Raw genomic sequence first — 41,594 nt, 5'->3', positions numbered from 1 at the left:
GGACTTGCCGCGCGGCGTCCGCAGGTCGGGCGCGCGGTCGGCGGGCGGTGCGGTGTCCAGGGCCAGGATGCGCCAGGCGCCGGGGCGGAAGACTTCTGCGACCGTACGGCCCTCCAGCTGGGGATGGCCCGCCACGTCCACCACCGCGAAGAGCAGTACTTTTCGCTCCACCGGTATGGCGCCCAGGATATGACGGCCCATCATGGCGCCTGCGAAGGCGGGCGCGGCGAGGTGGGAGACGCTGCGGCTGCGGGTGAGGGCGCGGGGGTGCGCGGCGCGCAGGGTGCGGAAGACGGCGGTGGCGAAGTCGTCGTCGTACAGGCGCATGACGACGCGGAGTTCGGGTTCGAGGGAGCGGGCGTAGAGGGACGCCTCCAGGTTGGTGGTGTCGGAGCTGGTGAGTGCGAGCAGGGCATGGGCCCGGTGGATACGGGCCGCCTCCAGGGAGCCCACCTGGGTGGCGTCGCCGATGACGGTGGGGACCCGGAGATGGCGTGCGAGGCCGACGCCGCGGGCCTCCGGGTCGACCTCCACGCAGACCACGGGGATGTCGAGTTCGCGCAGCCGCAGGAGTACGCGGGTGCCGATCTTCCCCAGTCCGAGCAGGACGACATGGCCGGAGAGTCCGCGCGAGGGGCGCGGGAGAGTGGAGGAGGAGCGGAAGGTGCCCAGGCCCTCCAAGACGGCGGCGATCAGCACCGGCAGGAGCAGCAGACCGGTCAGGCCGGAGCAGAGCTGCAGGATCTGCCGGCTGGTGGGCTCGTCGACGGCGGGGTCGCCGATCGCGAAGATGTCCAGGAGCGTGAGGTAGACGGCGTGCAGGGGGTGGTCGCCCGTGGTCAGCCAGGACGCGACCGCCAGGCCGAGCACGGACGCGGTGATACCGGCGAACGACCATCGCAGCCGGCGTGAGAAGAGCCGTCCGAGCGGGACCCCGCGGTCGGTGAGGCGCTGGGCGGGCTGCGGTGGGCCCGAGCGGGACACGGCCTCCAGGACCACCGTCCCGCGACCGGTGGCGGCGGCCACGGACCCTTCGTCGGGCAGGAGTTGGGGGCCGTCGGCGCCACTGCCCTCGGCACCCTCCGAGCCCGCAGGGTTCACCGCGGTGGAGGAGAGCAGGGCGAGCGTGCACAGCCCGGGGTCGGCGGTCTCGCCCGGCGCGGGCGGCGGGCGGTCCGCCGCCCGCAGCAGTACACCGTCCGCCTGTACGACCTTGCTGGTACCGGCGACCGCGGACGCCGCCAGCGCCGGGGCCGCCGTGTCCGCGTCCGACAGCACCGTGGTCGACATGTCGAGCACCGCTGCGTCCAGATCCGGGTCGGCGAGCACGGCGGCCTGGTCGAGCACCTCCGCCAGGTACTGCCCCAGCCTGCGGTTGTAGAGCCGGATCACCAGCCGCAGACGGGGGTTGAGGCGGCGGGCGATCAGCGCCCCGCGGATATTGGTCTCGTCGTCCTCGTAGACGAGCGCCAGCGCGGCGGCCCGCCCGACCCCGGCAGCGGCCAGCACCTCGTGGGTCGGCTCGGTCGCCTCCGGGGGAGGCGGCGGGGCGGGGGTCTCGTCGGTGCGGTTCGGATCCGTACGGTTCATCGCGGCCGACACCCTTCCCAGGAATGCCGTAGCCCTGGCGCGTCCGCTCAACGGCAGCTGTGCCAGGGAGGTTTCGGCCAGCGGCGGTACGACGAGAAGGACCTGTTCCCGGTACACCTCCCGCAGTTCGGCGGTGAGCCGGTGCGCGAGCGTGTCGTCGCCACAGACGACCATATGGCCGGTGGGGCCAGGTGGGCCGGTTGGTCCGGGCGGGCCGGCGGGCGCGGCGGGCTGCTGCTGGTGCGGAAGTGAGGACACGGGATCAGAGCATGCCGTACGGATCTACGTGAGGACCAACCAGCGCCGACCGTCGATGAGTTCGCGCGCCGCATCGAGGTGGCCCGCGTGGGCGGCGGTCTCGGTGATGACGTGCAGCACGACCTCCCTCAGGGAGTGCAGGTGCGGCTCGCCGAAGAGATGGTGCGGCCACCACGCGAGGGGAGCGTCCATGGACGTGGCGGTGATGACGGCGTTCGCAAGCTCCGTCTCCCGGCGGTAGCGGTCGATTACGCCGGCGGCCGCGACGTCGGGGCCCACCTGCCAGGCGTCGTCGATGTCGTCAAGATCCCGGATGACGTCCTTGTCGCCGGTGGCGACGGCGCGGAACCAGAACCGTTCCACGTCGAGCGCGAGGTGCTGCACGAGTCCCAGACAGCTCCACCCCGACGGCAGTACGGGCCGCCGCAGCACGCTGTCGTCGAGCCCTTCGAGGATGCCGAGGACGTGGCGGCGCTGACCTTCCAGAGAGGTCAGGAGCGCACGGGTCTCGGCGTCCGGCACCGTGGACCCGGTCACTTCGCGATCTCCCAGATGTGCCCGCCCGGGTCCTTGAAGCTGGCGGTCCGGATGCCCCAGGGCCGGTCCACCGGGCCGTTGAGCAGGGTCACGCCGCGAGCGGCGAGCTCCTTGCACACCGCGTCCACGTCGTCGACGGTGAGGGTGAACTGGCAGCGGGACCCGGCAGCGGGGTCCGCGACGCGCGCGGGCCCGATCAGCCCGTGCGCCTCGGAGATCCGGAGCAGATTGATGAGGGTGTCCCCGAAGCCGAACACCGCGGAGTTGTCGTTCTCGTAGACCACCGGCAGTCCGAAGACCTCGCGGTAGAACTCCTTGGTGGCGTCCAGGTCCTCGGTGAAGAGGGTGACGGCGGTGATGCCCCCGGGCCACGCACGATCTTCTGTTGTGTCGCTCATGGGCAGAAAGGATCTCGTCATCGTATGCGCCCTGGCAATAGCCCCGGTTGAACAGGAGCTGCTCGACACCGGCTTACGTGGCGTCGGGGCTCCCGGACCGCGCGGCGCTCTTCGCCTGCCAGTCCGCCCAGCTGAGATTCCACTCGCCGTAGCCGTTCCCGAGCGCGACCGTGCCCTTGGTCTCGGCTCCGGTGATCTCGAAGGGGTCGCCGACCTGCGTGATGCCGAACAGATAGCCGGCGTTGGCGTCGCTCATGCCGATGCAGCCCGAACTGTGGTTCGTGTTCCCGAAGTAGCGGGCGTTCCAGGGGGCCGCGTGGGCGTACATCCCCGACCAGGTCAGCCGCATCGAGTCGTTGACCATCTTGTTGTACGTGTGGCCGAGCCCGACCGTCTCGGAGCGCATATTGATCGTGCCCTCTCTGGCGATGACGACCGCCGTACCCCGCCAGGACCGCTTGTCGCCGCCCGGGGTGCCGCCGGAGACGGGGATCTGCTTCACCCGGCGCCCGTCCTGGTAGAACGAGAGCTGCTTGGTGTCCAGGTTCACCTTCGTCAACTGGTCCCTGCCGATGGTGAACCGGGTGCTGTAGTCACGTACGAAGAACCCGCCGCCGGAGTCGGTGCCGTTGAGGTCGGCCTTGAGGGCGACCCGGGTGCCGGGCTTCCAGTACTCCTTGGGGCGCCAGTCGACGCGGTCCCTGCCCGAGTAGTCCTGGATCCAGCCCCAGGAGCCCTCGGTGTTGTCCGAGGTGGTGACCTTCAGCTGCCGCTCCACCGCCGCCTTGTTCTTCACCGGGTTGTCGAAGACGATCGAGAGCGGCTGGGCGACACCGACCGCGGTGTCCTTGACGGGGGACATCGTCACCTTGTTGACCCGGCCCGCCGCCGCCGTGGCGAAGGCGGCCCGCGCCGTGCCGCCGTCCGCCGTGGTGGCCCGCACGGTGTATCCGGTGCCCGGGGCCGCGCCGCGGACCGAGGTCCAGGTCCTTCCGTCCGGGGAGAGCTCGCCCGCCAGCGACCCGGCCTTGTCCCCGGTCACCGTGACCTCGTTGAGCTTTCCCTCGGCGAGTGTGACCTTCACCCGGGCCCCTGCCGGGGCCTGCTGCCCCGTGAGGTTCACCGTGATCTTCGGGGCGGTGACCGTGGCCGCCTTCGCCGGATTCTTGTTCCCCGAATCACTCCCGGAACCACTTCCGGATGAATGGCCCGAGCAGGCCGTGAGCGCCAGGGCGCATATCGCTGTGCCGAGCGCCGCGGATTTGCGTATGTTCTTCAACTGGACACCTCCGTGGGGATATTTCTCCGGACTCTAGGACGCGGGGCGCACCGGGAAAGTCGCAATTCCCCCTGTGACGGAGAACGGAGAGCAACGGTCACCGTCCCGTCACATGCGCCGCTCGGGCCGGTCACGGTCCGCTGTGAACATCCTGTGTATGACAGCACTGCTGGTGACCGGCGACCGCGATGTGGAGCTCGGGATGCGCAGCCTCGACACCGCCGAGTACCGTTCCTTCCTCGACGGCCGTCCCGGGGCGAGTTTTCTGCAATATCCGTCCTGGGCGGAAGTGAAAAGCCAGTGGCGTGCCGAAAGGGTCGGATGGTCCCGCGGGAAAGGTGAATTGGCCGGGGCCGCGCTCGTTCTCTACCGGCAATTCCCCGGCACCCGTAAATACTTCGCCTATCTTCCGGAAGGCCCCGTCGCGGACTGGGAAGACCCGGACATGGACCGTTGGATGGGACCGCTCCTCGCGCATCTGCGGCAGGCGGGCGCCTTCGCGGTACGGATAGGACCCTCGCCCGCGTACCGCCGCTGGGACGCCGCCCGGCTGAAGGCGGCCACCGGGCCCGGGCGCAGGATCGGTGACGTACTCGCGACCGAGGTGGATCCGCTGGGGTCCGCCGTCGCCGAGCGGCTGCGGGCGCGCGGCTGGAAGCGGTGCGGCGGCGACGAGGGCGACGCCGACGCGCAGCCCCGCCATGTCTTCCAGGTGCCGCTGGCCGGGCGGAGCACGGACGATCTGTGGGCCGGGCTCAATCAGGAGTGGCGACGCAACGTACGGATCGCGGCGCGTGCCGGAGTGCGGGTCGTCGAGGGCGGGCCCGGCGAACTGGCCGACTTCTACCGGCTGTTGCGTATCACCGAGGAGCGCGACGGCTTCCGGCTCGGCCGCTCGCTCGACTACTTCCAGCGCCAGTACGCCGCCCTCAACGCCGAGCGTGCGGGACGGATGCGGCTCTACCTCGCCGTGCACGACGGGGAGATCCTCGCCGCGCACACCATGATCGTCGCGGGCGGACGGGCCTGGTACCAGACCGGTGCGTCGGCCGACCACCGGCGCGAGGTGCGGCCGAGCAATGCCCTGCAGTGGCAGATGATGCGCGATGCACACGGACTCGGCGCACAGGTGTACGACATGCGCGGGGTACCCTCCACCCTTGATCCGGGCGACCGGTCCTTCGGCCTGCTGCGCTGGAAGCTCGGCACCGGCGGGCAGGCCGTCGAGACGCTGGGGGAGTGGGAGATGTCCATGGGCGGGGCTGCCAACAACACGCTGTACCGGGCCTTCCATGCCTATCTGGCGCGCCGGTGACGGCGACGGCCGAAGAGGCTGGACCCCGGCACGCGCGGTCCAAGGACTCCCTGCTGCGCAGCGGCGCCGTCATGGCCGCCGGCTCCGTGGTCTCGCGCGCCACCGGATTCATACGTTCCGCGGTCGTCGCCGCCGCACTCGGCGTCGCGTTCCTCGGTGACGGTTACGCGGTCGCCAACAACATCCCGAACATCCTCTACACCCTGCTCATCGGCGGCACCCTCAACGCGGTCTTCGTGCCCGAGCTGGTGCGCGCCGCCAAGGAGCACGCCGACGGCGGCGCCGCCTACACCGACCGGCTGCTGACCGCCTGCGCCACCGCGCTGCTGCTGGTCACGGGCGTAGCCGTGGTCGCGGCGCCGCTCATCGTCGGTGCGTACACCGACTACACCGGATCCCAGGCCGGTCTGGTCGTCGCCCTCGCCCGCTACTGCCTGCCCCAGATCTTCTTCTACGGCCTCTTCACCCTCTTCGGGCAGGTGCTCAACGCACGCGGCCGGTTCGGCGCCATGATGTGGACGCCGATCCTCAACAACGTCGTCGTCATCGGGGTGTTCGGACTCTTCCTGGCGACCGCGGCCGGGGGCGGCGAAACCCTGAGCGCCGGTGACGCCCGGCTGCTCGGTTACGGCACCACCGCCGGCATCGCCGTCCAGGCGCTCGCCCTCGTTCCTTCCCTGCGCGCCGCCCGCTTCCGCTGGCGGCCCCGCTTCGACTGGCGCGGCAGCGGGCTCGGCAGGCCGCTGCGCTCCGCCGGGTGGCTGGTGCTGCTCGTGCTGACCAACCAGGCCGCGTACTGGGTGATCACCCGGCTCTCGACGACCGCGGGCCGGCGGGCCGACCACGAGGGCGTGGGCGGCGCGGGCTACGCCGCGTACACCAACGCCAACCTCCTCTGGATGGTCCCGCACGGCATCGTCACCGTCTCCCTGGTCACCGCGCTGCTCCCGCGGATGAGCCGCTCGCACGCCGACGGCGACCTCGCTGCGGTGCGGCGCGACATCTCCTACGGGCTCAGGGTGAGCGCCGCCGCGATCGTCCCCGCGGCCTGTGCGCTGCTGGCGCTCGCGCCGTGGATCCTCGGCGCGGTCTACGGGTACGGGAAGACCGGCGACGCGGACATCACGGTGATGTCCGGGATGCTGATGGCGTTCGCACCCGGCCTCGTCGCACTCTCCGGGCAGTACGTCCTCTCGCGCGGCTTCTACGCGCTCGGCGACACCCGGACCCCCTTCTTCCTCAACCTGGTCATCGCCGGGGTGAACGCGGGGCTGACCGTCGCCGCGTACGCGATGCTGCCCGCGCGCTGGGCGGTCACCGGGATGGCCGGGGCCTACTCGGTGGCGCTCTTCGCGGGCTGCGCGGTCACCGCGTACACCTTGAGCCGGAGGCTCGGCGGGGGCACCGGACCGCTGCGCTCCCCGGCCCTGCGCGCGCACGGTCGGCTGCTGCTCGGTGCGGTCCCCGCCGCGGGCGCCGGATACGGAGCCGCCCGCGCGGCCGAGCCGCTCGGGGACTTCGCGGCGGCCGGCGCCGGGGCCGTCGTCCTCCTCGTGGTCCTGGCGCTGCTCGCCCGGCCGCTCGGGCTCACCGAACTCCACTCCATGTTCAGCAAACTGCTCGGCCGCAGAAGCCGTTGAGACTCCAAGGACACCGACAGCCATGCCACGCGTGCTGCTCATCGAAGACGACCCTTCCGTGCGCGAAGGGGTCGAGCTCGGCCTGCGCCGCCGCGGCCACGAGGTGCGCGCGGCCGAGACGGGCGAGGCGGGACTCATGGAACTCACGTCGTTCCAGCCGGAGTTGGTACTGCTCGACCTGATGCTGCCCGGAATGAACGGCGTCCAGGTCTGCCGCCGTATCCGCGAGACCGAGGAGACGAGCCTGCTGCCGATCATCATGCTCACGGCACGCGGCGACGACTTCGACGTGGTCGTCGGCCTTGAGGCGGGCGCCGACGACTACATCATCAAGCCCGCACGCACCGAGGTGATCGAGGCGCGCATCCGGGCCGTACTGCGCAGACTCGCCGACCCCGGTGGCCGCCGGGGTCCGGAGTTCCACGGCGATCTCGCCCTGGACCGCTCGGGGTTGAGTGCCTCGAAGTCCGGCGAGCGGCTGCAGCTCGCGCCCTCCGAGCTGAAGCTGCTGCTGTACCTCGCCGCCTCGCCCGAACAGGTCTTCAGCCGCCAGCAGCTCCTCGAATCGGTCTGGGAGCACAGCTACCACGGGGACGCCAGGCTGGTCGACGCCTGCGTACGCCGCCTCCGCCACAAGATCGAGGACATCCCGGGCGAACCTCGCTACATCCAGACCGTGCGCGGCTTCGGCTACCGCTTCGGACCGCTGTGAGACGCCGCCTCGTCGGCCGTCTCGCCGGCCGCCTCGGCCTGCGCAGCCGGCTGATCGCCGCCTTCCTGCTGGTGGCCGCCGTCAGCGCGGCCACCACCGCCACCCTCACCTACCGCGAGGCCCGCTCGGTCATCCTGCAGCAGGCGCAGGACACGGCCGTCTCCCAGTTCCGCGACCAGATAGCCACCCAGCACCTGACCCTGCCCATGACCGCCACCTCGCTCGAACACGTCTGCGTCCAGCTCGCTGTGCAGGGCCGCCCGCGCCCGTGGATCGTCTTCGGCGAGTACGGAAAGATCACCGCGTCCTCCTCCGACCACCCCACCTCCAGCGTGGTCAGCGCCCAGCTGCGCCGGCTGACCCGCACCAACGCGCACGGCTCCTTCCAGCGCGTGGTCAAGGGCGGGGTTCCCTGGCTGACCGTCGGGATGCCGGTGATGTTCGGCGAAGGGGAGAACCAGCAGCGCACCGGAATCGTCCTCTACGCCGTGATGAAGCTCGACACCGAGGAAGCCAACATCGACGCCATGGTCACGGCGGCACGCGACGGTGCCCTGCCCGCCCTCGCCGTCGCCCTGATCCCCGCGCTGCTCGCGGCGCGCAGCGTGCTGCGTCCGGTACGCGATCTGCGACGGGCCGCCAGCAGCATGGGCAAGGGCGCGCTCGACACCCGTATCGAGGTGCGGGGATCGGACGAACTCGCCGACCTCGCCTGGACGTTCAACGAATCCGCGGTCGAGCTGGAGCGGTCCGTGGAGGAGCTGCGCAAGGCCGAGGCGCGGGCCAGGCGCTTCGCCTCCGACGTCTCGCACGAACTGCGTACCCCGCTCGCCGGGATGCTCGCCGTCACCGAGGTGCTCGACGAGGACGCCGAGCGGCTCGACCCCGACACCGCGGCCGCCGTCCGGCTGATCTCCGCCGAGACCGGCAAGCTCGCCACCCTGGTCGACGACCTGATGGAGATCTCGCGCTTCGACGCCAAGGCGGCAGAGCTCAACACCGACGAGGTCGACGTGGCGGAGATGATCCGCAAGACGCTCCAGCGGCGGCACTGGGAGGGCAAGGTGAGCGCCGAACTCCCTGACGGGACAAGGGCGATGCTCGATCCGCGCCGCTTCGACATCATCGTCGCCAACCTGGTCGGCAACGCGCTGCGGCACGGATCGCAGCCGGTGACCGTGCGGTTGTACGCGTACGGGGGCACGGACGGGGGCGGGGTCGCGGACGGGGCCGCCGGAAGCCTGGCGGTCGAGGTGACCGACGCCGGACCCGGTGTGGATCCGGCCGTGCTCCCGCACATCTTCGACCGGTTCTTCAAGGCGGACGCGGCGCGCACGCGGTCGGCGGGCAGCGGCCTCGGCCTCGCCATCGCGCTGGAGAACGCACGGTTGCACGGCGGGACCGTGCGCGCGGCCAACGGGCCCGCTGGAGGGGCGGTCTTCACCGTGGAGCTGCCGGTGGGCGAGGCCCTGTGAGGCGGACGGGCCGATGGACCGGGGTGGCTGTCGCCGTTCTCCTGGCGGGTGGCTGCGGCATACGGTCCACCGATGTGGTCGAGGTCGGTGCGCCCGCGACCGCGCAGATCGGGACGCCAGGCCGCGAGGGGCCCACGCTCTACTTCCAGGGGCCGGACGGGCTGATGCCCGTGGTGCGGCCCTACGGGGAGGAAGTCGGTCCGGGCAAGGTGTTCGCCATGCTGATGGCGGGCCCCACGGCGGCCGAGCGCGTCGCGGGACTCCGTACGGAACTCCCCTCGTTCCAGGGCTTTTCGGAGTTGATGCGGAGCCAGGGGGGCGTGCTGATCAGGCTGCACGGTCCGGTGCGGGGCCTCTCCGCCGTCGCCCGCCAGCAACTGGTCTGCACCGCGGCGCACTTCGGAGGGAAGAGCGGGATCACGACCGTACGGATCAACGGCACGGACGGTGATATCGGCGCCGAATCGTGTCTGGTCTGACCTGCAGGCGCCGGGCCGAGCTGTTCCCGGGCAATTCACGCGCCACCCCTTGGAACACACCTGTCCCCCTGGAACCCTGAGGCGCTGCACACGCCTGCCGTCGCACCAGACTCAGGGGGTCTCCCTTGCTCTCGTCCGCCCACATACGCTCCGGCCGGTCGCGCCACCGCGCCAGACCGGTTGCCGCCCTCGCCGTCCTCTCCGCCCTGACACTCACCGGGACCCTCGCGGCCACCGCGCCCGCCCTCGCGGACAACGTCCCCTCCGTCGACGTACGCCCCGCCACCGGCGCCGACATCCTCCGCCCGATATCGGCGCCCGCCGCGAGCGCCCCGGACGGCGGACTCTCCCCCGACGCGGTCGTCGACGGGGACGGCATCGAGACCGCCTCGTCCTCCCAACCCCTCGCGCAGGGCGTGACGCTGACCAAGTTCGACCGGATGGAATCGGACAAGTGGCTGCGGGCCGATGCCCTCTCGGTCGACCTCGGCGGCAGCGCCCGCGTCGACTACCTCTCGTCCGGCAAGGTCTCGAAGCGCGAGACCATCTCGCAGATGGTCTCCCACCACGACGCGGGCCAGGGCCGCACGACGGTCGCCGCGACCAATGCCGACTTCTTCGACATCAACCAGACCGGAGCCCCGCTCGGCTTCGGCATCGCGAACGGCGTCATCGACCACTCCGCGAAGGCCGGTTACAACGCGTCCCTCGGCTTCGGATCCGCCGGTGATCCCGCCGACGCCGCCGGGCGCATCCTCAACCTGACCTTCGACGGAACCCTCACCCTGCCCGACGGCACGCACGCGCTCGACTCGTACAACGCCGCCGACGTCCCGGCGGGCGGCATCGGCCTCTACACCCCGCAGTGGGGCGAGGCCGACCGCGCGCAGACCGTCGACGGCTCGGCGAAGGTCGTCGAGGCGGACATCGTGAACGGCACGGTGGTCGCCGTGAACGACAAGGCCGGCAGCGGTGCGATACCCGACGGCGAGACGGTCCTGATCGGACGTGACACGGGCGCCGACGTACTGTCCGCGCTCAGGCCGGGCGACCACGTGTCGACGGCCTACGAGCCGCGCACCGATGGCGGATCCGTGCCCCGTACCGCCGTCGGCGGATCCGGACTGCTGGTCGTTGACGGACAGGCGCAGAACTGGGAGGGCAGGCCCAACAACGCCACCGCCCCGCGCACCGCCGTCGGGTTCTCCAAGGACGGACTGACGATGCACGTCCTGGTCGTCGACGGACGCCAGGCCGACAGCGGCGGCACCACCCTCACCGAACTCGCCCTGATGATGAAGAAACTGGGTGCCTACAGCGCCCTCAACCTCGACGGCGGCGGCTCCTCCGTCCTGCTCGCCCGCGAGGCGGGCCACACCGGGACGGTCGTGGAGAACAGCCCCTCCGACGGCACCGAGCGCGCGGACGCCACCGGAATCGCCGTCACCGCACCCACCGGCACCGGAAGGATCAAGGCGTACGACGTCGCCGCCGCGACCCCCGCCTCCGCCGCGCCCACCGTCGACCCGGTCAAGGGCGGCCACCCCGACCGCGTCTTCCCCGGGCTCACCCGGCGCCTGACGGCCACCGGTTACGACGCCGCCTACGGGCCCGCGTCCGGCCGCCCCGGCTGGCGCACCTCCCGGCCGGACGTCGGCAAGGTCTCCGCTGACGGCGTCTTCCGCGCCCGCCGCACCGGCACGACCGACGCGCTCGCCCGCAGCGGCGCCGCACACGGCGCGCTGCGGATGACCGTCCTCGGCGCACTCGACCGGATCACCTCCACCACACGCAAGGTCGGTCTCGCCGATCCCGCGGCGAGCGGCAGCTTCGGTCTGGTCGGCCTGGACGCGGTCGGCGACAGCGCGCCGATCGAGCCCGGCGACGTACAACTCACCTATGATCACGCGCTGTTCGACATCACTCCTGACGGATCGAAGGGCAACTTCACGGTCCGTGCCAAAGCCACGAGCGGATCAGGGCTCGTACGCGCCACGGCCGGCGGCAGGACCACGACCCTCGGCGTGACCATCGGTCTCGCGGACCGGGAGGTGGCCTCGTACGACGACGCGGCGCGGTGGACCTTCAGCGCAGCCCGCGCCACCGGTTCACTCGCCCCGGCCGCCGACGGCCACACCGGCACCGCGCTCACCATGAGCTACGACTTCAGCAAGGACACCGCCACCCGCGCCGCCTACGCCAACCCGCCGCAGCAGATCGCCGTCGCAGGCCAGCCGCAGTCCTTCACCCTCTGGATCAAGGGCGACGGCAAGGGCTCCTGGCCGAGCCTGCACCTCAAGGACGCGGCAGGAACCGACCAAGTGCTGCGCGGCCCGTACATCACCTGGACCGGGTGGAAGCAGATCACCTTCACCGTCCCGGCCGGGGTCGCGTACCCCGTGAGTGTCTTCCGCTTCTACATCGCCGAGACGGTGGCGACCCAGCAGTACACCGGGCAGATCGCCATCGACGATCTCCACGCGCAGCTCCCGCCGGACGTGGACCTGCCGGCCGAGCCGGTGGTCAAGGACCCGCTCATCCAGAGCGCGGCCAGGGTCGGGCACCGCGACTGGCGGTTCGCGGTGATGTCCGACGCCCAGTTCGTGGCACGGGCACCGGACAGCGACATCGTGCGGCAGGCGCGCCGCACGCTGAGGGAGATCCGGGCGGCGAAGCCGGACTTCCTTGTCATCAATGGGGATCTCGTCGACGAGGGGTCGGCCGCCGACCTGAAATTCGCCCACCAGGTATTGAACGAAGAGCTGGGCGACGCAGTTCCCTGGTACTACGTGCCGGGCAATCACGAGGTGATGGGCGGTTCGATCGCCACCTTCACCGCCGAATTCGGCCCCGCGCAGCGCACGTTCGACCACCGGGGGACCCGCTTCATCACCCTGGACACCTCGTCGCTGACCCTGCGCGGCGGGGGCTTCGCGCAGGTGAAGGAGGTACGCAAGCAGCTCGACGCGGCAGCCGCCGATCCGGCGGTCGGCTCCGTCGCCGTGATCGAGCACGTACCGCCGCGCGACCCCACCCCGCAGGCGGGCAGCCAGCTGAACGACCGCAAGGAGGCCGCACTCCTGGAGAACTGGCTCTCGGACTTCCAGCACCGCAGCGGCAAGGGCGCCGCGTTCATCGGCGGCCACGTCGGGGTCTTCCACGCCTCGCACGTCGACGGAGTGCCCTATCTCATCAACGGCAACTCCGGAAAGAACCCGGCCGCACCGGCCGCCGACGGCGGCTTCACCGGCTGGTCCCTGGTGGGCGTCGACCGCGGCGCCAGGCCGGACTGGATCTCCGTACAGACCAGGGCACATGTCGACGCGCTGACGCTGACCGCGCCCGCGACCCTGGCCGTCGGGCAGTCGGCACAGGTGAAGGGGGACATCAGCCAGTCCGGACGAACGGTGCCGGTCGCCTGGCCGGTGAGCGCGGACTGGGCCCTGAACCCGGGCAGCGGCGCCTCGTTCGACCCCGCGACCGGGGTGCTGACACCCCGTCGGCCGGGCACGCTGACCGTGACGCTCAAGGTCAACGGGGTGAGCACACAGAGGACGATCACCGTGCTGCCCCGTGTCGGAGTTGGGCTGAACGGGTGAGAGGCGTCATCATCGAGTGATGCAGATAGTGAGTCCAACCGAGGCGGTCCGGTGAGCAGGTACGGCAGATACGACCAGTTCGATGCCACCGACGAGCAGTGGGAAGGGCTTGCCCAGGTCGTACCCCTGAGGAGCCGCAATGAATGGCCCTCCAGAGTCGACCACCGGACCGTCCCCACCGAGTACGCCGAAGAGCAGCGGCGGTTCGTCGTGCTGCGGGTGCAGGTCTTCGCGGACGCCCGCGAGGTCGCCGAGTACCTCATGGCACAGATTCCGGTGCTGCTGGATCTGACCGGTGCGGACATCGCCGTGGCCAAGCGGATCCTGGACTTCAGCACCGGAGTCGTCTTCGGCCTCGGCAGCGGAATGCACCGGGTCGACAAGAACGTCTTCCTGCTCGCCCCGGTCGGCATGGAGGTCGAGGGGATCGCGGCCGAGTCCGTCCCCCGATCGTAGGAAGGTCAACGCGGTGTAACGGTTCGGCAGTTCGGCAGGTGAGTACGGTCCGACCATGGACGTAACCTGCGCGCTGCCGACCGTCACCGAACTACGGCTCAGCGCCTTCAGAACGCACCGCGGCGCGGTCTTCCCGCTGGCCCCCGTGACCCTGTTCGCGGGGGCCGGCGGCAGTGGCAAGTCGACGGTTCTGCAGGCGTACGAAGCCCTGGCCCGGCTCGCCTCTGGCGACCCGCTCGCGGAGGCCTTCCCCGATCCGGCGGGATGCGTGCCGGAGGGGGCCGAACCGGATGCCGAAGGGCGCAGAGGGTTCCGGATCGGGTGCACGGTGGAGGGTCCCGCCGGATCCGTACGCCTCGATCTCGCCGTACAGGCGGAGCCGGAACTGCGCATCGTGGGCGAGCGCCTGACCTGCGGGAAACAGACACTGCTCGCGACCGCGCTGCGCGATCCGCGCCGGTCCACGGTCCAGGCCGCCTGGCACACGGCGGGCTCGGTGCCGGTGACCAGGGCGCCGCTGCCGGACGATCTGCTGGGTACGGCGCTTCTGCCGCTCAGGGTCGCGGGCACGACGGAGGGGCAGCTGAAGGTGCTGGCCGCCGCCGAACAGACAGTGGTGGCACTCCGGTCGGTGTACGCCTGCGATCCGCAGCCGCAGCGGATGCGCGGGCGTGTGACGGTCGGCGCGGGACGGCTGAGGCGCGACTGCGACAACCTCGCCGAGGTCCTGCTCCGCACCCAGTCGGAGTGCGCGATCCGGCACAGGGAGCTCGTCGCCTCCGCGCGGGCGGGGTGCGCGGGACCGGTGGCGGCCGTACGGGCCGAGGAGCTGGCCGACGGGACGGTACGGGCGGTACTCGGCAGGGACGGGGAGCGGGTCACACCGCTGGAGCGGCTGGGGGACGGTGAGTTGAGGTATCTCGCGCTCGCGCTGGTGCTGCTCACGGGGGACCGCGTCCTGGCGATGGATCCGGCGCACGAGGTGCCCGAGGCACTGCAGTCGCTCACCTTTCTGCTCGACGGCTTCGACCGCTGCCTGGACGGACGGCAGTCGAGGCAGCTGCTGGAGCTGGCGGCACGGACCTGCGCACGGGACAACCGCCGTCTGGTGGGCACGGTCGGCGATGCGTCGGCGGCCGCTTCGTACGCGCGTGAGGTGGCGGGCGTCACGGTGGTAGACCTGAGCCGTGACTGAACCACTTGATACTGAGACACCTGATGTGGGCGCACTGCAGGAGCGACTGGCCAGGTTCGCCGAGGCGCGGGGCTGGGAGCCGTACCACACGCCGAAGAACCTGGTGGCGGCGTTGAGCGTGGAGGCCTCGGAACTCCTGGAGATCTTCCAGTGGCTGACGCCCGAGGAGTCCGCCGGGGTGATGGATGACCCGGAGAAGGCGCATCGGGTGGCGGACGAGGTCGCTGACGTACTGGCCTATCTCCTGCAGTTCTGCGAGGTGTTGGGGATCGACGCGCTGGAGGCGCTTTCGGCCAAGATCGACCGGAATGAGCACCGCTTTCCCGTGAAGGATCATCAGGATCGTCACTCTTTGAAGTGACTAAGTTGTCCACAACTGGCTTAGTGTCCACAGATTTCCCGATACCCCTGGCTTTCCTGGCTGCGCTCGCTCACTCTGGGTAATGGAGTGAGTGAGACGGAAAGTCGTACGAAGGGGGGAGTCGTATGGACGCGGTGCGGCTCATCGGGGTGTGTCGGCACGCACTGGCCCAGAGCCGGACGGACGGGGACACGGTGGCGGAGGCCTGGCAGGCGCAGGCCCTCGCGCAGGCGATAGGCAGCCATCTGGCGATGGGTGGTCCCCCCGAACTGAGAGCGGAGGCGCGCGGTCTGGGCGAGTCGGGAAGACGGGGCTGCGCCGCACTCGATCCGGTGGAGCTGAGCATGGGCGCGGTGCGGGCGGCCCGGCTCACCGAGGTGGCCGAGGTACGGGTCGCGCTGACCGGCCTGGGCATCCTGCTCGGGGAGGTCGGGATCGCACTGGTCGGGGTCGGCTGTGCGACGGAGGTGGACGGGCTCTACTGGCAGTGCATCGAGGCGGTGGACGCCGCCGACGAGTCGGGTGACCGGGTGCGCGGAATGCTGCGAAGACTCACGGTGCGGGAACAGGAAAGAGCGTCGGGGCCTGTCCGTGACTCGGCGGCGGGGCCGTCATGACGTCAGTGGGCGACCCCGCCCGCCGGCGGGCGGTCGGCGGAGGACTGCAGATCGGCGTCGAGCCGCGAGAGGTCGGCGGTCAGCGAAGCCATCAACTCCTCCATCTGCTGCAGCAGGCCCTTCGGAGCGTCCTGCTGCTCGGACACGGACTGTTCGGGTACGGCTTCGTGGGACATGGCGGCCTCCTCGGCCCGAGCCCTCCCGCGGGGAGGGCTGCAACAACGAACGACGCACCGGCGGCAGGGGCCGGTGCGCGAGCCGGGCGGTCCGGCTCCGCCCGAGCCAACGACCGGGCCAGGGCGGCAGTCACTGGCACAGAGGTGCGCGGACCACCAGGTTGACGGGATTTCACCCGGCCGCGCGGGTGTGGGGTGGGGTGGGTGAGGCCGGAGAGGTTGACGGGTCCTCGACGGTGCAGGATGGATGAATGGACCTTCGAATCTTCACCGAGCCCCAGCAAGGGGCGAGCTACGACACCCTGCTCACCGTCGCCAAGGCGACCGAGGACCTTGGGTTTGACGCCTTCTACCGCTCGGACCACTACCTCCGCATGGGATCGGGCGACGGGCTGCCCGGGCCGACCGACGCATGGATCACGCTGGCCGGTCTGGCCCGTGAGACCAAGCGGATCCGGCTCGGCACGCTGATGACCGCGGGCACCTTCCGGCTCCCGGGCGTGCTGGCCATCCAGGTGGCACAGGTCGACCAGATGTCGGGCGGCCGGGTCGAACTGGGCCTGGGCGCCGGCTGGTTCGAGGAGGAGCACAAGGCGTACGGCATTCCGTTCCCGAAGGAGAAGTTCGGCCGGCTCGAGGAGCAGCTGGCGATCATCACCGGGCTCTGGGGGACCAAGGTCGGCGAGAAGTTCAGCTATGACGGCACCTACTACCAGCTCGCCGACTCGCCCGCGCTGCCCAAGCCCGCCCAGGCGAAGATCCCGGTGCTGATCGGCGGACACGGAGCGAGCCGCACCCCGCGGCTTGCCGCCCAGTACGCGGACGAGTTCAACATCCCGTTCGCCTCACTGGAGGACAGCGAGAAGCAGTTCGGCCGGGTCAAGGCCGCCGCGGAGCGGGCCGGGCGCGGCAAGGACGACCTGGTGTACTCCAACGCCCTGGTCGTCTGTGTGGGCAAGGACGACGCGGAGGTGACCCGCAGGGCGAACGTCATCGGACGGGACGTGGCGGAGCTGAAGGCCAACGGCCTGGCCGGTTCACCGGCCGAAGTCGTCGACAAGATCGGGCAGTACGAGGCCATCGGGTCGTCCCGGGTCTACCTGCAGGCCCTGGACCTCGGCGACCTCGACCACCTGGAGCTCATTTCCTCCCAGGTCCTGTCCCAGCTCAGCTAGTGGCAGGCCGTGCGATGACCTCGAAGACCGTGCCGAACGGGTCGGTGATCTCGGCCCTGCGGCCGTAGAGGAAGTCCGACACGGGGCCGGAGACGCCTCCGGCCCCGTTGGCCCGCGCCGCCACCGCGTCGGTGTCCGTGACCTCGAACATCGTGTGCCAGCCGGACCTGGCGGCCCCGGGGGCGCCGATGATCCCGCCGATCTCATGTCCGTCCGGGCGGCGCAGGAAGGTGAAGTCCAGTTCGGGCATGGCTTCGTTGGCGTCCAGGGTGAAGCCGAGGAGCGCGGTGTAGAAGGCACGGGCCGGTCCGGGGTCGGGCGTGATGAGGTCGTTGCGGACCAGCGAGTCGGGCTCGTTCACCACCGCGCAGCCGGGCAGGTCGCGGCCCTCCCAGAGGCCGAAGGGGGCGCCGACCGCATCGACCGCGACCGCCGTGCGGGCCAGGGTGCCGAGGTCCGCCGGGCCCTGGACGAGGGATCCGCCCGTATCGGCGATGCGCCGGGACAGGGCGTCGCAGTCCCCGGTCGCGAAGTACATGAGCCACTGCTGCGGGTCGCCCTCCCGGAGTCCGGCCACCGGCTCCCCGTCGAGCAGACAGAGCGTGGTGGAGCCGGACTCCTTCGAGGCGGGTTCGTACTCCCAGCCGAAGACCGCGCGGTAGAAGTCCTGCGCCTGCTTCAGGTCGGGTACGCAGAGGTCGATCCAGGTCGGGGTGGAGTCGGGCTGGTTGCTCGTGATGCGGCTCATCCGGTGCTCCTTCGGGTCGGTCCGAGGGTGCTGACGCTAGGCGCCATGTAGGACAGGTTCCGTCCCAGAGGGTCCAGGGTGGGTAGAAAGTCCCTGGCCTGGGCGGTCGTACCAGGCAATACTCGGACGTGTGTTCCTGACGATCAGTACCTACGGCACCCCAGAGCGTCCCGCGACCGAGCTCGGCTTCCTGCTGCACAAGCATCCCGAGAAAGCGCAGACGTTCTCCACCTCCCATGGCACGGCGCATGTCCTCTACCCCGAGGCGACCGCCGAGCGCTGCACGGCGGCGCTTCTCCTGGAGGTGGACCCCGTGGCGCTGGTGCGCAGGGGCAAGGGCAAGGGGCGCGGCGGTGCGCCCGATGCGGCGCTCGCGCAGTACGTGAACGACCGGCCGTACGCCGCGTCCTCGCTGTTGTCCGTCGCGATGAGCACCGTATTCAAGAGCGCCCTGCGCGGGGTGTGCGAGGCACGCCCCGAGCTGGCCGCCGAGCCGATGCCGTTGCGGATCGAGGTGCCCGCGCTGCCCGCGCGCGGCGGCCCCGACCTGGTGCAGAAGCTCTTCGGCCCGCTCGGCTGGTCGAGCGTCGTCGCCGAACCGGTGGCGCTGGACGAGCAGTTCCCCGAGTGGGGTGACTCCCGGTACGTACGTCTCGTGCTCGAAGGGGAGCTGCGGCTCGCCGACGCGCTGCGGCAGCTGTACGTCCTGCTGCCGGTGCTCGACGACGCCAAGCACTACTGGGTCGCACCCGACGAGGTCGACAAGCTGCTGCGAGCCGGCGAGGGCTGGCTGGCGGAGCACCCCGAACAGAAGCTGATCACCAGCCGCTATCTCTCGCACCGCTGGGGGCTGACCCGGCAGGCGATGGAGGCGCTGGAACTCGTACGGCTCGCGGAGGCGGACGACAGCGAGGTCGAGGAGATCGACAACGCCGTCGACGAGACCACGGACACGGAGGACACCCCGGTTCCGCTCGCCGTGCAGCGGCGCGAGGCGATTCTCGAAGCGCTGCGTGCTGCCGGCGCGGGACGGGTGCTCGACCTCGGCTGCGGGCAGGGCCAGTTGGTGCACGAGCTGCTGAAGGACGTGCGTTTCACCGAGGTCGTCGGAGTCGATGTGTCGATGCGCGCGCTGAACATCGCCGCGCGCCGGCTGCGCATCGAGCGGATGGGGGAGCGGCAGTCCGGTCGCGTCAAGCTGATGCAGGGCTCGCTCGCGTACACCGACAAGCGGCTCAAGGGGTACGACGCGGCGGTCCTCAGCGAGGTCATCGAGCACCTCGACCTGCCCCGGCTGCCCGCCCTGGAGTACGCCGTGTTCGGTACGGCCCGCCCCGGGACCGTACTGGTGACCACGCCCAACGTCGAGTACAACGTCCGCTGGGAGACCCTGCCGGCCGGGCATGTGCGTCACGGCGACCACCGCTTCGAGTGGACGCGCGAGGAGTTCCGGACGTGGGCGGGAGCGGTCGCCGAACGGCACGGCTACGGCGTGGAGTTCGTGGCCGTGGGCCCCGACGACCCCGAGGTGGGGCCGCCCACCCAGATGGCGGTCTTCACGATGGCGGCGAAGAACGCGAAGAACGACGAGACGGACAAGAAGGAGGCGAAGGCCGCATGACCAGTACCGACACCGCCACGACCAACAGCACCAGCAAGCGCACTCTCCCGGTGACCGACCTCTCCCTCGTGGTCCTGATCGGAGCCACCGGGTCGGGCAAGTCCACCTTCGCTCGCGCCCACTTCAAGCCCACCGAGATCATCTCCTCCGACTTCTGCCGCGGCCTCGTGGCCGACGACGAGAACGACCAGAGCGCGAGCGGCGACGCCTTCGACGTCCTGCACTACATCGCCGGAAAGCGTCTCGCCGCCGGCCGGCTGACCGTCGTCGACGCCACCAGCGTGCAGTCCGAGAGCCGCAAGCAGCTCGTCAGCCTCGCCCGCGAACACGACGTCCTGCCCATCGCGATCGTCCTCGACCTGCCCGAAGCGGTCTGCGCGGAGCGCAATGCCGCACGCCCCGACCGGGCCGGCATGCCCCGCCATGTCATCGCGCGCCACCGCCGCGAACTCCACCGCTCGCTGCGCGGTCTGGAGCGCGAGGGCTTCCGCAAGGTGCACATCCTGCGCTCGGTGGAGGAGGTGGAGAGCGCTGAGGTCGTTCTGGAGAAGCGCTACAACGACCTCACCCACCTCACCGGTCCCTTCGACATCATCGGGGACATCCATGGCTGCCGCTCCGAGCTGGACACCCTGCTGGGCGAGCTCGGTTACGTCGACGGGGCGCACCCCGAGGGCCGTACGGCCGTCTTCGTCGGGGACCTGGTCGACCGCGGCCCCGACAGTCCTGGCGTACTGCGCCGGGTGATGTCGATGGTGGCCGCGGGCAACGCACTGTGCGTCCCCGGGAACCATGAGAACAAGCTCGGCCGTTACCTCAAGGGAAGGAACGTCCAGCACACCCACGGACTCGCCGAGACCATCGAGCAGCTGGAGAAGGAGAGCGACGAATTCCGCACGCTGGTGCGTGAGTTCATCGACGGACTGGTAAGCCACTACGTCCTGGACGGCGGCAAGCTCGTCGTCTGTCACGCGGGGCTGCCCGAGAAGTACCACGGCCGCACCTCGGGCCGGGTCCGCTCGCACGCGCTGTACGGGGACACGACCGGGGAGACCGACGAGTTCGGCCTGCCCGTGCGCTACCCGTGGGCCGAGGACTACCGCGGACGTGCCGCGGTCGTCTACGGGCACACCCCGGTCCCGTCCACCAGCTGGATCAACAACACCATCTGTCTGGACACCGGCGCGGTCTTCGGCGGGAAGATGACGGCACTGCGCTGGCCGGAGCGCGAGCTCGTCGACGTGCCGGCCGAGCAGGTCTGGTACGAGCCGGTCAAGCCCCTCACCACCGAGGCGCCGGGCGGTCTCGACGGACGTCCGCTGGACCTCGCCGACGTCAACGGCCGCCGGATCGTGGAGACCCGGCACTCGGGCCGCGTCGCCGTGCGCGAGGAGAACGCGGCGGCCGCGCTGGAGGTCATGAGCCGGTTCGCGGTCGACCCGCGCCTGCTCGCCTACCTCCCGCCGACGATGTCCCCGACCGGGACGTCCAACGTGGACGGCTACCTGGAGCACCCGGCCGAGGCCTTCGCCCAGTACAAGAGTGACGGCGTGGGCAAGGTCGTGTGCGAGGAGAAGCACATGGGCTCGCGCGCGGTCGCCCTGGTCTGCCGCGACGCGGACGTGGCACGCGAGCGCTTCGGCGTGGAAGGACCGACCGGCGCGCTCCACACCCGCACCGGACGGCCCTTCTTCTCCGACGGGACCGTCACCGAGGAGATCCTCGGCCGACTGCGCACCGCCGTCACCGAGGCCGGACTCTGGGACGAGCTCGACACCGACTGGCTGCTGCTCGACGCCGAGCTGATGCCCTGGTCGCTCAAGGCGTCGGGCCTGCTGCGCACGCAGTACGCCGCCGTGGGCGCCGCGTCGCGAGCCGTCTTCCCCGGAGCGGTCAGCGTCCTTGAGGCCGCGGTCGCGCGCGGTGTCGAGGGGCTCGACGGACTGCTCGCCAAGCAGTACGAACGGGCGGCCGACGCCGCCGCGTTCACCGACGCCTACCGTCGCTACTGCTGGACCACCGAGGGCCTGGACGGCGTACGGCTCGCGCCCTTCCAGCTCCTCGCTGCCCAGGGCCGCAGCCTCGCCGCCGTACCGCACGACGAGCAGCTGGCCTGGCTGGACCGGCTGGTGGAGCACGACCCAACCGGTCTGCTGCAGACCACCCGGCGCCTGGTCGTCGACACCGGCGACGAGGCCTCCGTGCAGGCGGGCACCGACTGGTGGCTGGAGATGACCGGCCGCGGCGGCGAGGGCATGGTCGTCAAGCCGCTCCAGGCGCTGGTGCGCGACGGCAAGGGCAGGCTGGTCCAGCCGGGCATCAAGGTGCGCGGACGCGAGTACCTGCGGATCATCTACGGTCCCGAGTACACCCGCCCGGAGAACCTGGCGAGGCTGCGCCAGCGCTTCCTCGGCCACAAGCGCTCGCTCGCCCTGCGCGAGTACGGGCTCGGCCTGGAGGCCCTGGACCGGCTCGCCGGGGGCGAACCGCTGTGGCGCGTCCATGAGGCGGTCTTCGCCGTACTCGCACTGGAGTCGGAGCCGGTGGACCCGCGCCTCTGATCGGGGCACTCAGGGGGTGGGCCCGGCCGCCCGGGGACAGGATGGGGACATGGGATTCCATGTCGACTCCGAGTCCGGGCGGCTGCGCCGCGTCATCCTCCACCGGCCCGATCTGGAGCTGAAGCGCCTCACCCCCAGCAACAAGGACGCGCTGCTCTTCGACGATGTGCTCTGGGTGCGCCGGGCCCGCCAGGAGCACGACGGATTCGCCGATGTGCTGCGCGACCGCGGGGTCGAGGTGCATCTCTTCGGCGATCTGCTCCGGGAGTCCCTCGAAGTCCCCGAGGCGAGAGCACTGGTCCTGGACCGGGTTTTCGACGAGAAGGAGTACGGTCCGCTCGCCACCGGCCATCTGCGTGCGGCCTTCGACAAAATGCCCGCGGCCGATCTCGTCGGGGCGCTGGTCGGCGGGATGACCAAGCGGGAGTTCCTCCAGGGGCATGCGGAGCCGACTTCCGTCCGCTTCCATGTCATGGACCTGGACGACTTCCTGCTCGGCCCGCTCCCCAACCACCTCTTCACCCGCGACACCTCCGCCTGGATCTACGACGGCGTCTCCATCAACGCGATGCGCTGGCCCGCCAGGCAGCGCGAGACGGTCCACTTCGAGGCGATCTACCGGCACCACCCGCTCTTCGCCCGCGAGACCTTCCACACCTGGTCGCGGGGGCAGGGCGATTACCCCTCGACCATCGAGGGCGGCGACGTCCTGGTCATCGGCAACGGCGCGGTCCTGATCGGGATGAGCGAGCGCACCACCCCGCAGGCGGTGGAGATGCTGGCCCGCGGGCTGTTCGCGGCCGGTTCGGCGAAGACCATCGTGGCCCTCGACATGCCCAAGCGCCGGGCCTTCATGCACCTGGACACGGTGATGACGATGGTCGACGGGGACACCTTCACGCAGTACGCGGGCCTCGGCATGCTCCGCTCGTACACGATCGAACCGGGCGCAGCCGAGAGCGAGCTCAAGGTCACGGACCACCCGCCGGAGCACATGCACCGCGCCATCGCCGCCGCGCTCGGCCTGGACTCCGTCCGCGTCCTGACCGCGACGCAGGATGTGCACTCGGCCGAGCGCGAGCAGTGGGACGACGGCTGCAACGTCCTGGCGGTGGAGCCGGGCGTGGTCGTCGCGTACGAGCGCAATGTGACCACCAATACGCATCTGCGGAAACAGGGCATCGAGGTCATCGAGATCCGCGGCAGTGAACTGGGGCGGGGCCGGGGCGGGCCGCGGTGCATGAGCTGCCCGGTCGAACGGGATGCCGCGTGAGGCCGCGTGAGACTGCGTCGAACAGGACATGCCGTATAGTGATGCGTTCTAATGCATAGTATTCCACCGCCCCAGGAGTAGTCACATGGCGATAGACCTCGCAGGCCGCCCCTTCCTCAAGGAGCTGGACTTCACCGCCGAGGAGTTCCGCGGACTCGTCGAGCTGGCCGCCGAGCTCAAGGCCGCCAAGAAGTCGGGCACCGAGACGCAGCGGCTGTGCGGGAAGAACATCGCCCTGATCTTCGAGAAGTCCTCGACCCGTACGCGCTGTTCGTTCGAGGTCGCGGCCGCCGACCAGGGTGCGTCGACGACGTACATCGACCCGGTGGGCTCGCACATCGGCAAGAAGGAGTCGGCGAAGGACACCGCCCGCGTCCTCGGCCGGATGTTCGACGCCATCGAGTTCCGCGGGGACGCGCAGGCCACGGTCGACGAGCTCGCCGCGTACGCCGGTGTCCCCGTCTACAACGGCCTCACCGACGACTGGCACCCCACCCAGATGCTCGCCGACGTGCTCACCATGACCGAGCACAGCGCCAAGCCCCTCACGGAGATCTCCTTCGCCTACCTCGGCGACGCCCGCTTCAACATGGGCAACTCCTACCTGGTCACCGGCGCGCTGCTCGGTATGGACGTACGGATCGTGGCGCCGAAATCCTACTGGCCGGCCGACGACGTCGTCGCGCAGGCCCGCAAGGCCGCCGAGACCAGCGGCGCCCGCATCACCCTCACCGAGGACATCGCCGAGGGCGTCCTGGGCGCGGACTTCGTCGTCACCGACGTCTGGGTCTCCATGGGCGAGCCCGAGGAGATCTGGGCCGAGCGCATCAAGGTCCTCGGGCCGTACGCCGTGACCATGGACGTGCTGCGCGCCACCGGCAACGCCGACGTCAAGTTCCTGCACTGCCTGCCCGCCTTCCACGACCTCGGCACCAGGCTCGGCCGCGAGATCCACGAGAAGTACGGGCTCTCCGAACTCGAAGTCACCGACGAGGTCTTCGAGTCGCCGCACTCGGTCGTCTTCGACGAGGCCGAGAACCGGATGCACACCATCAAGGCGATCATGGTGGCGACACTCGCGGGCACGGCCCACGGCGAATAGCAATACGCCCGATTGGGTGAATATGCAGAGTGGCGGCTAGTATGTCGCCTCTTGGTGGGGTTCGAGCTCGCACGCTCGAACCCCACTTTCTTGTGCTCAAACAGAGATCAGAGAAGAGATCCACCCCGTGCTGCGCATCAAGTCCCCGGAACAATTGGTCGCCGAATCGGGCGCCGACCTCGAGGGCCACGGCCTGAAGCGCACCATGGGGCTCTTCCAGCTCGTGTGTTTCGGCGTCGGGGCGATCGTCGGCACCGGCATCTTCGTCGGCCTCTCCGACACGGTCGCCGAAGCCGGCCCCGCGGTGATCATCTCGTTCATCCTGGCCGCGATCACCTGCATCTTCACCGCCTTCTCCTTCGCGGAGCTGGGTGGTGCGATCCCGGTCTCGGGCTCCTCGTACTCCTTCGCGTACGCGACCCTCGGCGAGCGCATCGCCTTCCTCACCGGCTGGTGCCTGCTCCTCGAGTACGGCGTCTCGGTCTCGGCCGTGGCGGTCGGCTGGAGCCAGTACGTCAATGAACTGCTCGACAGCGTCTTCGGCCACCAGCTGCCCGCCGCGCTCTCGGCCGGCCCCGGCGACGGCGGCGTGATCAACATTCCCGCCGTCGTGGTGATCATGATGGCCGCCCTGCTGCTGGTGCGCGGCATCCGCGAGAGCGCCCAGGCCACCGCCGCCATGGCCATCCTCAAAATCGCCATTCTGATCGCCTTCTGCGCGATCGCCTTCACGGCCTTCGAGGACGGCAACCTCGTGCCGTTCTCCCCGCAGGGTTTCGCGGGCATCACGGCGGGCACCTCGGCCGCGTTCTTCTCGTACATCGGATTCGACGCGATCACCACCGCCGGCGAAGAGGTCAAGAACCCCCGCCGCAACATCCCCATCGCGATCCTGATCTGCATCGGCATCGTCACGGTCATCTACTGTCTGGTCGCCGTCGCGGCCATCGGCGCAATGGGCGCGGACGCCGTGGGCGACAAGCCCGCCGCCCTCTCCCTGATCGTCAACCAGGTCACTGACTCCACCGTCGGCGGCGGAATCATCGCCTTCGGCGCGGTCGTCGCGATCGCCTCGGTGGTCCTCGCCGTGATGTACGGCCAGACCCGCATTCTGATGTCGATGTCACGCGACGGCCTCATCCCGCGGGTCTTCGAACGCGTCTCCCCGAAGACCTCGACCCCCGTCGCCAACACCTGGATCGTCGCGCTGGTCTTCGCGGTCCCCGCGGCCTTCTCCTCGCTCGACATCGTGGTGAACCTGACGACCATCGGCGCCGCCGCGACCATGGCCGTCGTCAACATCGCGGTGATCCTGCTGCGCCGCAGCCACCCGGAGCTGGAGCGCTCCTTCCGGGTGCCGTTCTACCCGGTGAGTCCGCTGGTGGGCATGGCCTTCTGTGTGTACCTGATGTACGGAACGGGCTGGACGACCTGGGTCCAGTTCCTCGTCTTCGTGGCCGTCGGACTGATGGTGTACGCGCTCTACGGGCGCCGTCACTCCCGGCTGACGGACGCCGCCGCCGTCAGTTCCGCCCCGGCAGTGTGAACCAGATCGCCTTGCCGTGCGCGGTGGGGCGGTGGCCGTAGGACGAGGAGAGCGTACGGATCAGCAGCAGTCCGCGCCCGTGCTCCTGCCAGGGGTCGGGCTCGGTCTCGGGTCCGGTGGTGACGAGATCGCCGGGCGCGACCGGGTCCCGGTCGTGGACCTCGACCTGGCAGCCCGTCGGGAGCAGCTCGACGACCAGCTCGATCGGTTCGTCCCCGTCCGTGTGCTCCACCGCGTTGGCCACCAGCTCCGCTGTCAGCAGCTCGGCCGTATCGCTGTCCGCCGCTGTCCCGTCGCCGGCCGTGATGTCCGCGAGCGCGGTACGGATCAGGGCGCGGGCGATCGGCACTGCGGCCGTGGTGTGCGGCAGTGCGATGCGCCATGAGGCGGGGCGGGCAGTGTCGGACACGCTGGGATTCATCTCCGTTACGTCGAGTTCGTCGAGTTCGTCATGTTCCTCGTGTTCGTCGTGCTTTCAACGGTACGGAGTGTGCGGGTGGGCGCGTAGAGGCCCCCGCCCCCAGAGGGCGGGACCTTCGGTGCACTGCCCCTACAGTTCCCTTATCGCGTACTCGTGACGAGGATCACGAACAGGTGATAACTTCTAGGGACAAGCAGCCCTCCGACCGAAGGAGGCCGCACGTCATGAGCCCCTTTACCGGCTCCACACCCCGTACCGGTCAGTGGAAGCATCTGAAGCTGACCGTCGACGACGGGGTCGCCACCGTCACGCTCGCCCGGCCCGACAAGCTCAACGCGCTCACCTTCGGCGCCTACGCCGACCTCCGCGACCTGCTCGCCGAGCTCTCCCGCGAGCGCTCCGTGCGGGTCCTGGTCCTGGGCGGCGAAGGGCGCGGATTCTGCTCCGGCGGTGACGTCGACGAGATCATCGGCGCCACGCTCGCCATGGACACCGCCCAGCTCCTCGACTTCAACCGGATGACCGGGCAGGTCGTACGGGCGCTGCGCGAATGCCCCTTCCCTGTGATCGCCGCGCTCCACGGTGTCGCGGCGGGTGCGGGCGCCGTCCTCGCACTGGCCGCGGACTTCCGGGTCGCGGACCCCTCCACCCGGTTCGCCTTCCTCTTCACCAAGGTCGGGCTCTCCGGCGGCGACATGGGCGCCGCGTACCTCCTGCCGCGGGTGGTCGGGCTCGGGCACGCCACCCGGCTGCTGATGCTGGGCGACCCCGTCCGCGCCCACGAGGCCGAACGGATCGGCCTGATCAGTGAGTTGGCGTCGGAGAACCGCGCCGACGAGGCGGCCGCCGCGCTCGCCCGCAGGCTGGCTGACGGCCCCGCCCTCGCGTACGCGCAGACCAAGGCCCTGCTCACCGCCGAGCTCGACATGCCCCTTTCCGCCGCCGTAGAGCTGGACGCCGCCACCCAGGCGCTCCTCATGAAGGGCGAGGACTACGCCGAATTCCACGCCGCCTTCACCGAGAAGCGGCCGCCGAAATGGCAGGGGAGGTAGCCGGTATGCGTGTCGCGGTCATCGGTGGCGGCCCCGGCGGGCTCTACGCGGCAGCCCTCCTCAAACGGCTCGACCCCACCAGAACCGTCACCGTCTGGGAGCGCAACGCCCCCGACGACACCTTCGGCTTCGGTGTCGTTCTCTCCGACGAGACCCTCGGCGGCATCCAGCACGCGGACCCGGCCGTCTACGCGGCGCTCCAGGAGGAGTTCGTCCGCTGGGACGACATCGACGTCGTCCACCGGGGCAGGACCCTGACCTCGGGCGGCCACGGCTTCGCCGCGCTCGGCCGGCGCCGCCTCCTGCAGATCCTGCACGAGCGCTGCCGCTCCCTCGGCGTGGAACTGCGCTTCGGCACCGAGGCCCCGCCCGCCGCCGAACTCGCCCTGGAACACGACCTGGTGATCGCGGCCGACGGCGTGCACAGCGCCACCCGCACGGCCCACGCCGACGTCTTCGCCCCCCGCATCACCACCCACCGCTGCCGCTACATCTGGCTCTCCGCCGACTTCGCCTTCGACGCCTTCCGCTTCGAGATCGCCGAGACCGAGCACGGGGTGATGCAGCTGCACGGCTATCCGTACGCGGCCGGCGCCTCCACCGTCATCGTCGAGATGCGCGAAGAGGTGTGGCGGGCGGCAGGCCTGGACGCCTGCGACGAGCAGGAGTCGACGGAACGCTGCGCGAAGATCTTCGCCGACGCGCTGGACGGCCGCTCCCTCCGGGGCAACAACTCTTCGTGGACCGCCTTCCGCACAGTCGTCAACGACCGCTGGTCGCACGGCGGTACGGTCCTGATCGGCGACGCCGCCCACACCGCCCACTTCTCCATCGGCTCGGGTACGAAGCTGGCGGTCGAGGACGCCCTCGCCCTGGTCGCCTGCATCGAGGAGCAGCCGGACCTCCCCACCGCCCTCGTCGCGTACGAGAGCGAACGCCGGCCCGTGGTCGCCTCCACGCAGCGCGCCGCGCAGGCCAGCCTGGAGTGGTTCGAGCAGCTGGAGACGTACACCGACCAGCAGCCGCGCCAGTTCGCCTTCAACCTCCTCACCCGCAGCCGCCGCGTCACCCACGACAACCTGCGCCTGCGCGACCCCGCCTTCACCGCCTCCGTGGAGCGCGCCTTCGGCTGCGAGCCGGACACCCCGCCCATGTTCACCCCCTTCCGCCTTCGCGACCTGACTCTGCGCAACCGCATCGTCGTCTCGCCGATGGACATGTACTCCGCCACGGACGGCGTCCCCGGCGACTTCCACCTCGTCCACCTGGGTGCGCGGGCGCTCGGCGGGGCCGGCCTGGTCATGACGGAGATGGTCTGCGTCAGCCCGGAGGGGCGCATCACCCCGGGCTGCGCGGGTCTCTACACGCCGGAGCAGGCCACGGCCTGGCGCCGTATCGCGAACTTCGTCCACACCCAGTCGCCTGGCACGGCCATCGGGATCCAGCTGGGCCACTCCGGCCGCAAGGGCTCAACACGCCTGATGTGGGAGGGAATCGACCAGCCGCTCCCCGCCGACGAGAGCTGGCCCCTGTCGGCCGCCTCCCCCCTCCCGTACCGCGAAGGCATCAACCAGACCCCGCACGAGCTCGACCGTACGGGCCTCATCGACATCCGCGAACAGTTCGCGGCGGCGGCCTGGCGCGCGGCTCGCTGCGGCTTCGACCTCCTCGAACTCCACTGCGCACACGGCTACTTGTTGTCCGGCTTCCTCTCCCCGCTCGCCAACCGCCGCACCGACGGCTACGGCGGCTCCCTGGCCGCCCGCCTCCGCTTCCCCCTGGAGGTCTTCGACGCGGTGCGCGACATCTGGCCGGACGACCGCCCGATGACGGTACGCATCTCGGCGACGGACTGGGCACCAGGCGGTACGACGCCCGAGGAAGCGGTGGAGATCGCTCGCGCCTTCGCCGCGCACGGCGCGGACGCGATCGACGTGTCGACGGGCCAGGTGGTCCCGGACGAGCAGCCCGCGTACGGCCGCTCGTACCAGACCCCCTACGCGGACCGCATCCGTAACACCCTGGACGTCCCGGTGATCGCGGTGGGTGCGATCTCCTCCTGGGATGACGTCAACTCCCTGCTCCTGGCGGGCCGTTCGGACCTCTGCGCCCTGGCCCGCCCGCATCTCCACGACCCGAACTGGACCCTGCACGCTGCGGCGGACCAGGACTACAAGGGCCCGGGCGCACCCTGGCCCCTCCCGTACCAGGCGGGCAGCCGCCGACCCCGGACGGGCAGAACGGACGGCCCGAAACCACGGCTCACGCTGGCGTGAGGGGATCCCCGGGCTCAGGCGGGCAGCCATCGCGGCCACCATGGCGGGATGTTGCTCGCCGGGCAGAGCCCGGTGTCGCCCGGGTAGCCGTCCAGGGTGCCGCGCGCCGCGAAGAACCAGACGGTGAGCGCCGACAGGATCCCCAGGACCGCTACCAACTGCACCGCCGCGCGCACCGTGCGCGGCCTCCGTAGTGTCGCCCGCCGTGCGACGGCGGCGACCGACACCGCGCCCAGTGAGAAGAGGGCGATGAACGGCAGTATCAGGAGATTCAGTTCGAGATTGCCGCCCGCATCGGCCCCCGCACCGCAGTAGGCCCGCGCATGTGCCGCGAGGGCGATCGCACCATAGCCGCAGGCCGCGCCGGTGAGCCCGGCCGCACTCCAGGACGCCCGCTGCAGCCACGAGACGGGAAGAGTTGTCATGCCTCCGTACGACGCGCTGTCCGGCCGTTCAGTTGCACGAAATCCGAGCCCGCGTCCCGCAGTCGTGTGTGCAGCTCCGCGAAAACCTCGGCCGCCCTGCCTCCCGGCCAGTCGCGCGGGAGCAGCTCCGGCGGCAGGCCCGGGTCCGCGTAGGGGAGCCGGCGCCAGGAGTCGAGGGCCAGGAGGTAGTCGCGGTAGGCGGACTCCGCGTCGGCTCCGCGGTGCTCCCAGCGCCGGAGCACCGGCTCGTGGCGCTCCAGGAACTCCTCGTACAGTTTGGCGATCGATCCCAGGTCCCACCACCGGGAAATCGATTCGGCAGTCGCCGAGAAACCCAGGTGCTCGCCCCTGAACAGGTCGACGTACGGCCCCAGTTCAAGCCTCTCCAGGGTGTGCCGCGTCTCCTCGTAGAGAGCCGCCGGAGCGATCCACACCCCGGGCGCCGCCGTCCCGAACCCCAGTCCCGCCAGTCGCGAGCGCAGTACATGACGGCGGTCGCGCTCCGACTCGGGGACGGAGAAGACGGCGAGCACCCAGCCGTCCGCGAGCTCGGGTGCGGGACGTCCGTAGATCCGCCGGTCGCCGTCGTCGAGCAGCTGGCGCGCGTCCGCGGAGAGCGCGTAGCCCGCCGCGCCCTCGTCCGTACGTGACGACTCCAGCAGCCCGCGCCGCTTCAGCCGCGAAACGGATGAGCGCAGCGACGGCGCGTCCACGCCCACCGCCGCGAGGAGGCGGATCAGCTCCGCCACGGGGACAGGGGCCGCGGACTCGCGGCCGTAGGCGCCGTACAGCGTGACGATCAGGGACCGGGGGGCGTGCAGCTCACTCACGTGATCACTCTAATTCGCGCAGGCGGAAGCGTTGCAGTTTGCCGGTGGGGGTGCGGGGCAGCGCGTCGACGAAGACGATCTCGCGCGGGCACTTGTACGGCACCAGCTCGGCCCGTACGAAGTCCTGCAGCGCCCGTGTGTCCCGCCGCGCGCCCTCCCGCAGCACGGTGTACGCGACCGCCACCTGCCCCCGGTCCTCGTCCGCGCGGCCCACGACGGCCGCCTCCAGCACATCGGGGTGGCGCAGCAGGGCGTCCTCGACCTCGGGGCCGGCGATGTTGTACCCGGCCGAGATGATCATGTCGTCCGCGCGGGCCACGTACCGGAAGTAGCCGTCCGCCTCCCGCACATACGTGTCGCCGGTCAGATTCCAGCCGTCGCGCACATAGTCCAGCTGCCGCTCGTCGGCGAGATACCGGCACCCCACGGGGCCCCGGACCGCCAGCAGCCCCGGCTCCCCGTCCGCGACCGGCGCGCCATCCCGGTCGACGATCCGCGCCTGCCAGCCCGGCACCGGCACGCCGGTCGTCCCCGGCCGGATCGCGTCGTCCGCCGCCGAGACGAAGATGTGCAGGAGCTCGGTGGCGCCGATGCCGTTGATGATGCGCAGCCCGGTCCGCTCGTGCCAGGCACGCCAGGTCGCCGCCGGGAGGTTCTCGCCGGCCGAGACGCAGCGGCGCAGCGCCGAGATGTCGTACGCGTCCACGTCCGCCAGCATCGCCCGGTAGGCGGTCGGCGCGGTGAACAGGACCGACACCCGGTGCTCGGCCAGCGCGGGCAACAGCTGCCTGGGACCCGCCTGTTCGAGGAGCAGAGCCGAAGCGCCCGCCCGCATCGGGAAGATGACGAGACCGCCGAGCCCGAAGGTGAACCCCAGCGGCGGGCTGCCGGCGAAGACGTCGTCGGGGCGCGGTTTCAGGACATGGCGCGAGAAGGTGTCCGCGATGGCGAGCACGTCCCGGTGGAAGTGCATGCACCCCTTGGGCCGGCCGGTCGTCCCCGAGGTGAAGGCGATCAGCGCCACGTCGTCGGCAGAGGTCCGCACCGCCTCGTACGCCGACGGCTTCCCCTCTGTCAACTGGCACAGGTCGTCCGGCCCTTCGCCGCCGAACGTGGTGATGCGCAGCCCCGCGATCTCCGCCTTCGCCAGATCGTCCACCGATCTGATGTCGCACAGGGCGTGGCTGATCCGGGCGATCCCGCAGACCGTCGCCAGCTCCTGCGAGCGCTGCGCGGCCAGCACGGTCACCGCCACCGCGCCCGCCTTCATCACGGCGAGCCAGCAGGCCGCCAGATGGGGGGTGGTGGGCCCGCGCAGCAGGACCCGGTTTCCCGGTACGACCCCGAGGTCGCCGGTCAGCACATGCGCGATGCGGTCGACCTCGGCCCGCAGCTCGCCGTACGTCCAGATCTCTCCGGCCGCGGTACGGAACACGGGCCGGTCCGCGCCGAAGCGCCGCACGGTGGAGTCCAGCAGCTCGGATCCGCAGTTGAGCCGGTCCGGGTACCGCACTTCGGGCAGGTCCAGGATCAGCTCCGGCCACTGGTGGGCGGGCGGCAGCTGATCTCGGGGAAAGGTGTCGACGTGCGCTGAGGTCTTCAGCTCCATGACGGGATCGCCCCCTTGTCGCCCATCGAGCGTATCGTTTGCATGACGACAGTCAACGGTCCGCGATAAGAGGGATGAGCTGATGTCCGGATTCGCCCTGGAACCCGAACAGCGGGCGTGGTGCGCCGAACTGCGCGCCCTCTCCGCCGACCGACTGCGCCCCCTCGCGGAGAAGGGCGAACCGGGCCGCGTCAACCGCCCGCTGCTTGCCGCACTGGGTGAACTCGGCCTGCTTGCGCGGCTGTTCACCTCGGGGTCCCTGGGCCTCTGTCTGATGCGGGAGTCCCTGGCCCACGGCTGCACCGAGGCAGAGACCGCCCTCGCCCTCCAGGGCCTGGGCACGTACCCCCTGGTCCAGTCGGGGAGCAGGGCCCAGCGCGACCGCTGGCTCCCCGCGGTCGCGGCGGGACGCGCGGTCGCGGCCTTCGCCCTGAGCGAGCCCGGCGCGGGATCGGACGCGGCGGCGCTGTCGCTCAAGGCCGCACCGCACCAGGGGGGTTGGCGTCTGACCGGTGAGAAGTGCTGGATCTCCAACGCCCCGGAGGCCGACTTCTACACCGTCTTCGCCCGTACGACCGAAGGCGCCGGAGCCCGTGGAGTCACCGCCTTTCTCGTCCCCGCCGACCGGGAGGGACTCACCGGCGCCTCGCTCGACATGCTCTCGCCGCACCCCATCGGCGCCCTGGCCTTCGCGGACGTCCCCGTGGGCCCGGAGGACGTCCTGGGCGACCCCGACCGCGGCTTCCGCGTCGCGATGAACACCCTCAACCTCTTCCGCCCCAGCGTCGGAGCCTTCGCCGTGGGCATGGCGCAGGCGGCCCTGGACGCGACGATCGAGCACACCGCCAGGCGAACGGCGTTCGGCGGCCCGTTGAAGGACCTCCAGTCGGTCGCCCACCAAGTGGCGGAGATGGCCACCCGCACCGAGGCGGCCCGCCTCCTGGTCTATGCGGCGGCCTCCGCGTACGACACGGACGCGACCGCCCCCGCCATCGCGAAGCAGTCCGCCATGGCGAAACTCCTGGCCACCGAGACCGCCCAGTACGTGGTCGACCAGGCGGTACAACTCCATGGCGCCCGCGCCCTCCAGCGCGGCCACCTCCTCGAACACCTCTACCGCGAGGTCCGCGCCCCCCGGATCTACGAAGGCGCCACCGAGGTCCAACGCACCATCATCGCCAAGGAGTTGTACGCCTGATGCCCATCGACCGCATCAACCCGCCGCACCTCTCCCCGCCGGCCGGCTTCTCGCACGCGGTCGCGGCCACCGGCTCCCGCCTGGTTTTTTTGGCGGGCCAGACGGCCCTGGACGCCGACGGCAAGGTGGTCGGCGACACGCTCCCGGCGCAGTTCCGTACGGCACTCACCAACCTCCTCGCGGCGCTGGAGGCGGCCGGAGGCACCCCCGCCGACCTCGCCCGCGTCACGGTCTACGCCACCGACGTCGCCGCGTACCGCACCCACGCTCCCGAACTGGGACGCATCTGGCGGGAGTTGGCGGGCCGTGACTACCCGGCGATGGCGGTGATCGGCACCACCCGCCTCTGGGACGAACAGGCCATGGTGGAGCTGGACGGCACGGCCGTACTTCCCTGACGCATCCGGCGCTTTCGGGGTACACGCAAGGGACAACTCGCCTATCCATGAGGGAGGTCGGTTCCATGCGTGCAGCGTGGCAATGGTTCAGCCGCAGTCTGGCGGCCCAGCTCGTGCTCGCCGTGCTCGTGATCGCCGCAGTGACCCTGCTGTTCGACTCGCACAGGTCGCCGGCCTACTGGGCCGTCCGGACGGTGCTCTACGGCGCGGTGGGCGCGGCCTTCGTCCTGCACAGCAGGCGCAAGGAGACCGCGAGGACCGGCAGCGATCCCCGGGCCGCGAAGGTCCTCAGTCGCAAGATCATGCATGGCACGGTCCCGCGCGACCCCGGCGAACAGGACGCCATGCGCCGCCTGGTGACGTACCGTCTGCATCTGATGCGCCGCACCCGCTGGGCGGTGCCGGTCATGGGTGTCGGGATCGTGCTCCTGCTGGCCCTGGCCGCCGCGACCGGTCAGTGGGCTGTCGGCGCCTTCGTCGTGTTCGGCGCGGCCGGTGTCGGCGTCGCGCTGTGGACGCGTCGGCGTGCCACCCGCAAACTGCACCGCATGGACGACGCCCTCGGCAGGGGCCGACACGCCCTGGAACACTGACGTTTCATGACCTCCTTCAGCATCCACAGTGGCCAGGTCCACCACACCTGGGACCGGGCCATCGCCCCCGTAGCGACCCTCGCCCCCGGCGACGAGGTGACCCTCCAGCTCGTCGACGCGGGCGGTGGTCAGCTCACCGCGGAGTCCACCGCCGCCGACCTCGGCAAGCTGGACTTCGGGCGGCTCAACCCGGTCACAGGACCGCTGTATGTGGAGGGGGCCGAGCCGGGTGACGCCCTGGTCGTCGACATCCTCGACGTGGAGGTGGGGGAGTGGGGATGGACCGCCTGCATCCCCGGATTCGGGCTCCTCGCCGACGAGTTCCCCGATCCGCACCTGAGGATCTCGCGCATCACCGGCGGGTACGCCGACCTCCTGCCGGGACTGCGTGTCCCCGTCGTCCCGATGATCGGCACGATCGGCGTCGCCCCGCCCGAGCCGGGCCCGCACTCGGTGATCCCGCCGCGCCGCTGGGGCGGCAACATGGACATCAGGCACATCGGGCCCGGCGCCCGGCTGATCCTCCCGGTCGGCGTCGGGGGCGCACTGCTCTCCGCGGGCGACACCCACGCCGCGATGGGCGACGGCGAGGTCTGCGGCACCGGCGTGGAGACCTCGGCGACGGTGCGGCTGCGGGTGGACGTGACCAAGGGAGCCGCGCCCCGCACCCCGGTGATCGAGACCCACCCGGTCAGCGCACGGACCGGTGCGGCGCTGGCCACCACCGGGATCGGCCCCGATCTGATGGAGGCGTCCCGGGACGCGGTCCGTGCGCTCATCGAGGAGATCACCGCCCGCACCGGGCTGGCCCCGGAGGATGCGTACCTGCTGGCGAGCGTGGCGGCGGACCTGAAGATCTCGGAGGTCGTGGACGCTCCCAACTGGGTCGTCTCCGCGCACCTGGAGCGCGAGGTCCTCGGCGCCGGCTGACCGGTCCGCGCCGCCGCACCCGGCTTCGAGTCGTCCTTCTCCCACTCGCCGGGGGCGGCGGCGAAGTACGTACCGGTCTCTGCTGGAGGTGGGGGTCATGGGTCATCAGCGGCGCATCCTCATCGTGGCGTACGACGACGTACAGATCCTCGACATCGCCTGCCCCAGCGGCGCTCTCGACATCGCCAACCGGTACGGCGCGGACCCGCCCTATGCCGTCGAGCTGGGCACCGTCGGCCGCCGTGCCGCGCGCAGTTCGGCCGGCATCGTGCTGGGAGCCGCGCAGGGACTCGAGGCGGTGACGGGGCGGCTGGACACGCTGATCGTCGTGGGTGGCGTGGGGAGCGAGAACGCGGCGGCGGACGAGCAACTGCTCGCCCAGGTACGCCGGCTCGCCTCGTGCAGCCGCCGTGTCGCCTCCGTCTGCACCGGCACCTTCTTACTCGCCGCCGCCGGACTCCTCGACCACCGGAGGGTCACCACCCACTGGCGGTACGGCGAACGGCTCGCCGCCCGGCATCCCGCGGTCGCCGTCGACGTGGGTCCGCTCTACATCAGGGACGGCCACATCTACACCTCGGCCGGGGTGACGAGCGCACTCGATCTGACGCTGTCCCTGATCGAGGACGACCACGGGCCGACACTGACCCGTACCGTCGCCCGCGAACTCGTCGCCCCTGTCCACCGGTCCGCGGATCAGGCCCAGATCAGCATGTTCCTGGCCGCCCCGCCGCCGGAGGACCGTCTCGTACGGGATCTCTCCGGATACATCTCGGGCCACCTGGCCGAGGACCTGACCCCCAGGGCGCTGGCGGCCCGCGCGGGAGTGAGCGCCCGTCACCTGACCCGCCTGTTCAACGCCCATCTCGGCACCACACCGGCACGGGCCGTGCGGGCCGCCCGTACGGAAGCGGCGGCGGTACTGGTCAGGTCCAGCGGGCTGCCCCTGGCCGCGATAGCCCGCCGCTGCGGTTTCAGGTCCGCGCAGACGCTGCGGCAGGCATTCCTGGATCACTATGGCGTCGGCGGGGACACGATGCGCAGGATGCCGGACATGGGGCGGACGCTCGTTCCCGTACGCGAGAAGACTGCGCCCCATGACACCTGAGACGACACGCAGAACCGTGCTCCGCGGAACCGCGGCCGCCGCCGCGCTGGCTGCCGCGGCCGCGGCCCGGGCCACCGAAGCGCAGGCCGCTCAGCCCGGCGCCCGGGAGCTGGAGATCGGCATCCTGCTGTACGACGGCTTCAGCCTGCTGGACCCCACGGGCCCCGCGGAGGTGCTGTCCCGGCTGCCCGGCGCGAACGTGACCATGATCGCCGAGCGGCGGGGACAGGTCCGTACGGACACCGGGAGCGTGGCCGTGACGGCGGACAGGTCGATCGCCGAAGTCGGCCGCCTGGACGTCCTGTTGGTGCCAGGCGGCGGAAATCGCGGCACGGTGGGGGCGATGGAGAACCAGGCGCTGCTGCGCTGGATCAGGGACATCCACCGGCACACCACATGGACGACGTCCGTGTGCACCGGGGCGCTGGTCCTCGCCGCCGCGGGGCTGCTTGACGGACGGCAGGCTACGACGTACTGGGCTTCGGCCGACTATCTGCAGTCCGAGTTCGACGTGGTCTACCGGCCGCAGCGCTATGTGCGTTCAGGGAAGATCATCACCGCGGCGGGAGTCTCGGCGGGGCTGGACATGGCCCTGTACCTGGCGTCCCTGATCGCCGGGGAGCCGACGGCGAAGGCCGTTCAACTGGCCGTCGAATACGATCCGCAGCCGCCGTTCCACGCGGGCAACGCCGCGGACGCCGACCCGCAACTCAAGGCGTTCGCGCTGCGGTTGCTCGCCGAGTCCCAGGTGTGAGGCAAGAGAGCGGACGGGCGATGGGCGGCTCACCTCCGCTCGCGTGGAGAGTCACGACTGCCGGCCCACCCGGGTGTGCCGGTTCAGCTTCGATGACGGTCCGCCACGAGGCGGCCGTCCTCGCTGCCGCCATCAACGAGTGGCTGTGACCATCGCTCTTTCTGTCAGGGCTGTCAGGGCTGTCGGGCCTCGGCGAGCCGGTTACTGCGGTCGATCTCCGGCATGTGTGTCTCGGCCCAGACCCGCAGGGAGGAGAGCGGCCTTTCGAGGGACAGGCCGAGCTCGGTGAGCCGATAGTGGACGGCGGGCGGCACTGTGGGTTCCACACGGCGCCCGACCAGGCCATCACGGACCAGACTCTGCAGCGTGACAGACAGCATCTTCTGCGAGATGCCCGGAATGCGACGCCGAAGTTCCGCGAACCGGAGCTCGCCGGGATCCGTCTCGGCCAACACCTTGACCACCATCGACGTCCACTTGGTACCGATACGGTCGAGCAACTGGCGGGTCGGGCAGAGCGGGTCCAGTAGATCACCGCGCTCACCGGACCGCCGACCGGGTTCGTCGGGCATGGACGTGGTCACCCGGGGCTCACCACCTGATGGGAAAGTGCCGTCTTGGAAGGACCAGGCTAGTTCCCTAGCGTGACCTTGTCACCATTCCTCACCACCCCTGGAGTCCCTCCATGCCCGAACTGCGACGCGTCCCTGCCAACGGTGTCGAAATCAACGTCGCTCTCGCCGGATCCGGCCCGGCCGTCCTGCTGCTGCATGGCTTTCCGCACACCTGGGAGCTATGGACGGACATCATGGCCGACCTGTCCGACCGCTACCGCGTCATCGCGCCGGACCTGCGCGGATTCGGCGCGAGCGGCCCGGCCGCCTCCGGGTATGACGCAGGCACCCTGGCAGAGGACGCCGCAGCGCTTCTCACCGAGCTCGGCGTGTCTTCCGCCGCAGTAGTGGGTATCGACGCGGGTACCCCGGCGGCCTTCCTCCTCGCCCTGCGCCACCCCGGTCTCGTCCGACGCCTGGTCGTCATGGAGTCCGTGCTGGGCGGGCTGCCGGGCGCCGAGGATTTCCTTGCCGGCGGGCCGCCGTGGTGGTTCGGCTTCCATACCGCCGCGCCAGGCCTCGCCGAGACCGTACTGGAAGGCCACGAGGCCGCCTATATCGACTGGTTCCTGCACACCGGCACGCTCGGCGACGGAGTGCCCGCTGCCATCCGGGACGCCTTTGTCCACGCATACACGGGCAGCCACGCGTTGAGCCGCGCGTTCTCGTACTACCGGGCCCTGCCCGAAAGCGCACTGCAGATCTCGCAGGCCGTCACCACCGCCCGCCTGACGGTGCCGACAATGGCGCTGGGCGCCCAACCCGTCGGCGCCGCACTGGAACGCCAGCTCCGACCCGTCACCGACGACCTCACCGGACACGTCATCGAAGACTGTGGCCACATCATTCCACTGCACCGACCGAACGCCCTGCTCATGCTGTTGCATCCCTTCCTGGCCGGTGAGGACGCGATTGCGGCGTGACCGGGGCAGCCGCCGACATTCGATACACGCCCTGGTTCTCTGACCGCATAGGCTCGCCGGGTCAGTCGGTCTAACCTGGCCCCGTGACGCAGCAAGTGAGCACGGTGGTGCTGATGTGTGGTCTTCCGGGAGCGGGCAAGACCACCTATGCGATGGGGCTGGTGCGACGCGGATTCGCCCGGCTGTCGATCGACGAGTTGGTCTGGCAACGACTCGGGCAGCGCGACGCCGGCCTGGTGCTGAGAGCCGAAGCGTTCGACCGGCTCAAGGAAGAGGTCCGCCGCGAGCAGCGGCAGGAACTGGTCGAGCTGATGCTGGCCGGGCGCGACGTGGTGGTGGACTACAGCTTCTGGAGTCGCGCCGCCCGCGACGACTACAAGGCGCTGGTAGAAAGCCACGGTTGCCGTTGGGAACTGGTCCACCTCAAGGCCGACCGGGCGACGCTGGAGCGCCGCCTCGAAGTACGGAACGGCGTGGAAGGTGCCAACGCCGTCACGGTGGATGAGGCGCTGTTCAACCGCTACCTGGCCAACTTCGAGGATCCGAGTGGAGAGGGCGAGCAGGTCGTCGTGCAGCCCTCGACTTGAGGATCTGAAGCGGTGGTTCGAGTCGGCGATGGTGAACTGCCGCGGTGGCCCGGAGGGGGCCTCGATCGGCGCCGGATCTTCTCACCCTCGTACGCGGTCCGCGAGGTCTCCCACGGACATTTTCCGCCGGGCCGGCATCACGTCGATGTCGACGGCGATCGGTATCGGATCACCTCGTCCAACTCGGCCTGCATATGCGCCGCTTCGACGTCGCGGGCGACAGCCTGGGTGAGCAGTATCCGCAGCACGAGCACGATGAGCGCGACTCCCAGGATGGCCACGCCGATCCTGCCCATGATGCCGGTGACGCCCGGATCGTCCCGCTGGCCGGGCGCATTGATGGCCGTGGCCGCGAACCACACGAGAGCAGCCGCAACGATCGCGCCGATGATGCCGTCCACGTACCGGAAGGCGGCGTGGGAGAACACGGTTCCGCGTCGCACCATCGCCACCAGTCGCCATACACAGACCAGGGCGACCTGGACCGTCCCGACACCCAGGATCGTGATCACGCGCAGCGGGGTCAGCGGGAGCGACCCGTCCTCAGGATCGCTCCCGCTGACCAGCGCCCACACCATGGGTTGAGCAAGGTTGAGGTCGCAGGGCAGGAGCCGGTTTCGCACCATGGCGCGATGCCGCGGCACCTGTGGTTCAGATGTCGCGGAAGATCTCGATCTGCGCGCCCACCGAGTTCAGTCGCTCCGCCAGGTCCTCGTAACCGCGGTTGATGACATAGACGTTCCGCAGCACCGAGGTGCCCTCGGCCGCCATCATCGCGAGCAGCACCACCACCGCGGGCCGCAGCGCGGGCGGGCACATCATCTCGGCGGCCCGCCACCGGGTCGGTCCTTCGACCAGCACCCGGTGCGGGTCCAGGAGTTGGAGGCGCCCGCCCAGCCGGTTCAGATCGGTCAGATAGATCGCGCGGTTGTCGTAGACCCAGTCGTGGATCAGGGTCTGGCCCTGAGCGACGGCCGCGATCGCCGCGAAGAACGGCACGTTGTCGATGTTGAGGCCGGGGAAGGGCATCGGGTGGATCTTGTCGATCGGCGCCTCGAGCTTCGAGGGCCGCACCGTCAGATCGATGAGGCGGGTCCGCCCGTTGTCCGCCGGGTACTCCGCGCTGCGGTCGTGGTCGAGTCCCATCTCCTCCAGGACCGCGAGTTCGATCTCCAGGAACTCGATCGGCACCCGGCGGATCGTCAGCTCCGACTCGGTCACCACGGCAGCGGCCAGCAGGCTCATCGCCTCGACCGGGTCCTCCGAGGGCGAGTAGTCGACGTCCACGTCGATCTCCGGCACCCCGTGCACGGTCAGCGTCGTGGTTCCGACGCCGTCGACCCGTACGCCCAGGGCCTCCAGGAAGAAGCAGAGGTCCTGGACCATGTAGTTGGACGAGGCGTTACGGATCACGGTCGTACCGGCGTTGCGTGCGGCGGCCAGCAGCGCGTTCTCGGTCACCGTGTCGCCGCGCTCGGTCAGCACGATCGGGCGGTCGGGGGAGGTGCGCTGCACCTCGGCGTGGTAGATGCCCTCCGTCGCGGAGATGTCCAGGCCGAAGCGGCGCAGCGCGATCATGTGCGGCTCGATCGTGCGCGTACCGAGGTCGCAGCCGCCGGCGTACGGCAGCTTGAAGCGGTCCATGCGGTGCAGCAGCGGGCCAAGGAACATGATGATCGAGCGGGTGCGGCGCGCGGCCTCCGCGTCCATCGCGTCCATCTCCAGGCGCGCGGGCGGCACGATCTCCAGGTCCTTGCCGTCGT

Annotated in this window: 39 protein-coding genes and 1 pseudogene (1 of these 40 only partly in view); 26 read left to right on the top strand and 14 right to left on the bottom strand. The window is 70.5% G+C overall.

Annotated features, from left to right (window positions below):
• The 4 genes from J0695_RS17680 to J0695_RS17665 form a co-directional block, all read right to left on the bottom strand.
• Positions 1–1,764 (bottom strand): NAD-binding protein (locus tag J0695_RS17680; RefSeq protein ID WP_206963040.1); only part of this gene is annotated, 1,764 nt, incomplete at its 3' end.
• 108 nt (positions 1,765–1,872) lie between these two features.
• On the bottom strand, positions 1,873–2,385 hold the full coding sequence (locus J0695_RS17675; RefSeq protein ID WP_307798669.1) for a DinB family protein: 513 nt from the start codon (positions 2,383–2,385) through the stop codon (positions 1,873–1,875).
• Positions 2,382–2,783 (bottom strand): VOC family protein, encoded by a 402-nt coding sequence (locus J0695_RS17670; protein ID WP_206963035.1) that lies wholly within the window; start codon positions 2,781–2,783, stop codon positions 2,382–2,384. The genes J0695_RS17675 and J0695_RS17670 overlap by 4 nt, the downstream gene beginning before the upstream one ends.
• A 73-nt stretch (positions 2,784–2,856) precedes the next feature.
• Complete coding sequence (locus tag J0695_RS17665; protein ID WP_206963034.1) at positions 2,857–4,062, bottom strand: L,D-transpeptidase; 1,206 nt, start codon at positions 4,060–4,062, stop codon at positions 2,857–2,859.
• A 157-nt stretch (positions 4,063–4,219) separates the two neighbouring features.
• Between J0695_RS17665 and J0695_RS17660 the strand changes: the two genes are divergently transcribed.
• From J0695_RS17660 to J0695_RS17615, 10 genes are all read left to right on the top strand, one after another.
• Positions 4,220–5,377 carry a lipid II:glycine glycyltransferase FemX gene (locus tag J0695_RS17660; protein WP_206963033.1) on the top strand — a complete coding sequence of 386 codons (1,158 nt, stop codon included), beginning with the start codon at positions 4,220–4,222 and terminating at the stop codon, positions 5,375–5,377.
• Positions 5,374–7,017 (top strand): murein biosynthesis integral membrane protein MurJ, encoded by a 1,644-nt coding sequence (murJ, locus tag J0695_RS17655; protein ID WP_307798668.1) that lies wholly within the window; start codon positions 5,374–5,376, stop codon positions 7,015–7,017. The genes J0695_RS17660 and murJ overlap by 4 nt, the downstream gene beginning before the upstream one ends.
• A 22-nt stretch (positions 7,018–7,039) precedes the next feature.
• Positions 7,040–7,729: a response regulator gene (locus J0695_RS17650; RefSeq protein ID WP_206963031.1), complete on the top strand. Its 690-nt coding sequence runs from the start codon at positions 7,040–7,042 to the stop codon at positions 7,727–7,729.
• On the top strand, positions 7,726–9,204 hold the full coding sequence (locus tag J0695_RS17645) for an ATP-binding protein (RefSeq protein WP_206963030.1): 1,479 nt from the start codon (positions 7,726–7,728) through the stop codon (positions 9,202–9,204). The genes J0695_RS17650 and J0695_RS17645 overlap by 4 nt, the downstream gene beginning before the upstream one ends.
• 23 nt (positions 9,205–9,227) lie before the next feature.
• Entirely contained in the window at positions 9,228–9,683 is a 456-nt protein-coding gene (locus J0695_RS17640) for a hypothetical protein (RefSeq protein ID WP_206963029.1), read from the top strand.
• Positions 9,684–9,808: 125 nt separating this feature from the next.
• On the top strand, positions 9,809–13,282 hold the full coding sequence (locus J0695_RS17635) for a phosphodiester glycosidase family protein (RefSeq protein WP_242552792.1): 3,474 nt from the start codon (positions 9,809–9,811) through the stop codon (positions 13,280–13,282).
• A 51-nt stretch (positions 13,283–13,333) separates the two neighbouring features.
• Complete coding sequence (locus tag J0695_RS17630; protein WP_206963028.1) at positions 13,334–13,738, top strand: cell division protein SepF; 405 nt, start codon at positions 13,334–13,336, stop codon at positions 13,736–13,738.
• Positions 13,739–13,793: 55 nt separating this feature from the next.
• Positions 13,794–14,933, top strand: coding sequence for an AAA family ATPase (locus J0695_RS17625; RefSeq protein ID WP_206963027.1), 1,140 nt, complete (start codon positions 13,794–13,796; stop codon positions 14,931–14,933).
• Positions 14,934–14,958: 25 nt separating this feature from the next.
• Entirely contained in the window at positions 14,959–15,294 is a 336-nt protein-coding gene (locus J0695_RS17620) for a nucleotide pyrophosphohydrolase (RefSeq protein ID WP_372445790.1), read from the top strand.
• A gap of 125 nt (positions 15,295–15,419) precedes the next feature.
• Entirely contained in the window at positions 15,420–15,911 is a 492-nt protein-coding gene (locus tag J0695_RS17615; RefSeq protein WP_206963025.1) for a DUF6099 family protein, read from the top strand.
• A gap of 2 nt (positions 15,912–15,913) precedes the next feature.
• Here the strand turns inward: J0695_RS17615 and J0695_RS17610 are convergent, their stop codons facing one another.
• On the bottom strand, positions 15,914–16,087 hold the full coding sequence (locus J0695_RS17610) for a hypothetical protein (RefSeq protein WP_206963024.1): 174 nt from the start codon (positions 16,085–16,087) through the stop codon (positions 15,914–15,916).
• A gap of 251 nt (positions 16,088–16,338) precedes the next feature.
• On the opposite strand from J0695_RS17610, the gene J0695_RS17605 reads away from it, so the two are divergent.
• Positions 16,339–17,262, top strand: a complete 924-nt coding sequence (locus J0695_RS17605; RefSeq protein WP_206963023.1) for an LLM class F420-dependent oxidoreductase — start codon at positions 16,339–16,341, stop codon at positions 17,260–17,262.
• Here the strand turns inward: J0695_RS17605 and J0695_RS17600 are convergent.
• Positions 17,255–18,010 carry a VOC family protein gene (locus tag J0695_RS17600; protein ID WP_206963022.1) on the bottom strand — a complete coding sequence of 252 codons (756 nt, stop codon included), beginning with the start codon at positions 18,008–18,010 and terminating at the stop codon, positions 17,255–17,257. The two genes, J0695_RS17605 and J0695_RS17600, sit on opposite strands and share 8 nt — an antisense overlap.
• 130 nt (positions 18,011–18,140) lie before the next feature.
• On the opposite strand from J0695_RS17600, the gene J0695_RS17595 reads away from it, so the two are divergent.
• From J0695_RS17595 to J0695_RS17575, 5 genes are all read left to right on the top strand, one after another.
• Positions 18,141–19,631 (top strand): 3' terminal RNA ribose 2'-O-methyltransferase Hen1, encoded by a 1,491-nt coding sequence (locus J0695_RS17595; protein WP_206963021.1) that lies wholly within the window; start codon positions 18,141–18,143, stop codon positions 19,629–19,631.
• On the top strand, positions 19,628–22,192 hold the full coding sequence (locus J0695_RS17590) for a polynucleotide kinase-phosphatase (RefSeq protein WP_206963020.1): 2,565 nt from the start codon (positions 19,628–19,630) through the stop codon (positions 22,190–22,192). The genes J0695_RS17595 and J0695_RS17590 overlap by 4 nt, the downstream gene beginning before the upstream one ends.
• A 49-nt stretch (positions 22,193–22,241) precedes the next feature.
• A complete protein-coding gene (locus J0695_RS17585; RefSeq protein ID WP_206963019.1) occupies positions 22,242–23,465 on the top strand; it encodes an arginine deiminase in 1,224 nt (407 codons plus the stop codon).
• A gap of 85 nt (positions 23,466–23,550) precedes the next feature.
• Positions 23,551–24,567: an ornithine carbamoyltransferase gene (gene argF, locus J0695_RS17580; RefSeq protein ID WP_206963018.1), complete on the top strand. Its 1,017-nt coding sequence runs from the start codon at positions 23,551–23,553 to the stop codon at positions 24,565–24,567.
• 118 nt (positions 24,568–24,685) lie between these two features.
• Positions 24,686–26,113, top strand: a complete 1,428-nt coding sequence (locus J0695_RS17575) for an amino acid permease (protein WP_372445791.1) — start codon at positions 24,686–24,688, stop codon at positions 26,111–26,113.
• On the opposite strand, the gene J0695_RS17570 is transcribed toward J0695_RS17575, so the two are convergent.
• The gene (locus tag J0695_RS17570) at positions 26,091–26,534 is read right to left on the bottom strand and encodes an ATP-binding protein (protein ID WP_206963017.1); all 444 of its coding nucleotides are present in this window, start codon (positions 26,532–26,534) and stop codon (positions 26,091–26,093) included. The genes J0695_RS17575 and J0695_RS17570 overlap by 23 nt on opposite strands.
• A 224-nt stretch (positions 26,535–26,758) precedes the next feature.
• Here J0695_RS17570 and J0695_RS17565 point away from each other — a divergent pair, with 224 nt between their 5' ends.
• Together J0695_RS17565 and J0695_RS17560 are read left to right on the top strand one after the other, a co-directional pair.
• Complete coding sequence (locus J0695_RS17565) at positions 26,759–27,586, top strand: enoyl-CoA hydratase family protein (protein ID WP_206963016.1); 828 nt, start codon at positions 26,759–26,761, stop codon at positions 27,584–27,586.
• Between the two features lie 5 nt (positions 27,587–27,591).
• Positions 27,592–29,862: a bifunctional salicylyl-CoA 5-hydroxylase/oxidoreductase gene (locus J0695_RS17560; protein WP_206963015.1), complete on the top strand. Its 2,271-nt coding sequence runs from the start codon at positions 27,592–27,594 to the stop codon at positions 29,860–29,862.
• 14 nt (positions 29,863–29,876) lie between these two features.
• Here the strand turns inward: J0695_RS17560 and J0695_RS43940 are convergent, their stop codons facing one another.
• The 3 genes from J0695_RS43940 to J0695_RS17545 are packed head-to-tail and all read right to left on the bottom strand — an operon-like array spanning position 29,877 to position 32,726.
• On the bottom strand, positions 29,877–30,287 hold the full coding sequence (locus tag J0695_RS43940; protein WP_242552791.1) for a hypothetical protein: 411 nt from the start codon (positions 30,285–30,287) through the stop codon (positions 29,877–29,879).
• Entirely contained in the window at positions 30,284–31,117 is an 834-nt protein-coding gene (locus J0695_RS17550; RefSeq protein WP_206963014.1) for a PaaX family transcriptional regulator, read from the bottom strand. The genes J0695_RS43940 and J0695_RS17550 overlap by 4 nt, the downstream gene beginning before the upstream one ends.
• 4 nt (positions 31,118–31,121) lie before the next feature.
• Positions 31,122–32,726, bottom strand: a complete 1,605-nt coding sequence (locus tag J0695_RS17545; RefSeq protein WP_206963013.1) for an AMP-binding protein — start codon at positions 32,724–32,726, stop codon at positions 31,122–31,124.
• An 82-nt stretch (positions 32,727–32,808) separates the two neighbouring features.
• On the opposite strand from J0695_RS17545, the gene J0695_RS17540 reads away from it, so the two are divergent.
• From J0695_RS17540 to J0695_RS17515, 6 genes are all read left to right on the top strand, one after another.
• Entirely contained in the window at positions 32,809–33,924 is a 1,116-nt protein-coding gene (locus J0695_RS17540) for an acyl-CoA dehydrogenase family protein (protein ID WP_206963012.1), read from the top strand.
• On the top strand, positions 33,924–34,322 hold the full coding sequence (locus tag J0695_RS17535) for a RidA family protein (RefSeq protein ID WP_206963011.1): 399 nt from the start codon (positions 33,924–33,926) through the stop codon (positions 34,320–34,322). Before J0695_RS17540 ends, J0695_RS17535 begins: the two co-directional genes overlap by 1 nt.
• A 65-nt stretch (positions 34,323–34,387) precedes the next feature.
• Positions 34,388–34,915 (top strand): hypothetical protein, encoded by a 528-nt coding sequence (locus J0695_RS17530; RefSeq protein ID WP_206963010.1) that lies wholly within the window; start codon positions 34,388–34,390, stop codon positions 34,913–34,915.
• Positions 34,916–34,921: 6 nt separating this feature from the next.
• Positions 34,922–35,845, top strand: a complete 924-nt coding sequence (locus J0695_RS17525) for an acetamidase/formamidase family protein (RefSeq protein WP_206963009.1) — start codon at positions 34,922–34,924, stop codon at positions 35,843–35,845.
• Between the two features lie 115 nt (positions 35,846–35,960).
• A complete protein-coding gene (locus J0695_RS17520) occupies positions 35,961–36,953 on the top strand; it encodes a GlxA family transcriptional regulator (RefSeq protein WP_417799421.1) in 993 nt (330 codons plus the stop codon).
• The gene (locus J0695_RS17515) at positions 36,943–37,707 is read left to right on the top strand and encodes a DJ-1/PfpI family protein (RefSeq protein ID WP_206963007.1); all 765 of its coding nucleotides are present in this window, start codon (positions 36,943–36,945) and stop codon (positions 37,705–37,707) included. Before J0695_RS17520 ends, J0695_RS17515 begins: the two co-directional genes overlap by 11 nt.
• Positions 37,708–37,880: 173 nt before the next feature.
• Here the strand turns inward: J0695_RS17515 and J0695_RS17510 are convergent, their stop codons facing one another.
• Complete coding sequence (locus tag J0695_RS17510) at positions 37,881–38,279, bottom strand: winged helix-turn-helix transcriptional regulator (RefSeq protein WP_206963006.1); 399 nt, start codon at positions 38,277–38,279, stop codon at positions 37,881–37,883.
• A gap of 113 nt (positions 38,280–38,392) precedes the next feature.
• Between J0695_RS17510 and J0695_RS17505 the strand changes: the two genes are divergently transcribed.
• Both J0695_RS17505 and J0695_RS17500 read left to right on the top strand, forming a co-directional pair.
• Positions 38,393–39,244, top strand: coding sequence for an alpha/beta fold hydrolase (locus J0695_RS17505; protein ID WP_206963005.1), 852 nt, complete (start codon positions 38,393–38,395; stop codon positions 39,242–39,244).
• Positions 39,245–39,327: 83 nt separating this feature from the next.
• Positions 39,328–39,831 (top strand): P-loop nucleotide/nucleoside kinase family protein, encoded by a 504-nt coding sequence (locus tag J0695_RS17500; protein ID WP_206963004.1) that lies wholly within the window; start codon positions 39,328–39,330, stop codon positions 39,829–39,831.
• Between the two features lie 90 nt (positions 39,832–39,921).
• Here the strand turns inward: J0695_RS17500 and J0695_RS43935 are convergent.
• The 3 genes and pseudogenes from J0695_RS43935 to J0695_RS17490 form a co-directional block, all read right to left on the bottom strand.
• Positions 39,922–39,996: pseudogene (locus J0695_RS43935) on the bottom strand (helix-turn-helix domain-containing protein); the annotation flags it as partial.
• Positions 39,969–40,457 (bottom strand): DUF2975 domain-containing protein, encoded by a 489-nt coding sequence (locus J0695_RS17495; RefSeq protein ID WP_206963003.1) that lies wholly within the window; start codon positions 40,455–40,457, stop codon positions 39,969–39,971. The pseudogene J0695_RS43935 and the gene J0695_RS17495, both read right to left, overlap by 28 nt.
• Positions 40,458–40,482: 25 nt before the next feature.
• A protein-coding gene (locus J0695_RS17490) for a helix-turn-helix domain-containing protein (RefSeq protein WP_206963002.1) crosses the window boundary here: on the bottom strand, positions 40,483–41,594 show its 3' portion. The gene runs 415 nt beyond the window's last position; only the last 1,112 of its 1,527 coding nucleotides appear in the window; its start codon lies off the right edge, out of view; its stop codon occupies positions 40,483–40,485.

The organism is Streptomyces beijiangensis (assembly GCF_017315755.1).
GTDB classification, from domain to species: Bacteria; Actinomycetota; Actinomycetes; order Streptomycetales; family Streptomycetaceae; genus Streptomyces; species Streptomyces beijiangensis.
The sequence above is the reverse complement of the archived record's forward strand: the minus strand, read 5'-3'. Positions and strand labels throughout refer to the sequence as shown.

Bases quoted from the DNA above. Each gene is read 5' to 3' on its own strand.
- J0695_RS17560 (WP_206963015.1), top strand. From the start codon at position 27,592: ATGCGTGTCGCGGTCATCGGTGGCGGCCCCGGCGGGCTCTACGCGGCA.
- J0695_RS17530 (WP_206963010.1), top strand. From the start codon at position 34,388: ATGCGTGCAGCGTGGCAATGGTTCAGCCGCAGTCTGGCGGCCCAGCTC.
- J0695_RS17570 (WP_206963017.1), bottom strand. From the start codon at position 26,534: ATGAATCCCAGCGTGTCCGACACTGCCCGCCCCGCCTCATGGCGCATC.
- J0695_RS17600 (WP_206963022.1), bottom strand. From the start codon at position 18,010: ATGAGCCGCATCACGAGCAACCAGCCCGACTCCACCCCGACCTGGATC.
- J0695_RS17565 (WP_206963016.1), top strand. From the start codon at position 26,759: ATGAGCCCCTTTACCGGCTCCACACCCCGTACCGGTCAGTGGAAGCAT.
- J0695_RS17515 (WP_206963007.1), top strand. From the start codon at position 36,943: ATGACACCTGAGACGACACGCAGAACCGTGCTCCGCGGAACCGCGGCC.
- J0695_RS17625 (WP_206963027.1), top strand. From the start codon at position 13,794: ATGGACGTAACCTGCGCGCTGCCGACCGTCACCGAACTACGGCTCAGC.
- J0695_RS17585 (WP_206963019.1), top strand. From the start codon at position 22,242: ATGGGATTCCATGTCGACTCCGAGTCCGGGCGGCTGCGCCGCGTCATC.
- J0695_RS17495 (WP_206963003.1), bottom strand. From the start codon at position 40,457: ATGGTGCGAAACCGGCTCCTGCCCTGCGACCTCAACCTTGCTCAACCC.
- J0695_RS17590 (WP_206963020.1), top strand. From the start codon at position 19,628: ATGACCAGTACCGACACCGCCACGACCAACAGCACCAGCAAGCGCACT.
- J0695_RS17535 (WP_206963011.1), top strand. From the start codon at position 33,924: ATGCCCATCGACCGCATCAACCCGCCGCACCTCTCCCCGCCGGCCGGC.
- J0695_RS17505 (WP_206963005.1), top strand. From the start codon at position 38,393: ATGCCCGAACTGCGACGCGTCCCTGCCAACGGTGTCGAAATCAACGTC.
- argF (WP_206963018.1), top strand. From the start codon at position 23,551: ATGGCGATAGACCTCGCAGGCCGCCCCTTCCTCAAGGAGCTGGACTTC.
- J0695_RS17525 (WP_206963009.1), top strand. From the start codon at position 34,922: ATGACCTCCTTCAGCATCCACAGTGGCCAGGTCCACCACACCTGGGAC.
- J0695_RS17545 (WP_206963013.1), bottom strand. From the start codon at position 32,726: ATGGAGCTGAAGACCTCAGCGCACGTCGACACCTTTCCCCGAGATCAG.
- J0695_RS17650 (WP_206963031.1), top strand. From the start codon at position 7,040: ATGCCACGCGTGCTGCTCATCGAAGACGACCCTTCCGTGCGCGAAGGG.
- J0695_RS17510 (WP_206963006.1), bottom strand. From the start codon at position 38,279: ATGCCCGACGAACCCGGTCGGCGGTCCGGTGAGCGCGGTGATCTACTG.
- J0695_RS17670 (WP_206963035.1), bottom strand. From the start codon at position 2,783: ATGAGCGACACAACAGAAGATCGTGCGTGGCCCGGGGGCATCACCGCC.
- J0695_RS17605 (WP_206963023.1), top strand. From the start codon at position 16,339: ATGGACCTTCGAATCTTCACCGAGCCCCAGCAAGGGGCGAGCTACGAC.
- J0695_RS17610 (WP_206963024.1), bottom strand. From the start codon at position 16,087: ATGTCCCACGAAGCCGTACCCGAACAGTCCGTGTCCGAGCAGCAGGAC.
- J0695_RS17660 (WP_206963033.1), top strand. From the start codon at position 4,220: ATGACAGCACTGCTGGTGACCGGCGACCGCGATGTGGAGCTCGGGATG.
- J0695_RS17540 (WP_206963012.1), top strand. From the start codon at position 32,809: ATGTCCGGATTCGCCCTGGAACCCGAACAGCGGGCGTGGTGCGCCGAA.
- J0695_RS43940 (WP_242552791.1), bottom strand. From the start codon at position 30,287: ATGACAACTCTTCCCGTCTCGTGGCTGCAGCGGGCGTCCTGGAGTGCG.
- J0695_RS17615 (WP_206963025.1), top strand. From the start codon at position 15,420: ATGGACGCGGTGCGGCTCATCGGGGTGTGTCGGCACGCACTGGCCCAG.